The organism is Aestuariivirga sp. (genome assembly GCF_041738905.1).
Lineage (GTDB): Bacteria > Pseudomonadota > Alphaproteobacteria > Rhizobiales > Aestuariivirgaceae > Aestuariivirga.
In genome coordinates this window covers 1-57,671 of the sequence record NZ_JBGSOZ010000155.1, presented here as the reverse complement: position 1 = coordinate 57,671, position 57,671 = coordinate 1, and the positions used below count along the sequence as shown (strand labels likewise).

Sequence of the window (57,671 nt, the reverse complement as noted above, 5' to 3'; positions counted from 1 at the left end):
TTGAAATAGGCGGCGAGCTTGGCGCGGGTGGCGGGATCGTCCTCGACGATCACGATATGGGCTGGCGCGGTTTTCATGTTGGATAATTTTAACAATTTTTCACAAACTGCGCCATACCTTTCACCAATCTTGCGCAACGGCTTCACAGCGCGCCGTTATCTTTCGGACAGGCTCACAATTTAAAAGCGCATGCGGACCTGTGAGCGACAGCAGTACCGCAGCACAAACGGAGGAAGACAGATGAAGGCTTTCAAGGCAATTGCGCTGGCGGGCGTGTTTGGCATGTTCGCGACAGCAGGAGCGCTGGCAGAGGACGCGACTGATCCGATCAAGATCATCACCAACAACTGGACCAGCCAGCTGGTGCTTTCGAACGTGGTGGGACAGGTCCTGCAGTCCAAGGGCTACAACATCGAGTACAAGTCGTCTGACACGCAGCTGCAGTACACGGCACTCGCAGCGGGCGACATGGACTTCCAGGTGGAGGTCTGGGAAGGCTCGCAGGCCGAATCCTTTGACAAGGCTGTTGCAGCGGGTGCGCTCGATCTCGGCGCGCACGAAGCCGTGACGCGCGAGGATTGGTGGTACCCATCCTACATGAACGAGATGTGCCCCGGTCTTCCCGACTGGAAGGCGCTCAATGCCTGCGCGGCGAAGCTCGCCACTGCAGAAACCGGAACCAAGGGCCGTTTCGTTGGCCCGCCGGCGGACTGGGGCAAGCACTACTCCGAGCGCATTCAGGCTCTCAAGATGGACTTCCAGGAAGTTCCTGTTGGCCAGGCCGCGACACTCTGGGCCGAACTCCAAGCCGCCTATGACCGCAAGGAACCGGTGGTTCTCTTCAACTGGACGCCCAATTTCATCGAGGCGAAGTTTGAAGGCCAGTTCGTCGAGTTCCCGACCTATGAGCCAGGCTGCTTCACCGATCCGAAGTGGGGCTCGAACCCCGACGCCATCTATGACTGCGGCGCTCCGGCCAAGGGCTATCTCAAGAAGGCAGGCTCGAAGCAACTCGGAGAGAAGTGGCCCATGGCGACCGAGATACTGAAGAAGGTGAACTTCAGCAATCCGCAGATCGCAGCTGCAGCGGCCATGGTCGATGTCGACGGCATGACGCCGGAAGATGCCGCGAAGAAGTGGATCGAGACCAATCCCGATTCGGTGAAGGCCTGGTTGCAGTAAGCAGCTTCTACATCTACCGTTCGGCGGATGCGGGCAAATACACTCCGCATCCGCCAACTTTTGCATTGCTGGAAAGCGACATCGCATGACCACGCCGCAGCCGAAAATCTCCTGCCGGAATCTCTGGAAAATATTTGGCCCCGATCCAGATGGATTCCTGGCCCGCCACGGTCATGCGCCACAAACAGCGGATTTCGCGGGAAGCCGCCATATCGGTGCAGTCTGCGGCGTCTCCTTTGATGTCTATCCCGGCGAGATTCTCATCGTCATGGGTTTGTCGGGGTCCGGCAAGTCAACGCTGATCCGTGCCATCACAAGGCTCAATGATCCCACGTCCGGCGAAGTGCTGCTCGATGGCCAGGACCTGATGAAGGCGAGCCAGGCTGAACTTATCGAACTTCGCCGCCACAAGATGGGCATGGTGTTCCAGCACTTCGGCCTGCTGCCGCATCGCACAGTACTCTCCAATGTGGCGTTTCCACTGGAGGTTCGCGGCGCATCGCGTGAGGAGCGTGAAAGGCGTGCCCACGAAATGGTCAAGCTTGTCGGCCTTGAAGGCCGCGAGAATTATTTCCCGCGTGAACTGTCGGGCGGCCAGCAACAGCGGGTGGGCATCGCCCGTTCTCTCGCTGTCGGCCCGGATATCTGGTTTCTGGATGAGCCATTCTCGGCGCTCGACCCGCTGATCCGCCGCGAGATGCAGGATGAGTTTCTCCGGCTGCAGAAGGTTTTGAAGAAGACGATTGTCTTCATCACACATGATTTTGAGGAAGCGATCCGCCTTGGCGACCGCATCGGCATCATGAAGGACGGCAAGCTGGTGCAACTCGCTACGCCCGAGGTGATGGTGTCCTCGCCGGCCGATGACTATGTGCGTGAATTTACCCGCAATGCGCCGCGGGACCGGGTCATCACCGTCGGCGCCGTCGCCTCGCCGGTGCCCGTGCCGCTCAATGGGGTGAACATCCTTGCCTCCGCCAAGATCGGCGATGCGGCAGCGATCGTTCTCTCCTCCGACAAGCCGATCGCCGTCACCGACGATCAGGGCCGGTCCATCGGCGCCATCGACCGTGAGACCATGATCCGCGCGCTCTATCCGGAGGGACGTGCATGAGCAGCGCCGGAGCGGGCACCTTGCCGCGTTCCACCGCACTGCCGCGCCTTGGACTGGGATCTATCCTGCTCCTGATCGTCGTCACGGGAGTTGCCGCGGCATGGCTCTACCCGCCGCTCGCGCGTTGGCCCGACACCTGGGTCATTCCGCTTCGCGCCTGGGTCACCGATAGCTTTGCCTGGTTCGCCGCCACGGCCAAACCGATCACGCGCATCATTGCATGGCTCTTGTCATGGCCTCTGTGGTTTGCGGAAGCGCTGCTTTACCGTGGCATCCCGGCGCTCAATTTGCATCCGCTGCCATGGGTTTCGATTGTCGGCGCCACGGCCATCCTTGCCCACTGGGCCGGTGGCACCAGGCTCGCCATCTTCTGCGGCGCCGCGGCCTTCTATCTCGCCGTGTTCGGCCTGTGGCCGGATGCCATGCAGACTCTCGCCATCGTTATGGTCACCGTGCCGCTGGCAGCAATACTAGGGCTGGCGCTCGGCATCTGGGCCACGCGCAACACGACTGCAGAGCGCGTGCTCAACGCAATCTTCGACGTGATGCAGGCCACGCCGCACATGGCCTATCTTGGCCCAACCGTCATCCTCTTCGGCTTCGGTCAGGTACCGGCCATGCTGGCCACCTTCGGCTTTGCTCTGCCGCCCATGGCGCGCTGCACGATGCTCGGCATCCGCACCGTCCCGCAGGACATCATCGAGGCGGGCCGCATGGCGGGCTGCACACCGCGCCAGCTTCTGTGGAAGGTTGAAATTCCGGCCGCGGAAAAGACGTTGCTGCTCGGCCTCAACCAGGTCGTCATGCAGACGCTCGCCATGGTGGTCATCGCCTCGCTGGTCGGTGCCTCGGGCCTCGGTCAGAAGCTGCTCTTCTCGCTTCAGCAATTGCAGATCGGCAAGGCGGTGGAGCAGGGCGTGGCGATCACGCTGATCGCCATCGTGCTCGACCGCATCACGCAGGCCGTCATGCGCAAGAGCCCGCAGCACGCATCTGCCAGGCTCTCAAGGCTTTCGCGGCATCGTCATCTCATGGCACTTGCCATTCTGCTCGCGTTCAGCTTCGTCCTCGCCTTCGCCGTGCCCGTCTTCGCCATTTACCCCAAGGAATTCTACCTCTCCTACGGCGGCCCCATCAACGACGCCGTCCGCTGGACCTCGAAGAACCTGTTTGGCATCATCAAGCCGGTCCGCGACGCCATCACCATCTGGGCTCTGCTCCCGTTGCGCGACTTCTGTCTGTGGATTCCCTGGCCGGTGGTCCTGGGCGCGCTCGCCGCCACCGGCTATCGCTTCGGCGGCTGGCGGCTGGCAGTTCTTCCAGTCTGCCTGATCGGCATCATCATGCTCGCGGGCTTCTGGGTGCCGCTCATGCTGACCGTCTATCTGGTCACCAGCGCAACCATACTCTGCGTGATGATCGGCGTCCCCTTCGGCATCTTGGCGGCACGCAGTCCGCGCGCGGCGCGTGTCATCAACGCCGTCTGCGACACGCTTCAAACCTTCCCGAGCTTTATCTACCTCATCCCCGTGATCATGCTGTTTCAGACCAGCGACCTTTCCAACGTGATTGCCATGCTGGCCTATGCGAGCGTGCCTGCCGTGCGCTACACATATTTGGGCCTTACACGCGTTCCGGTGGCGACTGTGGAAGCGGCGATCGCATCCGGCACGACGAGCGGGCAGCGCCTGCGCAAGGTGGAGTTGCCGATTGCCTTCCCCGAAATCCTGCTCGGCATCAACCAGGTCATCATGATGGCGCTTGCAATGGTGGCGATCACCGCGCTCATCGGATCACGCGACCTCGGGCAGGAAATCTACAAGGCCCTTCCGGGTGCCGATACGGGGCGCGGGCTGATCGCCGGGCTGGGTATCGCCTTCATTGGCATCATCGCAGACCGCCTGATCGGTGCATGGGCCACAAGCCGCAAGCGGGCACTCGGCATGGCATGAGTGCCGCGCACCACACCGATCTGCCAAGGCTTGCTGCCGCGTTCCGGGCGCGTGCGACCACAGGGGCAAGAACATCATCAGGTCGGAGCTGACGCTTGAAGCTGACAATTGAGGAGGGGACAGGTCCTCTCATTGCCGCGTTGCCCTTTTCCCGCGATGAATACGCGGCCCGCCTTGCGAGGCTTCGCAATCGCATGCGCCAGCAGGACCTCGACGTGTTTGTCGCCTTCAGCCCGGAAAACATCTTCTGGCTCACCGGGCACGACAGCCCCGCGTATCACTATGTACAGGCGTCGGTCGTGACCCTGGAAGACGATCCTGTCAACGTGCTGCGGCGGATCGATGCGACCAACACGCTTCTGCGCTCGTGTTCGCGTCGCGTGGTTTCCTATGGTGATTCCGATGAGCCAATGGAGGTGCTGGCGGACCTGATCGAGGATTTGGCTGCCGCAGGTGCGCGGATCGGCGTCGAAGCCGACAGTTTCTTCGTGAGTGCCCGGCGCTTCGACATCCTTCGCAGGCGGCTGGGACAGCGCCTTGTCCCGGCGCAACTGGTTGAACCCTTGCGCCTCATCAAGTCGCCTGAGGAATTGGGCTGCATCCGGAAGGCGGCGCGCCTGACGAAGGCTGCGATGGAGACAGCAGTTGGCATGGCGCGGGAAGGCATGAACGAGAACCATATTGCCGGAGCCGTGTGGAATGCGCTCGTGTCAGGTGGCAGCGAATTTCCCGGGCTGCCGCCCTTCATCGTCAGCGGTCCGCGAACCAGCCTCGGCCACGCGACCTGGGCTGGCCATGTTCTTCAGAAAGGCGATCCGGTCGTCTTCGAGATTCCGGGTGTTATCAACCGGTATGTCGCGCCGCAATTCCGGTCAGGTTCAGTTGGCGAGCCGCCCACTGCGATGCGGCGGCTTGAAGAGGCGGTCGTGGACTCGCTGGAATTGCTGATCAGGGAGATCAGACCCGGCGCAATTGCGGAGGATGTTCATCGCAAGAGTGTCCGGAACTTTGCCAGCCATGGCTATGAGGTTGGACACCGAAGCGGCTATTCCGTTGGGGTGAACTACGCGCCCGATTGGGGGGAGGGGAACCTTTTCTCGATCGTCGAGGGGGAAACACGGCCATTCGAAGCCGGCATGGTGTTTCACCTCGTGCCTGGCATTTATGTTCCGCCCGAATTCGTCGTTGTGATTTCGGAGACGGTGATCGTTACGGGCACCGGCGCAGAGGTCGTTACCGATTTTTCAAGGGGACTCTTCATCTGTTGATCTGGCTCTGCCTGAAACATGAGCGCCGGGTCAGGGGGAGCCGGTTGGTTGCACATCGAAGGTTCTGAGCTGGCAATCTCAGACGTCTGTAATCGGTTTCATTGCCATCGTTCGCGGCGTTCCATCCATCTGCCGCCATCGTGACCAGCAACAAATGCGTTGACAGTCCATCGTCACGATGGAACCATTTGCTTTGTTGGGGCTCTCGATCAACTGGAAAGGCGACGTAATGATGAGATATTCTATCTTAGCTTTGTCTGCTGCTTTGTTTTTGATACCCGCAGCCGCTGTTGCGGATGATGGCGCTGACCTCAGGAAACTCAGCGCAGTGGAAATCGCCGAAATGGGCAAGCGCGTCGAAATTGCCAAGGGTTTGATTGCCATGGGCCAAAAGGATGGCGATGCACAGTTTGTGGCAGTCGGTGCGAGAATTCTCTCGGAACTGAATGTCAACGTGGTCGATCCGGCTTCTGTGAAGGATGGAGCCAAGCCTCAGTTCTATAATCCTCGCACCCTGATGGACAGCATCAACAACCTCAAGGGCGGCAAGGAAGTTGCCATGAGTGTCAAACTCTCGGCGGACTATACGGAACCAGGCCAAACATGGTGCTACTGGAACTACCAATGCACACCTACATATTGCGGCCAATTCTGGGATTGCGGCTGAACAGGTACGCTCTCTGATTTGCAAAGCCTGCCTCTCCCGCTTTCTGGGAGAGGCTCTCTTTCAGGAACATGTATCCTCTCGCTGAAGCGGCAAGTCCTGCAGGCCGCTCTCCCCGGCGATCCGGAACCCCGCCAGGATCATTCGGCATCATTTCCCATGTGACGGGAACTGTCTCGCGTTCCCCTTGCATTTTCATGACAAGATATCTCTACTGTGGGCATGCAGCGTCTCATTTCCAGGTCACTTCAACATCTTGTCCGCACCGGAACGCTGGATGTGACCTTCGCGTCCGGTCAGAGATGCACATTCGGGGATCGCTCGGAGGCTCTGATCCACATCCGCTTTTCCGACAGGGCGGCAGAAATGGCGCTGGTTCTTGATCCGGCCATGAAACTCGGCGAGCTGTTCATGGACGGCCGGCTGATGGTGGAGCAGGGGACGATCTATGATCTCGTCGCGCTGCTCAAGCGCAATGGACTGCGCCGGCTCAATGCGCCGCACGTCGCGCTGGTTGCCCTCTGGCGAACATTGAAGGCGCGCATTTCCAGAGCCGTCAATCCTGCCGGCGCCAAGCGCAATGTTGCACATCACTACGATCTCGATGCCGGACTGTTCGAACTCTTTCTTGATGCAGACCGGCAATATTCCTGTGCCTACTTCGAAACGCCGGACCAGAGCCTTGATGAGGCCCAGCTTGCCAAGAAGCGCCATGTTGCCTCGAAGCTCTTGCTCCAGCCCGGCCTGAACATACTTGATATCGGTTCAGGCTGGGGCGGGTTGGCGCTGTACCTGGCCGAGGTATCGGGAGCGAAAGTCACCGGCGTCACGCTGGCCGAGGAGCAGATCAAGATCGCCCGGCAGCGCGCATCCGAGCGGCAACTGGATCACCGAGTCGATTTTCAGCTGAAGGACTATCGGCACCTCGACGGAAGGTTTGACCGCATCGTGTCGGTGGGCATGTTCGAGCATGTCGGGGTCAAGAACTTCAAGACGTTCTTCACCAAGGCGGCCTCACTGCTCGAACGGGAAAACGGCGTCATGCTGCTGCATTCCATCGGCCGCACCAAGCCAGTCTTCTTCAACCAGCCCTTTGTCGAGAAGTACATCTTTCCGGGTGGCTACATTCCGGCACTGTCGGAGGTTTTGCCGGCCATCGAGCAATCCGGCCTGCTGGTGAAGGATATCGAGATCCTTCCGCTGCACTATGCTTGGACACTGCGTGCCTGGCGCGAACGCTTCATGGAAAACCGCGGCAAGGCGGCAGCTCTGTATGATGAGCGTTTCTGCAGGATGTGGGAGTTCTATCTCGCGACATCGGAAGCGGCCTTCCGCCACGATCGCCTGTTTGTGTTCCAGATACAACTGGCACGGCACCAGGATGCAGTACCGTACTGGCGGCGCTATGCGACCCAGACTGAAGATCAACTGAAGGACGTGGAGGCGTCAGCTCTTGCTGCCCGGTTGAAGTGAACCTCGGCCTGCCGCCGGTTCAGTGGACAGGCATTCGATTTCCTCCCGAAGGCGATCTGGACGGACAACGCTGCGGGCGTGATCTGGCTGAGCGTCTCAGCGTGGCTTGACGGCCGTGCCATCATTGGGTTCCGGGGCTCCGGCCCAGGGTGCGCCAGTGCCCGTAGGCGGAATCTGTTCTCTCGGCACATTCTGGTGCAATTGCATCTTGGCGATGAAAAGCGCGGTGATCGGCGCCGTCAGGAACAGGAACAGCGTGATGATGAGTTCATGCATCGAGAACACTTCGCTGCCCAGCCACTGGTGCAGCATCGACGCGATCAGCACGCCGCCCACGCCCAGTGTGGTGGCCTTGGTCGGCGCGTGAAGCCGGGTCATCTCGTTCGGCAGTTTCAGAAGCCCGAAGGACCCCACGAGCCCGAACACACCCGCCACGACCAGGAACAGCGCCACCGTGATTTCATGCCAGAGTTCCATGTCCGCTCACTCGATGATGTTGCCGCGCAGAACGAAACGCGCGTAGGCCACGGTCGATATGAAGCCCACCATGGCAATGATCAGCGATATCTCGAAATAGACCGCCGTGCCATGGAAGAGTCCATAGAGCACGACCAGTGCGATGGCATTGATCACCATGGTATCGAGCGCCAGCACCCGATCCCCCACGCTGGGCGCCTTCACCACGCGCCACATGTTCATCAGCAGGCCAAGGGTGAAACAGCCAATGGCGAAATACAGGGCCATGGTTATCATTCGAATATCTCCTTGAGGCGGCGTTCGTAGCGGGACTTGATTTCGTCGCGGATGGCATCGGGGTCGGGTGCATCGAGGCAATGCACCAGCAGCGCCCGCCCGCACGCCGAAAGGTCGCTCGAGACGGTGCCGGGTGTCATGGTGATTGTGCCCGCCAGCACGGTGATCGCTTCAGGCGAACGCAGATCGAGCGGTATCGTGATCCACGCGCTGTGAAGGCCGTCATTGCGGCGGAAAAGGATGATGCGGGCCACCACCACGTTGGCCACGCAGATGTCCCACAGCACGATCAGGACATATTCGATGACCACGAGCGGGTTCTTCAGACGCGGCCGTTCAGGCCAGTAGGCAGCGGTTATGAGCGGGATCGTCAGCCCCAGGATCAATCCGAGCAGCAGGCTGCCCGGCGTGATGGTGTTGACCAGCAACTGCCACACGGTCACCAGCAGCAGCGTCAGCAATGGATGCGGCACGATGCGGTTGATCATTGGGCTTCTCCTGCGGCATTGGGGAGGACGGCGCCGATATAGTCCGCCGGCTGATAAATCTGTGCTGCCGTTGCAATCAGGTAGTCGTTGAACGGCCCGGCGAAGACCGTAATCGCCACCACGCAGGCCAGCAGGCCGCAGACCGCCACGATGGGCAAGGCAGCGGCGATTTGCACGGCACCCGGCGCGCGCGTTGCAGGAAGCGTCTTCCAGAACAGCACGCTGCCGGCACGGGCAAATCCGATCATGGCGATCAGCGACGTGATGAGGATCAGCGCCCAGATCGCCCAGACCAGTTCACTGCTGCGTGCCGCTGTCATCACCATGAGCTTGCCGATGAAGCCCGAGAGCGGAGGCATGCCGGCCATGCCGATGGCGCAAGCGAAGAACAACGCCGCCACCAGCCCACTCTGCGCCATGAGCGGAGCCGGCACCAGGCTGTCATCACCGCCCGCCCGGCGCGCGCGCACCAGATCCACCACCAGAAACAGCGCGGCGCCGATCAGAGTGGAATGGACCAGGTAATAGAGCGCCGCTGCCGCGCCCTGCGGGGTGAAGAGACCGATCGCGATCAGCAATGTTCCCACGGACCCGATGATGGCGTAGGCCGCCAGGCGGCCAAGCGACCGCGCACCCAATACTCCTACCATGCCAATGACCAGTGTCACCATTGCGGCTGGAATGAGCCATGGCCCGACCAATCCCTCGGTCGCCGCCGTGCCGGGACCGAAGATCAAGGTATAGACGCGCAGGATGGCATAGGCACCGACCTTGGTCATGATGGCAAACAGCGCTGCAACGGGGCCGGGCGCTTCGGCATAGGAGGCGGGCAACCAGAAATGTAGCGGCATGAGCGCCGCCTTGACCGCGAACACCAGCAACAGAAGCACGGCCGCAACCCTGATCAGGCTGGACTCGGCAACCGGGATGGCGGCCACCCGCACGGCCAGGTCGGCCATGTTGAGGGTTCCCGTAACCGCATAGAGCGTGCCCAGCGCAAACAGGAACAGCGTCGATCCGAGAAGGTTGTAGACGACGTATTGCACACCCGCTTGCAGCCGCCGCTTTCCTCCGCCGTGAATCATCAGCCCGTACGAGGCAATCAGCAAAACCTCGAAGAACACGAAGAGATTGAAGATGTCGCCCGTCAGAAACGCTCCGAAAAGCCCCATGAGCTGGAATTGCAGAAGCGCGTGGAAATGCCAGCCCCGCTGGTCCCAGCCCGAACCGATCGCATAGAGCACCACCGGAAGGGCCAGGATCGCGGTCAGTGCCACCATCAGGGCCGACAACCGGTCCAGCACCAGCACGATGCCGAAGGGCGCAGGCCAGTTGCCAAGCGCATAGACCTGGATGTCTCCGGATGACGCGGACCATGTGAGGCCGACAGCAATGGCGACAAGGCACACCACGCTGGCAACCGAGAACACCCTTGCCAGATCCATGTGGTAGCGCATCGCCAGTATCATGACGGCGCCGACCAGCGGGGGCAGCAGAATGGGCGCGATGATCCAGTGGTTCATGACCGGGCTTCGCCCGCATCAGTGGTTAGCACCTCGCGGTCTCCGAAGCCGGTGTCCGGGTCCTCCCGCATGATGCTCGTGACCTCTCCCTCCATGTCGATCCGGTCGTCTCGCGAAGAGAGATACGAGCCGAGCGCCAGCATCACCACGACGGCGGTCATTCCGAAGGAGATGACGATGGCTGTCAGCACGAGAGCCTGTGGCAGCGGATCGGTGTAGGAGGTGCCGGCGTCCTGCCACAGCGGCGGCTGGTTCAGCACCAGCCGGCCCGAAGCGAACAGGAACAGGTTCACCGCATAGGACAGCAGCGAGATTCCGAGTATCACCGGGAAGGTTCGCAGCCGCAGCACAAGATAGAGGCCGCCAGCCGTGAGCACTCCCACGGCGCTTGAGAACAGGTACTCCATCTTATGCCTTCTCCTCGGCCGCCACGCGCGACGGGTCGACGTCCATGGGATAGGGGCTGGGCCGTTCGCCCGGCCGGTGCGCCAGGCGTGACAGGCTTTCGAGCGCCAGCATTACCGCCCCGACGACGCAGAGGAAAACGCCGGTGTCGAAGGCCATTGCGGTGGCCAGTTCGAATTTCTCGATCAGCGGAAGCTTGAAGTAGCCATAGCTGCTGGTGAGGAAGGGCCGCCCCGCAAGCCACGATCCGGCGCCCGTGACAAGAGCCGCGAATATCCCCATGGCTACGATGCCATGATAAGGAAACCGCTGCCGCGCCGCCGCCCAGTCGAAACCGCTGGCCATATACTGCATGACCAGCGCGATGGCCACGATCAGCCCCGCGATGAAACCGCCGCCTGGCTCATTGTGCCCGCGCAGGAAGATGAAAACGCCGACTATGAGCGCGATCGGCATCATCACGCGCGTCGCAACCACCATGATGAGCGGATGGCTGTCACCGGCCTCGCCAGGGTCTGGCGGACGGTTTGCGAGCCACTTGCCCACTGGCCCGTCAAGCACCACCTCGATCAAGGCATAGATGACAAGAGCAGCGATGCCGAGGACGATGATTTCACCGAATGTATCGAAGCCACGGAAGTCGACAAGAATGACATTCACCACATTCGTGCCGCCGCCGCCCGGCTTGGCATTCGCGAGATGATAACCGGCAATGCTGTCCTGCGTGAAGTCTGTCATCTGGATCGCCATGGTCAGCAGGCCAGTGCCCAAACCTGCACCAATTGCGATGACAGCGTCGCGGACGTGTCTTCCACTGCTTCCTTCGCGCGGGGTGTACTTCGGAAGGAAGTTGAGAGCCAGCAGCAGCAGGATGATCGTCACGACTTCGACCGAGGCCTGGGTCAGCGCCAGGTCGGGCGCCGAGAAATAGGCAAATCCGATCGACACGATCAAGCCGTTCACCCCCATCAGTATGAGCGCCAGGAGGCGGTTGTGGTGCAGCACGATGATGCCGGCTGTCGCCACCATCACCAGCAGCCAGCCGATCAGGGGAACAATCGTGAGGGGCATCAGGCCGCGCGTAGCAGCACCGGGCGTGCCACTGAGCCATGCCGCCGCGCCGGCGAGGCCCACCGTCAGGGCGAAGACCGCGCTGTATCGCGTCATCGCGCCATTGTGCAGGCCGCCCGTCAATCCTCTCGCCATGGCAACGAGCCGTGTCATCGTCCAGTCGAAAATCGCCTTTGCGTCTGGCCTTGGCACGGCAAGCCTCAGCCGGTCGAGCGGACGAAGCAAGGACAGCACGACGAGACCTCCGGCAGTGGCGATGGCAGACATGAGCAGCGCCGGGTTGAAGCCATGCCAGATCTTGAGCGTATACTCCGGCAGCATGCCCCCGGTGACGGCACGCGAGGCAACCTCAAGCAGCCCGCCGGCCACTGCCGCAGGCATGATGCCGATCACCACGACGATCACGACCAGGAGAGCAGGGGCCAGCCAGAGTTCCGGCCCGGGATCATGCGGCGTTGCCGGGTAGTCGTGGCGCTCCGGTCCCAGAAATACACCACTCACGAAACGGAATGCGTAGGCCGCAGACAGCAGCGCGCTGAAAGTTACCAGCACAGGCACCAGCCAGGGTGTCCCCGCCCAGACGGTGTGCGCCGCTTCCTCCAGCATCATTTCCTTGGACAGAAAGCCGTTGAGTGGTGGCAGGCCGGCCATGGACAGTGCTGCAACCGTGCCAATCACGAAAACGATGGGCATGAGATGACGCAATCCCCCCAGCCGCTTGATATCGCGCGTGTGTGCCTCATGGTCGATGATGCCGACCGTCAGGAACAGCGCCGCCTTGAAGGTGGCATGATTCATGATGTGGAACACCGCGACGACGGCAGCCAGAGGAGTTCCGAAACCGAGGAGCATGGTGATCAGCCCAAGATGGCTGACCGTGGAAAATGCCAGAAGGGCCTTGAGGTCATCCTTGAACAGGGCGATCAGCGCGCCTGCCAGCATGGTCACGAGACCCGTGGTTGCGACGATGTAGAACCATTCCGGCGTGCCCGAGAGCACGGGCCAGAGCCGGGCCATGAGATACAGGCCCGCCTTCACCATCGTGGCCGAATGCAGGTAGGCTGAAACCGGCGTTGGCGCCGCCATGGCATGCGGCAGCCAGAAATGAAACGGGAACTGCGCCGACTTCGTGAAGCACCCCAGAAGGATCAGGATCAGGGCGGGAACATAGAGCGGGCTCGCCTGGATCGCGGCCTTGTTCTGAAGGATGACACTGAGATCGTAACTCCCAGCCATCTCGCCGAGGAGCAGCATTCCGCCAATCAGCGCCAGTCCCCCCATGCCGGTGACAGCGAGTGCCATCCGCGCGCCCTGCCGACCCTCCGGCAGGTGTTTCCAGTACCCGATGAGGAGGAAGGAGGAGAGCGATGTCAACTCCCAGAAGATCAGCAGCAACAGCACGTTGTCGGACAGGACGATGCCGACCATCGCACCCTGGAACAGCAGCAGGTAGGTGAAGAATTGACCCATCGGATCTTCGCGCGACAGGTAGAACCGCGCATAGACGATGATGAGCAGGCCGATCCCGAGGATCATCCCGGCGAACAATAGTCCAAGCCCATCCAGAAAGAAGTTGGCGTTGAGCCCCAACACCGGCAGCCAGTCCAGGCGGTACTGGACTACCTCACCCGCAAAGACGGCTGGCGCGTGGGCCAGGAGGCCGACCAGCGCACCAAGGGTCACCACCGCCGCCGACCAGGCACAGGCATTGCGCCCGGCGCGGATCATCAGACCCGGCAGCAAGGCACCCAGAAACGGCAGGATGGCGATCAGAATCAACGGCAACTGGCGTGACCTCCTTCAAAGTTCTTGTTGTTCGGAGCCGTAAGGGAATCAGATTTCATTCGGAAACGTCCGTCAACTCAAGTGCGGAATACATGGCGAAAGCCCGTTCCGCCATCACTCATGGCCAATGGGCAAGGAATTTCCATCACATCCCTTCCCGCAGCCCTTCCCGCACTGGGGCGATGGGCGGCAAATGGTTGCCAGCAACGGGCCGGACCCCCATTGCCGATGAGCGGCCCACGAAAGGCCGCAATCTGTCACAAATTTGAATGTGATTCTGTCAGTTGCGTTGAGGGTTCGTCAGCCCTTTTCGGGTTCCTTGATGAAACCCATACACCGCTAGTTGTAAGAGCGGAGTACTTGGCAACGCCTACCAACAGGAGAGCCGCCCAATGGCAACGAGACCCATCAAGCCCGCTGTGACCGGAACGACAGGCACGGGTCTCGACGCCCTGGTGTCGATGATTTCAAGCGATGCGGGCCTCAACAACAACCTTGCCCGGAGCGAGATTTCGGCGGGCGCCAAGGCCGCTGATGGCATGAACACCCTGATCGTCAACGCCATCCGCGCAACCGGCGTTGCCAATGACGGTACGCTCTCGACCTCGGATGTCTACGATGTCAGCGCCTACATCCACACGAAGAACCTGAGTGCCTGGACCGCCTTTCATGGCGATGACGAGAATGGCGTGGAGACCGGCTTCCACCTGGTCCAGAGCGATGGCGCGCAGGCCCGCATGTTCGGCCAGAACCTCATCGATACCGTGGCCGACGGCATCTACCACACCGGCTTCGAGATCCAGTGGGGCCGCTTCCTCAACGAAGACGGCAATTCCAATGCCTCGGTCGAGACGGTGGCCTACTGGCTGACCGAGTTCCTGAAGTCGGACCTCGCCAGCGGCAACCTCGCCAATGCGAATGTGGATGCCTACGCGCATGGCACCACCGGCACCGGCCTCGACAGTCTGATCTCCACGATGGCGGAGGATGCGGGGCTCAACAACCGCATCGCCACCAGCCAGATCACCAATGGCCTCAAGGCCGCGGATGGCATGAACAACATCATCGTCAACGCCATCCGTGCGACAGGCGTGGCCAATGACGGAACCCTCACGACCTCCGATATCTATGATGTGAGTTCCTACATCCAGACCCACAACCTCGCCGCCTGGACGGCTTTCCATGGTGATGACGAAAATGGCGTGGAGACGGGTTTTCACCTGATCCAGGGCGATGGCAGCACCACGCGTGACTATGGCGAGAACCTGATCGATACGGTCGCGGACGGCCTCTACCACACTGGCTTCGACATCCAGTGGGGCCGCTTCCTCAATGAAGACGGAAATGCCAATGCCACGGTCCAGTCGGTAGCCTACTGGCTGACCGACATGCTGAAGAACGATCTCGCCAATGGCAACCTCGCGAACAATACCGTTGAGGCCTATGCGAGTGGCACAACCGGCACGGGCCTCGATTCCCTGATCGCGACGATTGCCGGCGACGAGGGGCTGAATGGCCGCATCGCCACCAGCGAGATCACCGCAGGCCTCAAGGCCGCCGACGGCATGAACCAGATCATTGTCGATGCCATCCGCGGAACCGGCGTTGCCGATGACGGAAGCCTCAGCGATGTCGATGTGCGGGACATCAATACCTATATCAGGGAGCATCACCTGGCCGAGTGGACGGCTCTCCATGGCGATGACGAGGACGGCGTCGAGACGGGGTTCCATCTGGTCCAGAACGATGGCGCGGCCCGCGAATTGTGGGGCGAGAATGCCGCGAACACCGTGGCGGACGGTCTTTATCATGCAGGCTTCGAGATCAAGTGGGACCACTTCGTCAACGAGGACGGCAATTCCAACGCTTCCGTAGGGCAGGTCGCCGAGTGGCTGAGCCTGTTGCTGAAGGAAGACCTCGCGTCCGGAAATCTTGACAGCAACCATGCGCCGGTCGATCCAGCCTCGCTGGCGGATGACATTGCCTACCAGCTCACCGAAACGCTGACGGTCGAAGCGCGCGCGGGGTATCGCGAGGTCGGGAATGTCGCTGGCCTTGCGCTGAAAGAGGGCACATTTGCCCTGACCTTCGTGGCAGATTCACCCAATGACGGCGACTACAACGTGCTGTTCTCCAAGGATGGCTCGGGCTACGGAGATGGCGGACACATCACGGCCTGGGTGTCCGATGGCCGCCTCAAGGTGCTGCTGCAATCCAGAAACGGCGAGGTCACGCTGTCATCTGGTGAAACCCGGATCGAGGCAGGCCAGGCCTATGACATGGCCTTCACCTTTGGCTCCGAAGGCGCCCAGCTCTATCTCGATGGCGTGAAACTCGATACCGCGCCGGAGTTCACCGCGAACCTCGCGGGCAACAGCCAGTCGCTGGTCATCGGCGCGGGCACCTGGGGTCGCAGCGCCTCGAACCCGTCCTGGATGTGGGATCACTTCGACGGAACCATTTCCAACTTCACCGTCTATGACAAGGCGCTGGACCGCCATGAAGTCGAGGCGATCAACACCTCCGGCAGCTTGCCCGGCCTGACACCGGGCAACGCTTCGCGCGGTGGTGAGCTACCCGCGGCCTATGCTGGAACCGGATTGACGGGCGAGGTCTATGACCGGAATGCCAGCTTCAGCAGCATCAATGATTTGGCAAAGCACATCGCGACCACGGCCGCGCCCTCCCAGACCTTCGACGCGAAACGGATCGACTTCGGTACGGAAAATGATGGCGCGGCATCGCTCTCGCAATTCATCGGCAGCTCCGGACGGATGACCAGCGGCGGTGGCAATACCACCATGGAAACCATCGGCATCAAGCTTTCGGGCTATGTGTGGATTCCGGCGGGGAACCATCTGGTGACCGTGCGGTCCGACGACGGCTTCCTGCTCAAGATCGGCGGCCAGACGTTTTCCAGCGAGAGCGGCGGGCGCGGCTTCGAGCCGACCGCCAAGGCAGCAGAGTTCGGCGGCGGCCTCTACAAGATCGAACTGATCTATTTCGAGAACTATGGCGGCGAAGGGCTGCGCTTCGAGATCGATGGCAAGACGGTCGGCGCGGACTCCTTCTACAAGTCGATTGCGGACTATGACAAGGCGCTCGCCGACAAGGGCCCCATGCCTTCCAATGGCCTGCCTGACGTTGACGCCTTGCCTGAAGGCACCACCGGCACCGGGCTTGATGACATCGCCGGCGTGATTGCCAGCGATCCGGGACTTGCAGCGCGTGTCGATCACGATGACCTCGCGCTGGCGGCGCGTGCGGCGAACATCATGACCAACCTGATCGTGGAAGCGATCCGCGCGACGGACACCGCAAGCGACGGCGACATCACGACGTCCGACATGTATGATATTTCGTCGTACATCCGACTTCGTCACGAGGAGGCCTGGTTCCTGGCTCACGGTGACGACGAGGGTGACGAGGAAACCGGTTTCCATCTGGTTCAGAACGACGGCAGCGTGACCTCGCTGTTTGGCCGCAACGCCATCGACACCATCGCGGACGGAATCTTCCACGCGGCTTTCCCTATCAAGATGGGCGCCTTCCTCAACGAGGACGGCAACGGCAATGCGCGCGTGGAGCAGGTAGCCTTCTGGATCAACGAATTGCTGGCGGATGACTTCGCCACCGGCGAACTCGATCCGTCGGCCTTTCTGGCTGGCGTTGCCGACATGGTCGAGAGCGCGGCCTCGCATGTGAACGCGGGACGGGTCACCGTTTCGATCACGCTGAAAGGCGCCGCCCTCGATGCAACGGGCAACAAGCTCGATAACGTCATCACAGGCAATGGCAACGGCAATTTCCTCGACGGCGGCGATGGCGACGACCGGCTGGAAGGCGGTGCCGGAGACGACATGCTGGCCGGCGGCCGCGGTGGCGACACCATGATCGGCGGCACCGGCAATGACATCTACACGATCGACAGCGCGCTGGATGTGATCGAGGAAGTTGCAGATGCGAGCGGCGGCATCGATACCGCCTATGTGTTTGCCGATCTCACCACCTTCAGGTTCGCTGACGGGCTTGAGAACCTGATCTATCTGGGCAAGACAGGGCTGAAGGTGAACGGCAATGCCGCAGCCAACGAGATCGAGACGAATTACGGCATCGACACGGTCAACGGCGGTGACGGCAACGATGTTCTGTCCACCGGGGCCGCCGCAGATAGTCTCACGGGCGGCGCGGGCGATGACATTCTGGACGGTGGCATCGGTGCCGATTCCATGAGCGGCGGTGACGGCGACGATATCTTCTACGTCGACAATGATTCGGACGCGGTGATCGAGCGGACATCGCAGGGTACCGACACGGTCTATGCGAGCATCGACTATCGCCTCGCCAGCAATGTCGAGCGGCTTTACCTGACCGGCATGGCGGCACAGGCGATCGGCAATGCCCTCGACAACGCGATCTTTGGCAATGATCGGGCAAATCTCATCAATGGCGGGACGGGTTCGGACCGGCTGCTCGGCGGCCGGGGTGACGATATCTACATCAGCGATGGCGGGGACACGATCGTCGAACTCAGCGATAGCGGCATCGATACCGTGAAGAGTTCCGCAACCATGACATTGGCCGGGAACGTCGAGCGTCTGGTGTTGACGGGAACCGCTGCGATCAATGGGACCGGCAACAACATGGACAACACGATCGCGGGGAACGATGCCGCCAATGTCCTCACAGGCGGCATCGGCTTCGATACGCTCTTTGGCGGAGAGGGTGCCGACAGGTTTGTCTATACGTCGATCGCCGACAGCACGCTGGTGCGGGGGCCGGATCGCATCATGGACTTCAACCGTGCCGAGGGAGACCGCATCGATGTCAGTCTCATCGACGCCAACACTTCGGTGGCGGGTGATCAGGCCTTCACGTCACTCATCGGCGGGAACGCGGACTTTTCGGCCGCGGGACAATATCGCTTCGTGAAGACGTCGAACGGCTATCAACTTGAGTTCAACGTCGATACCGACTCAAAGGCCGACATGGTGATCTACATGACCACGGCCGATGCTGCGGCGGCGAACTGGTTCATCCTCTAGCAAAATCGTCTTGCAACCTTGATTGCTTGCCACGCGGGGGAGGCGCGGGCGCCATTCAGTTCGCCTGCGATGCCGTCTACTGTGCCAGGAAACCGCCATCGACGGGCAGCGTGTGTCCTGTGATCATGGCGGAGGCCCGGCTTGCGAGAAACAGGATGGCGGCGGCGACATCGTCCGGATCGGCGAGGCGCCCGAGCGGCGTCATCGCCTCGATCTTCGCAACGAGTTCAGGCTGCGCGAGGAGGGGCGCGATGAAGGGTGTTCGCACATAGGTCGGGGCCACCGCATTCACCCGGATGCCATGCGGCGCCCACTCGACCGCGAGTGCCCGGGTCATGTTGACGACGGCACCCTTGGTGGTCTGGTAGGAAATGTTGGGATAGAGCCCGCCGCCCGACAGGCCCATGATCGAGGCGACATTGATGATAGAACCATTTCGCTTCGCTGCAATCATGTGGCGCGCGGCGGTCCGTGCGCAGAGAAACACGCCGGTCATGTTGACCGAGACAACCCGTTCCCAGTCGGAGATCAGATGTTCGGTGGCGGGCCGCCGGATGGCCAGCCCGGCACTGTTTATCAGGTGATCGATACTCCCCTCTTGCGCGATGACATCGTCGAACATTCCTTCGATTGCGGCTTCATCGGTGACATCGACTGGCACGGCCCGCGCAGAACCGCCTTGCCGCAGGATGCACGCGGCTGTCTCCTCTCCCGAAGCCGCATCACGGTCAGCCACGATCACGTGGGTGCCGGCCTCAGCCAGCAGCAACGCCGTGGATTTTCCAATTCCGCTGCCGCCTCCGGTGACGAGGGCCGTCTGGCCATCAAGGCGAAACAAGGTGTCGGCGGTCTTGGTCATTCTGGTCTCCGGAAAATCACGGTGCTGTCAGGCTGGAAGAAAGCCCTGCGCGCCTGATTTGTCCAGAAGCCGATGACGTCAGGTGTTCCACACGCCGCCCATTTGCAGCGATCCGCTCAATCCCGCGGATTGCAGTCCGTAGTCTGCCGTATCGGTCCACACGACTGGCGCGGTGAAGTTCGCGGTGAGGTCGTCGAGCCCCGGCGCATCGCCCTTGGCGGATTCCTGGATGTTGTTGATTTCGAACTCCCCGATGGCGATGCCGCAAACCACGGCGCCGACGATCAGCGCGATCGGCGGATCGAGAACCAGCGCCAGCAGCGCGAGGATGGCGCCGAGGGCACTCATGATGCCCTTGAGGATGGCGATGCCGGGGTCGCTCCGCGAACCGGTCTGCTTTTGTGCGGGTTGCGCCTCGGACCAGGTGAGCGCGGGCTCTCCCGCCGAGGTCTTGCCCAGTCCCAGCCTGTACCAGTAGGTCGCCGTGCAGGTTCCGTAGATGCCGGGAGAGACTTCGGTCTCGACATGGGTATCGACCTTCATCTGGTCGCCCATGATCTCGATCGTGAACATCGTCAGCACGGGCATGTAGCTGTCGCCGCTGCTGTCCCGGAACACGGGGAGTTCAACGGTCTTGGCTGGCTTGAGCTGGAGCATCCTGTCGTTCGACGCGATCTCGAGGTCTGCAGTATTGAGCTTGGGCCACACCGCTGCCATCGACGGGATCAGCAGGTCTGCCAGCAAGCGGCGCGGACTGATGAGGAAACCGCTCTCGCAACCCGCCGGCACCGCGTTGTCGCTCAGCTGGGCAGTTCCGGGCACCGTGTCGTTCGAGGTCATGCAGAGCAGGCCGAGATAGCTCTTCGAATTGTCGGCGCTGTCGACGATGGCGTAGTCCATCGTGTGCGGCTTGCAGAAGGCCCACTTGCCGGTGGCGATCTTGTCGTTCAGGTCCATCACGGCGAAGACATGCGCGAAGTCGCCGAGATTGGCGTTGCACCAGTCCTGGAAACCACTCTCGACGCCAAGCTTCGCGCCGGGGAGCGACAGGGGCTTGCGGAAGTCGATGGCGACGAAGGTCGCCACCGGGTCGTTCGGGTCGGTGCTGTCGCTCCGCGCCGTCAGCGTGTGCCGGGTCGTTCCGGTGGCGGGCGCGGGCAGGGGCTTTCCATTGGAATCGGTCAGCACGGTCTTGCCGTCATGCGGAAGCAGGTTGAGCTTGATCTCGATCACGCCCAGCGCATCGGCGCAGGTGAAGAAATAGGTCTGGCCCTTGAACCTGTAGCTGCCGCTGATATTGGTCATCGGCAGCGCCATGCGCACGATGGGCCCGTCACCTTCCGGAATGACCGACCAGTCGCCGAAGTCCGCCGTCATCTGGAAGCCATTGGGATGGCCGCTCACATAGGTGAGCGACTTCGGCGACGTCTTGCGCTGGGATATGGCGCGGTTGACGCGATCGACAGAGACGGCGAATACGGTGTCCCATCCAAAGGTGGGAGCCGAGACGGCGGCCGGAGCCGCGGCGAGACTGCTCATGGGATGTCCTTTCAGGTCGACTGCAGATGCCCGTAGAGCAGCAGGCTCTGCGCGAGTTCGGCGTCCTTGAGGTCCCAGTTGTCGGCACCGGGCCATTTCGATGCGCCGAGCACGTTGGCGAGAAACGTATCGAGGGATGGCGCGCTCCGGATGTCGTAGTCGCCGTCGGTCTGCAGTTTCACGACCGCGGCGAGCCCGCCCGCGATTGCCGCCCAAACCCCGCTACAGGTCGCGATCCGGTTGACCAGCGTCGAGAACTCGGCGCGGACGGGCGTTCCGGCATCGAAGGCCGCAAGTGCCGCGGCATTGTCGGATCCGTCGATGGCGGCCTCGCTCAACTGGGCGACTTCGGCGCCATCGATGGCGATGTCGAACATCGCACTGCCCGTGCTCCACAAGCCGGTGAGGCGTCCCACGATGGCCGTTGCTGCTGGCGCGTTGGAAATGGCCCATGACCCCGCCTTGAAAATTCCGCAGCCGAGCGGCAGCACCGACAAGGCAATGGCCACTATCCCCATCGTCCTTTCGAAATCCACTGCCTGCTGGTCCGGCGTGACCGTGATCACCGGCTTGTCGACATAGATTGGGACCTTGTTTCCATTGACGGTCTGGTAGGCGAAGTCCGGCACCAGTACCTGTTCGCCATTGGCGTTCTTGCCGAGCGATATCTTGAGGTACTGCCGGAAGCTCAGGGTGAAATCGTCATTGCCCACCATCAGCGCATGCGTGAAGGTCATCTGGGTGAACTCGAGCTCGATCTGGTCCTCAACCACGCTGATCCGGAAGTTACCCTTCGGCACACGCGGCGTCACGACCGTCCCGTCAACGAGCGTCATGCCGATCCAGTCCAGGTCCTTGTTGTTGGTGACGACCAGGCCATCTCCGATGATGTCGAAGTCGGCGAGTTGCGATCCCTTCAGGACGCTCTGCGCGCCAGGCTTCAGGATGTGTTCGGCGAATTTCTCGCCGCTGATGGCGAGCACGCAATTGCAGCCCGCTGGCAGGTTCTCGACAGCCGCCGGATCGATCTGCTGGGACAGCTTGGCGATCGGGTCGCCGTCGGTCGCGCACAGCGCTGCGAACACGCTGGTCTTGCCGTCCGTGGTGGTGGCCGCCGCGTAGGAGATGTCGGTGGGTTTCAGCCACTGGAAATCCGCCTTGGCCGCCGTTTCGTCCAACATGATGGCGTGGAAGATGTGCTTGAAACTGCCGATGTGGGCGTTGAACCAGTCCTCGAACATGAACTGGAAACTGTTGCGGAGGCTCGCCGGAACGATGCTGATGACGGTCACGGCGGGGTTGGTCGACGTCGACTGGTCGTTCGCAATCAGGATGCGCGCGGGCGCGGTCTTGGCAGGCGTCGTCGCGGTCTTGTCGATAAAGGCGCTGGCCTGGTCGTCGAGGGTCTTGAGCGTGATCTCGATGTTCAGCGAGGCCTTGGCGAGATCGACCGTCTTGCCTGAATCTTCCGCGCCCGTGCCCGACACGATGGGACACATGAAGGAGACCATTTCGCCGGTGCGCAGGCTGGTCTTCTGCCAGGGCCCCCACACGCCTGTGATGGAAGCCCCTGTGCTGGGGTCGGTGTTGTCGAATGTCTTCGGTGTCGTCCCCTGGCCCGCGATGGCGGCGTTGAGCACGTCATCGGTCACGACATTCGCCGTGTCCCAGCCCTGAAGATTGATCTCGCGTCCCATGCCGTGCGTCTCCTTGAGGTGCCGATGGTGTCAGTCGTGCGGAAGGTCAGCGATCATTTCATTTCGCCATAGATGAGGAGGCTCTTGGCCAGCCTTGCACCCTTGAGAGTCCATGTCTTCGTACCGGGCCAGGTGTAGGCGGCCAGAACCTGGTCGAGGAAATAGTCGAAGGTGAGGGCGTCCCTCAGCGTATCCACCTCGCCGCTCGTGTAGCGGGCGAATTCCTTCGTGCCGGCCAGTCCACCGGCGATGCCCGCGCCAAGTGCGGTCACCACGCCTCCCACGATCGCCACCTTGGTGATCGTGGCCAACTCTCCAAATGAGCACATTCCACCACGTTGAGCGGGAAGCGAGGCGTCATAAACGATTTCCCTCATGACAGACTCTGTGCTGTCATATTCGGAGCCATTGGGGGCAATCCATTTTCCTGCGTTGGAACTCGGCGCATAAGGCTTCAACTCCGTGCCTTGAACCTGAACCTGGCCGTTCCCGGCCGCGGCTGCGCTGTCGATATCGCTTGCCAGCTGGCGGCTCCGGTAAACCCAGGCACCCGCCACATAGGCGACGTCAAGCACAGTGAAGATGGCAAGGCCGATCGCCGTCCATTCCAGGGTCTCCTGATTGGAGATGGCGGTCGGGTCCAGGTTGTATGCGATCACGAAATCCTTGATGTTGGGGGCGTCGTCGGTCGCCGGCCCATCCGGGTCCTGGTTCTTCACCACAAGCACGTTCTTCTTGTCGGCACGCTGTTCAAGCGAGAGGTAGAAGTATTGCTTGAATCCGAAGGTGGCGATGTCCTTGCCGCCAAATCTCCAGCCCGGCACATCGAATGTCACGCCGGTGAAGGTGACAACGATCTGGTTGCCGATGACCTCGATCCGCAACCCCTTGGCTGGCACGCTGGGGGTGATGGTATTGCCATCGGGCAGCTTGACCTGCCGCCATGGCAAGGCATTCTTGTTGGTGATCACCATGCCGAGGCCATCGATCTCGAAGTCTCCTCCCTTCGAGTTGGCCATTATGGTCTGGGCGCTGGTGAACAGGATCTGCGATATGAAGCGTTCGCCGCTGATCGCGAGAACGGAATTGGCGCCCTTCGGCAAACTGACGATGATCTCCGGAGCGATTTGCTGCGGGTTCGCACCAGCACTCCGGCTGGCGGTCATCGCCAGCAGCGCGAAGAGGCCCGCTCCGCCGGCGGTACTGTCCGCCACCGCGTAGGCAACCGCCGTCGGGCTCATCCAGGCAAGATTGCCCGTCGCCATCGGGGTTGCTTCATCGATGCTGGCGAACACTGTCTTGAACTGGTCGATGCTGCCGTTGAGCACGTCGTCGAAAGCCAGCATCATCTCGTTGAGCTGGTGCTGGGTATGGGCAATGCTCGCCGGTATCGTCAGGCTGGTGACGGTCACGGCCGTTCCCGCGGCGGCGCCCGAGCTGTCGGGCACGACCGTCGTCTTGCCGCCGGCGGCCACCGCCTTGAGAGTGACATCGGCATTGATCTCGCTGCCGTCGAGCTTGACGGTGGAAACGGTCACGCTTCTCCATCCGCCCCTGAAGCCAGCGGGCACCGCATGCTTGAACGGTGTGTCGCCGAAATTGGCAGTGATCGAGTCTCTGTTGGCGACACCGACGGCGGGAAACATCTCGATGCTGGCGGGGAGCGTGAAAGCCGGGTTCTTGCCCGCCACGGGATCAGCACCCGCACCCAGCCATGCGCCGTCCTTGCCCCGGAACCAGACCTTGCGCGCGTCGAGGTCGACGGCGATCCCGGCCACATCGCCCGCTGCTTCCCAGGTCGTGGCGGGGTTTGTCCTGTTCTGAACGATACTGCCGTTTGCCGCGAGGCCATAGACGTTGCCGCCATTGAGCATGTACCCGCTCGAGCGGTAGGCGTAGCCCAGGGGATCATCGCCGAAGTCGCGCGTTGCGCCGGCACTTGCAGCCACACCGATCTGGGCATTGAAATTGACGCCCGAACCCATGGTGATCTCGAAATAGAACTTGCCGGCTGTGGCGCCGATGATGGCAAGCGCACTCTGGATGCCCGTGGCCCCGCCTGTGGCTGTCAGGCCATTGTTGCTGATGGTCACCGTCTGGCTGTTCGCGGCTGCCAGCGCCTGCGATCCCTTGACGGGCGTCGAGAATGTTGCCGTTCCGGATGCAATCGGCAACTTCATCCTGAGCGTGCCGCCTGATCCTCCCGGAACGATGCTCCATGCAGTCCAGTTTCCGGACACGGTCGGAATGGCCTGAAGATCTGCCGGCGTGCCCGCAAACGTCTTGGGCGTTGCCGCCTGCGTTGCAATCGCCGTGTTGACGACATCGAAGGTCGTCACGTTCGCGGTATCCCAGCCTTGCAAGGAGATGTCTGTCGGTATCGCCATGATGTCCTCGTCCTGTATGAAAGATGCCGCGGTCTTGTTCAGCTGTGGAGATTGCACCGCATGTAGAAGGCGTCCGAAAGCGCGGCTTCCGTGACGCTCCATTTGTCGGCTCCGGGGAACACGATGGCTTGTGCCGACCAGTCACCGAGCGCCAGGTTGCCCGCATTGTTCGACACCGAATTCGAGACGGACGCTGTGACGCCACCGATGACGGCGTCGACGATGACGATCACGATGGGGCCTGCGACCGTCAGCATTGCTGGTGCAGCAAGGACATAGATCCACCATGGGATGTGGGTGTCGTGATTGGTGACGGGAGCCGCTGTCGGCGTCAGGCTAAGCTTGCCCGAGGCCGCATCGTAGCTGCAGGAAAGCGAGACTGAAGCGCTGAACGTCACATAGGAATCCTTGAGGCCGGTGATGTCGAAGATGCCGGTCGCCGCCGATGTGATGTTCGAGGCGGAAATGCCGACCACCATCGAGACGAGTACTGGCGTATAGTCAGTCAGCCCCCACCGGACCGGCTTGCAAAGGAGCGGGCCATTGTTGTTGATCTTGCCGCCGCTCATCTGGAAATTCTGTGCGATCGCTCCAGTGAAGGAAGAGGGCAGTTGACCCATGATCACGTTCTGCAGGAAGACGGGACCCGCATAGGCAATCGCGATGTCGCTGTTGGCGGTGCACAGCCCGGGATCGACGTCGCGCGCCGAGGGCACGGCGGCTGCAGCGCTCACCATGCTGAGGACTGCGAGATACCCTGCAGTGCCGCCCGACCCCGCGACGAACACATAGGCCGGACTATGCGGTGTCAGCCACGATCCAGCCCCTGCCGGTGTGAGGTTCAGCGTCGTGAACACATAGTTGAGCGAGGCCTTGCTGGCGATCAGGCAGAGCGGGATGAAGTCATGTAGCGCCGTTGCCGCGGTCTTTGTCGGGTCCTGCTTCAGCAACACACCGGAGGTATCCGGATTGACGATGTAGATGCTGCCCTTCGTGGGATCGCCGGCCTGCGAGGCGACGCTCGAGAAGTTGAACGTGAGGTTGGAAGCAGTTCCCGCCGCGTTACTCACGAAGTCGAGTTCGACCGAAGCCAGCACCACCACGCCATCGAGTTTCGCCGAAACGAAAGGGCTATCGAGGCTGCCCGTCTTGATAGGCATTTCGATGTGAAGTTTCCGGTCGGAGCCACCCGCCACGATGCGCCAGGGATCAAACGTCGCCTGCAGTGTGGTCTGGCTGGATGGATCGGAATATGAGAGCGTTGCTGGAGTGCTGGTGAATTGCAACTTCAGGAGAGCATTGAGCCTTTCGACCGCGCAAGCCACCACCACGTCCCAGCCGTAGGTATCCATGTGTCATATCCATCATGAGTTCAATGGAACAAGCGGCGCAGTGTTGGGGCATGTTCCGGCGGTCTCGATTGGCGTGCCATCTGGTTTACCCTTGGGAATACATTATGATTTCGTCGAGCAATGTCAATCACAGGTGGTGACGTTGTTTTGGCACCGTGATTTCACAACGCCATCAGAATGCCGCCCTGTGAAAGCCGCGAAGAACGCGGAGAACGCACACGCTCGTTTCCGTTCTTTTCCGCGAGTGGCCGAACAGTGCAGGGTGAGCCCGCCTGTGTGAGCGTTGGCAGACCTAGAGCAACCGGCGGTCAAATGACCGCCGGTAAGTTGCTCGAAAGCTTTGAATCTGGCGCATTTTCCGCGTCGCAAGTGATTCCACTTGCTCGCCCAATGCGCTAGAGAAGCGGCCCCATCATCGCGGCCGCGTTGTTCAGGAAGCGCCGGAAGGTGGACCAGCTTTCGACATCGGCGAGCGTGATGTCCTGCGATGCCGCGATGTAGCTCATCTGGCGGTCCCTCAACACGTTGGCCGTGGCGGCGTCCACGATCAGCACATTGTTTTCGTAGTTGAGTTCGAAGCTGCGCCGGTCGAGATTGGCCGAGCCGACAAGAGCAACCTGGCCGTCCACCGTCATGGTCTTGGCGTGCAGCAACCCGTCCCTGTAGGCCATGAGGCGCACGCCCGCTTCCAGAAGATCGCGGTAATAGCTCTGGCTCGCCACGGCGACGAAGCGGGAGTCGTTGCGGAGCGGCAGGATGAGGATCGTATCGACGCCGCGCCGCGCGCTGGCGCAAAGCGACGCCTGCAGGAACTCGTCGGGCACATAGTAGGGCGTGGTGACGATCAGTTCGAGCTTGGCCGCGTAAATGACCGAGGCGAACATCTCGGGCATGGCCGACGGCCGTGCCGTTGGGCCCGTGCCCACCACTTGCGCAATCACGCTGCCCGCCGTCTCGGGAAGCGGCGCAAGCAGCAAGGGCGAGAGGTTCTCTTGCACCGACGCCATCCAGTGCGTGGCGAACAGGAATTGGTTCTGCCGCGCCACCGGGCCTTCGAACCGCAACATGACATCGACCCACGGTGCGAAGCGGGCCTTCACGCGGAACTCCGGATCGGCGCAGTTCTGGCTGCCGCAATAGGTAATGCGGTTGTCGATCACCACGATCTTGCGGTGGTTGCGCAAGTCGATGCGCCCGGTCAGCAGATGAAACAGGGGATTGCCGACGCGGAGCGCCGCGACAGTCTTGACTCCCGCCCTTTCCATCCCGCGCCACTCCGGCGACCCGATGAGACCGCGTGAGCCGAGGCTGTCCGCAATGATCCTGCAGACCACACCGCGCGCCGCGGCACGCTTCAGGGCCTCGATGACCTTGAGGCCGTTGTTATCGGTGAGCCAGATGTAGAAACAGACATGGACTGTTTCGCGCGCGCGGTCGATGTCCTCGACCATCCGCGCGATGGCCGCATTGGAGTCGGCCATCAGCCCCACGCTGTTGCCGCCTGCTGCGGCGAAGCCGTTGACCGAAAGCGCGGTTCTGGCCAGGGCCGCAAAGCGCGGGGCGATTTCGGGCGGAGAGGCAATCGCGCCGATGCCAGGCGCTGCGGCCGGGGCTGGCAGTTCCCGCAAGGCCGCCGCCTCGCTCCTCCGCCGGCGTGATCCGACATTGGTTTCGCCGAACAGAAGATAGCCGCCGATACCGACCACGGGAAGAATGAGGATGACGACCACCCATGCGATGCGCGAGGCGGGTTCCCTGTGCGGCCGCAGGATGGCGCGGGCCGCAAAGGCCAGATGCACCAGAAGTGTCATAAGCGGGATGAAGCTGTACAGCGAGATCGTCATGTCAGCTTTGGTATTTGGCACGGCGCGAGACGGCTTGCCAGTGGAGGTTCAGCCCCGCTGCCCCGAATGACGCGATGCCATGGATGGAGGTGTTTTGACTTGCGATTTTCTCGGTCAACGTCATGAGCTTAGCGGGCCGGGCAGGTAACATTTGAGATTGCCGTCCCATGCCGCTAGAAACTGATGTCAGAGGGAACCAGCAGGTCAGTTGCGAATGAGTGGAATGCAGGCATGGAGCAGATGGAGGCGTGGCAGTGCGGTTGCGCTGGCTGTTGCTTGCCTTGCCGTGCAGCCGGCGCCTGCCAGAGCCTTCGAACTGTTCGGCGTTCACCTCTGGGGCGAGAAGACCGCAGACCCCAACGATGCCGTCGTCGATCCCGTGGCGTATGAACCCGAACTGACCTTGACAGTCGACAACCGGGATCTCCTCGATGACCTGAAGCAGTCCTCGCTGCTCATCGCCCGGAAGGGCAACCCGCCATCGGGCACGGTGGGTCTCTTGCAGCGCGCCCGCGACGATCAGGCCAATCTGGTCGGCAGGCTCTACGAAGAGGGCTATTTCGGCGCCGTCGTGCGCATCGACATTGCGGGCCGGCACATCGAGGACATTTCGGTCAGCGACACCTTCGCCGATGGCGGAGCGACGGTCCCGGTCTCCATCAGCGTCGATCCCGGACCGGTGTTCAGCTTCGGCACCATCGCAATCGCCGGCATGCCGGATGGCGGAGGGGCGGAAGCCATTGCGGCGGCCGGACTGGTGTCGGGCGCGAAGGCGACGTCCATCATCATCCGCAAGGCAGCGCAGGAACTCGTCATCGCCTCGGAGCGCGACGGACACCCATACGCGAAGATCGAGAGCCAGGATATCATCGCAGACCACGCGGCGAGCACGGTCGATGTCACACTGGTGGTGGCGCCTGGTCCGCAGGCAGCAATCGGCGCTGTGGAGGTGACGGGTGCGGACCAGCTCGACCCGGCCTTCATCGAGCGCCAAGCGGACATTCCGACGGGCGAGATCTACAGCCCCGACATTCTCGAACAGGCGCGGAAGAATCTCGCGCGCATCGATGCGCTGGGCAGCGCCATCGTGCGCCCCGCCGAAACCCTCGATGCCGATGGCGGCGTGCCCATCGTGATCGAAGTCTCCGAGCGCAAGGCGCGGACTCTGGGCGTGGGCGCTTACTATTCCAGTACCGACGGTCCGGGCGGCGAGTTCTTCTGGCTCCATCGCAACCTGTTCGGAGAAGGTGAAAAGCTGCGGATCGAGATGGAGGCAGGCCGCGAGGTGACCTCCGACTCCTACAACAATTTCGATACCTACAACTGGCGGGCGGGTTTCCAGTTCGACAAACCGGGCATCTACGGGCCGCGCGTCGACTGGCTGGTGAAGGGCATGGTCCTGCAGGAGGACACCAATCCATACTTCCGGCGCGGCGGCGTGATCGAGACCGGCCTGTCCTACAGATGGAACGACCAGCTCACGCTGGCAGGAAGCGTGTCCTATGACTATTCCTATGTCGAGGACTACTACAATGGAAAATACTACTCGATCCTGAGTGCGCCGTTCACTGCCACCTATGACACGCGCAACGACACCCTGAACCCCACCTCCGGCTTCTATCTGCGGCTTCTGGCCGAACCCGACTATGTGACCGACGAGCCCGCCATGTATGTGACGGGCGACAGCGAGTTGCGGCTCTACCGGGCGCTCGACGAAAACGAGCGCTTCGTGCTGGCGGCCCGCGGCCGCGTGGGGAGCATCGGCGGCGCCGATCTCGAGGACGTTCCGGCCCACCGCCGCTTCTATGCGGGCGGCGGCGGCTCGGTGCGCGGCTATGAATATCTGGACATTGGCCCGCGCATTCCGGGCTATGGCCCAACCGGCGGACTGTCGCGCGTCGATGGTTCGCTCGAGGCGCGGATCAACGTGACCGACACGATCGGCATCGTGCCCTTCGTCGACGGCGGCTATGTGGCCGAGAAGTCTCTTTTCGGCGGCGACGAGGAGTTCCGCTGGTCCGTCGGTCTCGGTCTCCGCTACTATACGGCTGTCGGCCCGATCAGGCTCGATGCCGCGATCCCCATCAATCCCCGTCCGGACGATCCGGATTTCGCGATCTACTTCGGCATAGGGCAGAGCTTCTGATGACCCGCATCCTCGCTCTCATCCTGCTGCTTCTGACAGCGCTTCCCGCACAGGCGCAGGAGCAAAGCGCCAATGGCTTTGTCGAGCGGCTTCTCGAAAGCGTGTTGAGCGCAGAGGGCCGCAGCCTCAGCATCCAGGACACCAGCATCTCGCTGACGGGCGACGTGACGGTTGGCCGTGTCGAGGTGAGGGATGGCGAGGACGCATGGCTCGTTATCGAGAACCTGTCGCTCGTGTGGCGGCCGCTCTCGCTCTTCGGCAAGCAGCTTGAGGTGACATCGCTCAGGGCGGCGCGCGTGCATGTGCTCCGCATGCCACGCACGCCCGAAGGAAGTGTTTCTGCTCCACAGGAATTGCAGGACCTCACTGCCGCGGCGATCAAGCAGCTTGAGATCGCCACGCTGCAGATCGACCAGCCCGTGCTGGGGCAGGATGTGGAATTGAGACTCGTCGGCTCCGGCGAAATCACGGCCGAGCCCGTGCAGATCCTGGCCGACCTGACCGCCTCGCGGCTTGACGGCAAGATAGGCGATCTTCGGCTCAAGCTGGCGCTCGACCCGCGCACGAGGAACGTTCAGGCCTCGGTCAGCTTCTCCGAGGAAGCCGATGGCATCCTTGCCAATCTGCTCAGCCTGCGGGGCGATCCTTCGGTCGATCTCGCACTCGAAGCCGCGGGCACATATGCGGACTGGAAGGCCACTTTCAGTCTCGATCTCGACAAGGCGCGGGTTTTCGACGGTGACGCCGCCGGTGTCACCGATGCCGCTGGCCAGACGATCACGGTCGAGGGAGGAGGCGCAATGGCGCAAGTCCTTCCGCCCTCGCTGGAACAGACCTTCGGCGGCACCTCCAGGCTTTCTGCCTCCGCGCGCCTGCCTGCCAACAGCGCCACGGCTGACATCGACCACATCAGCCTCGACAACGAGGCCTTCCGCTTCAACCTGTCCGGGCTCGCCGATTGGGAGGGCGAGACCAGCAACCTCGTGGCGGAAATCGCGGCGAAGAATGCCGAGGCGCTTTTCGACCTTCCCGAAACGGGTTCGCTGGGCAAGGCCAGCATCGCGGGATTGAAAGCGGGCATCACTGTAACCGGATCGCTGAAGTCGCCCGACTGGCGCATCACGATTGACTGGGCCGACCTTGCCTCCGACCGCATTGCTCTCAAGCCCTTCAGCGCCCGGCTTGAAGGACACGGCCTGATCGCCACTGCCGCGGCGCCGGTCACCTTCAGCGGTTCGCTTAATGGCGAAGTGGGGCAGGGCCGCGACGGCAGCTTGCCACCGGCTCTCACTGGTCCTCTGTCAGGTTCAGTCTCGGGCGACTGGCGCGCCGATGGTTTGCTCGGCATCGCGTCCGCGAGCCTGTCCATCGGAACATCGACGGTGGAGGCCACGGGCACGATCAATCCGTTCGGTGGAAACTACGACCTGAACGTCACGGCGCGCACGGACAGCCCCGCGACAGGGGCTGCGCTCCTCGACAAGCTTCTCGACGGGCAGGTCGCAGCGAGCGCACACATCACGGGTGGCGGCCCGGATGGGTTCTCGCTTGAGGATCTCCGTTTCAGCAGCCCTGCAATAACGGTCAATTCCACTGGCCGGGCCGATGGCAAGACCGCCGATCTTTCACTGTCGGTGTCACTTCCCGATCTCGGCGTGCTGCGCAACGGCATTGGCGGCCAGGCAAGCTTCGATGCAAGCCTCAAGGGGCCATGGTCGGCACTCGATGCCGCGCTCGACGGTGCGGGCGAGAACGTGCGGCTGCTGAACAAGGATCTCGACGCGCCGAAGTTCGTGGCCCGCATCACCTTCAGCGATGGGCGCCCGCAAGGCGACATCAGCATGAGCGGCACGCTGGGCGGACGGCCGGTCGGCATCCACGGCTCCTTCGACACCGATGCCACGGGGGCCACGATCCTCCGTGACTTCAATGCCAGTTCCGGATCGGCACGCGCGTCGGGATCGCTGGTCTGGCCCGCGGCCGGACATCCGACGGGCAAGATCACCTTCGATGCGCCCGATCTCCGCGACGTCGGTCCGCTTCTGCTGCTCGACCTGTCGGGCGCGATGGCCGGCGGCATCGACATGACAGGCGGCGGTGCTGGCCACAAGACGGCCATCACCTTCACCGGCCGGGATATCGCCAGCGGCGGCTTCGCGGCGGGCAAAGCCGAAGGCTCCGTCACGATTACCGGCCTCTTCGATCAGCCCCAGCCTTCAGGCTCCGCCACCTTCGGAAAGCTTCGCATCGGATCGCAGCTTTTCGATACGGCCACAATCAAGGCCGAACCCAATGGCGCGGATGGCTGGCGCACCACCGCAAGCGTAAAGGGCCGCGATCTTTCGGCCGATGCCGAGGCCGATGTGGTCATGGCGAAGGACAGCACCACCATCACGCTCGCGCGCCTCTCGGGCAAGCTGCGCGGCACGGCATTCAAGGCAGCGGCGCCTTTCGTGATGCGCCAGACGAATGATGGCGTCAGCATCGACAGCGCCACGCTGAATGTGGGCAAGGGCACGGTGAAGCTCGCGGGCCGCATGTCGCCGAGCCTCGATCTGCGGGCCGGCATCTCAGCGCTTCCGCTTGGCGCGTTCGAGTCGCTTGCGCGGGTGCCGGGCTTGCGTGGAACCCTGTCAGGCGATGCGACACTCAAGGGCAGTTTCGAGGCGCTCCAGGGCCAGTACAAGCTGAGCGTGACAGGCCTCACGGCATCGGCGCTGGAGGGGCTTCGGATCAAGCCGTTGACCGCCTCTGCCAATGGCACCATTTCCGGCCAGACGATCACTGCAACCCTGAAGGCTGATGGCGGAACCGATCTGTCCATCACCGCTGACGGCAAGGCCGATCTCGCCCGCTCCACCATCGACATGAAGCTGAAGGGCAAGGCCGGCAGCAGGCTTTTCAATGACCGGCTCGCGGAGAACGGCTTGCGGGCCGAGGGCAATGTCTCCTTTGATCTCCGCATCGCTGGCCCTCTGGCCAAGCCCGCCATCGACGGCGAAATTGCGCTGGCCAAGGGCGTCATCGGCGACACCGCAGGGCAGTTCACGGTACGGGACGCGCAGGGCCGCGCCAGCATCGGCGGCAATGTCATCCGCATCGTGTCGCTCACTGGCAAGACCGGCCGCAAGGGTACGGTGTCCGCCAGCGGAACGATTTCGCTCGATGCCAGCCTGAATGCCGACCTGCGGGTGAGCATCAAGGACGGCATCTACTCCGATGGCAGCTTCGTCACGTCACGCTACAATGCCGATCTTTCGATCAGCGGACCTCTGCGCGGCGGTCCAACCGTCACAGGGGAGGTGGGCCTGCGCGACACCAAGATCACGCTCAGCGAGTTGCCGCGAAGCGCCATCAAGCCCGACGACGTGAAGCATATCCGCGCGCCAGCACCTGTGCGGCGGCAGGCGAAGGAACTGGAACGATTCCGGCAAGGCGGCGGCTCCAGCCTTCGGGTTGATCTGACGCTCCGCGCGCTCGATCCGATCTCGGTCAGTGGCCGCGGGCTCAATGTGGTGCTGACGGGCGGCCTGCGCGTGTTCGGCCCCCTCAACAATCTCGGCGCTCAAGGCTCCTTCGAGATGCTGCGCGGTCGCCTCGCGCTGCCCGCCCGCAATCTCGACTTCGAGCGCGGCAGCCTCACCTTTGACCGCAACTTCGATCCGCTCATCAACTTCGTCGCGGTCTCCCGCCGCACCGACGCGACGATCACGCTGGCTGTCACGGGCCACGCCAGCGAACCCTCGATCAAGGTCACCTCCGTGCCGCAGATGCCGGAGGAAGAGGCCCTGGCACGGCTGATCTTCAACAGTTCGATGCTGGAACTCTCGCCCATCCAGATCGCCCAGATCGCGAGCTATGTGGCGACCGTGACAGGCGGCGGAGACGGCGGCATTCTGAGCGGCCTGCAAGCCGCTATGGGACTCGAGTTCACGGTCGGCACTTCCGAGAAGGGCGAGACCCAGGTCGGCGTTGCAAGGCAGATCAATGACCGCCTGTCGGTCGGCGTCGAGCAGACGACCAAGTCGAACACCACGCGCGTCAACATCGACCTTTCGGCCACGCCGAACGTCAAGCTCCGCGGCTCGGTGGATTCGGACCGCTCCTCGCGGATCGGAGTCTACTACGAGAAGGACTACTGATCCCAGCGGTTGAGCCCGTTGATCGCCAGGAACACCGAGTACAGCGATGTCGTTCCGCAGATGAACAGCCGGTTGAGCTTGGCGCCGCCGAAGCACACGTTGGCGACGAGTTCGGGAATGAGAATCTTGCCGATCAGCGTGCCGTCGGGATCGTAGCAATGAACGCCATCGGCGGCGCTGGTCCAGATGCGGCCGGCCTCGTCCACGCGAAAGCCGTCGAAGAGCCCTGCCGTGCAATCGGCAAACAGCGTGGAAGCGCCCAGCGTTCGGCCATCCTTGTGGACCTCCAGCTTGCGGATGTGCTTGGGCCCGTTCTCCATATGCGTGATGCCGGTGTCGGCGACGTAGAGATATCTTTCGTCGGCGGAGAAGGCGAGGCCGTTGGGCTTCACGAAATCATCGGCCACGATCGTGACATCGCCGGTGTCGGGGTCGGCGCGGTAGACATGGCATGCCCCGATCTCGCTCTCGGCGCGTCCGCCTTCATAGTCGAAGAGAATTCCATAGGGCGGATCGGTGAACCAGATCGATCCGTCCGACTTCACCACGGCGTCATTGGGCGAGTTGAAGCGCTTGCCCTTGTAGCGGTCGGCGATGACGCGGATGGACCCGTCATGTTCGGTGCGCGTCACGCGCCTAGCGCCATGCTCGCAGGAGACGAGGCGGCCCTGCGGATCGACCGTGTTGCCGTTGGAATTGTTCGACGGCTGGCGGAAGACGGAGACTGAGCCATCGCAGTCATCGTAGCGCAGCATGCGGTTGTTCGGGATGTCGGACCATACGAGATAGCGCCCCGCCGCAAACCAGGCCGGCCCCTCCGACCAGCGCGCGCCCGTCCACAGCCGCTCGACGCGGGCATGACCGATCAGGCAGCCGGAAAACCGCGGGTCGAGCACTTTAAAGCCAGTGCCTTCGACTACGCCGTGAAACATCGGAACCTCCATCGTCATTTCCCTGGGTGCTATCGATAACATCGCCCGCCGCACAAGCAAGAACCGAGTGCCCTCGAAGGCGAACCGGGCCACGTCTTCAATACCGTCTTCGTGGTGACCCACGAAGCGCAACTTTACGGAGCGCAACTCATCGCGTGATAAGGCGGATGACTTTCAAGTGTGGTTAGAAATCTCTGAACGAAACATCCGCCTGCGCAGCGCCCGCACGCTCAACGTGCTGCGTGCGACGCCTTCATTTCCTGGCCCAGCCGCCTCGAGAAGAGCAGCAGGTAGGTCGGCCCGATCAGTACCGCGAACATGACGAGCGGATACCTGATCGCTTCCAAGGGAGCGCCGAGAGAGATCAGGCTATAGGCCCCGAGCACGATCAGTGCGGTGGTCAGAAGCACGAAGACGAACCCCAGCATCACACGTCCCGCGCCCGATCCGCGCACCAGCAGGAATGCTCCCACGAGCAGGAACAAAACCGGGCTGCAACAATATGTTACCAGATTGCCATGCGCGCTGAAAGCCGGGTCACGAAAGGCCTGGATGAGGAGCGCCGACAAGGACATTGCCAGAACTGCCGATGCTCCGGCCACGATGAATGTTATCGGTTTGCCTCTGACGGTCATGCCGGACAGAATACAATCCCGGGGATAAATCGAATGTTAACGCAACCCCAGACTGATCACTCAAAGATTGCTTCACGCATTGTAAACTATCGCTGTGCGTTTACCCTTGAAGTCGGGCGCAGGCCGTGGAAATCCCGGCGTGAAGAAATTGGCAACCTTGAGTATATGTTCTCTAAAATTGCAGGCACCCCGTAAATACACCATTGAGACCGCCCTGTTAGGTTGAGCCCAGTAGGTATTCTTACATCGGGGTGAACCATGTCGCGCAGGCAGTCAAAACTGAAGGAGCTTCTTCGGAACACCTCCGGCAACATCACGCTCACGGTCGCTCTCGCCGCACTGCCGATGCTCACAGTTGCCGGCGCGGCCATCGATTATGTCTCCATGTCACGCGACATTACCTCCTTTCAGTCGGCCGTCGATACGGCCGTCATGGCGGTAACCGCCTCCGACCTCGCCAGCCTCACAGGCCTTTCAGGAAATGCCTTGACCCAGCGCATGACGCAACTGGAGACCATGGCGTCGAACTATATCGAGGCGAACTACACGTCTCGCACGGGCCGCGACAATGGCTTCGATGTCGATCTTGTCATCGATGGCTCCAAGGTCCAGCTCACGGCAACCCACATGGTCGACAGCGTCTGGATGAAGTCCTTCGGCATCGTCTCGCCGGAAGTGACCATCACGTCCGAAGTCCAGAAGGCGGCCCGGCCGATCGAACTGGTCCTTGTGATGGATACGACCGGCTCGATGGGCACGACCTACATGCAACAGGCCAGGGTCGCCGCGCGCAACCTGATGAACAAGATCTATGACGGTCCGCTGAGCGAAAAGCCGGACAACGAATACATCCGCGTCGGCTTCGTGCCCTTCTCCGGCGCGGTCCGCCTCGATACGGCGGGCTATGACTTCAGCATGGACTGGATCGACACCACGGGTGCCGCCGCCGTCTCGAAGCTGAATTTTTCCAACAGCAACTGGCACAACTGGCAGGCCTGGACCAGTCTTTACAACAGGCCATGGAACGGCTGTGTCGAAGCGCGCCTCGGCGACTACGCGACCGATGACACTGCGCCTATTGCGGGCAACACGCTGTTCACGCCCTACTTCGCGCCGGACGAGCCGTCCTACTCCAACAGCACGTCCAACGGCTATTACAACAGCTACATCAGCACGTCGGGGTCACCGAACGAGACAAGCAGCATCACCAGCAATCCTGGTTGCTCAGGCTTCTCATCGGGTTCGACCAGCACAACCAACCTCCTCTGCCGCCAGAACAACCAGAACAAATACGTCAACAAGTCGATATCGTCCGAATCCAGCTCGCAGTATGGCCCCTGGTTCAACTGCGCCAAGACCAAGGTCGTGGGCCTCACCTATGACCGCTCGAAGGTGGAAGACGCCATTACCGATATGACGGCGTCGGGCTCGACCGTCATTCCCGAAGGCCTGGCCTGGGGCTGGCGTGTGCTGTCGCCCACGGCACCCTTCACCCAGGTGCAGGGCAGTGTGAACGAGCCGGCCGATGTCATCGCGCCCTATAACAGCGCGCGCTGGCAGAAGATCATGGTGCTGATGACCGACGGTGAAAACGACGTCCTCTCGTCGGGCAACCAGATCAACAACCTGAACGGCACCTGGTACAGCGCCTATGGCCGCGGCAAGGCCACGACCAACAACCGCTTCGGCACCACCACGTCATCGCAGACCAGTGCCGCGCTCGACACCAAGATGACGGAGCTCTGCAACAACATCAAGGCACAGGGCATCACGCTCTACACCGTGGCCTTCCGCGTCAACTCGACCTCTATTCAGAACCGTCTGAGGGCCTGTGCCACGACTGAAGCCAACTACAGCTACGCCGCAGATGGCGTGGCCCTGGCCGCCGTCTTCGACCACATCGGCGAAAACGTCGCCAACACAAACATCTATCTCAGCAAGTAAACACAACACCACAGGAGCATGCCATGATTGAGAAATCCACAAGGCCCGTCACCAGGTTCGCACTGGCCATAGCACTTACGCTGGCCGCGATGCACCAACTGCCCGCCGCTGCTCTGGCGGACGACCTCCCGATTTCCGGAGAAGGCGACACGGACGGCGGCGGCGAAGGCCTTGACGGCGACGAGGGCAGCGATGACGGCATTGTATCCACATCGTCCGGCGACGAGTGCGGCGGAAGCCGTGAATTTTCCCGCTGCTGACGTGTGAAGGTCCCCGGCTCCGACCGGGTTTGATAAACGGCATGCTGCGTTGCCGGTTGCAGGACATTTCGTTCTGCCGCCGGCAACGCCGCTTTGCTTGAGTGAGATGCCGTGTTGAGAAGTCGTGTTGCCCGCCGTTCCACGACCCTCATGGCAGGCATCACCACACATGTCGGAGGCCTGTCGCCGATCATCGTCAATCCTTGGGCGAAACGTTTCGTTCCATTTTGAGTTGCGCCCGAAACAGCATCAAGTTTGGCCCAAGGGCAGTTTCGCTCAAAAAAAAATTCACTTTGGGTCATTCCGGATGAAGCCTCCGGCGAGGTGCACAAAGCCAGATGTGCAGCACGCTGGATACGAATATTCACAGGGAAACCAAAAGCCTGACGCCAAGAATTTCAGTTGCAGGTTGAGTCTTCATAAATTGACTGGCGCGTCAGAATTACTCGCCATGCCGCAAGGACAGTATATGAGAAAAAGTCGTGTGGGCCGGTGTTTCGATTTGTCCGAAGTTGACTAAATTCCTCTAGATCAAGTAGCCTGCCCCAACTTCAGGGACGGCACGGAATGTTCGGCAGACGCCTGCCGGACCTCCCAGAACATTATAACAAGCCGTTCTTTCCCACTTTAATCAAGTACTTATTCAGGAAAGCACGGACATGGCAACCATTCTTGGTACGAGCGCTGATGAAACCCTCAACGGTACAGTGGATGCCGACACCATCGTAGGTGGTGGTGGTGTGGACATCATCAATGCGGGTGATGGCGACGACGTCATTACCGCGGGTATTGGCGGAAGCGATACGTCGATGGTGGCGCAGGGTTCGATACGCTCATCCTGAGTGGCAACTTCTCCGCTTATTCGGTTGGAAGCTTTACGGGCTCCAGCATCCAGCTGACCGTAGCCGGCGTGACCGAGACGGTGAGCAACGTGGAGCAGGTGGTGTTCAACGACGCCTCGGTCCGCCTTGTGGGCGCCGGAGGCTATGCCACGATCCAGGCCGCCATCGATGCAGCTTCCGCGGGAGAGACGATCCTGATCGCGCCCGGCACCTACAACGAGCATGTGGTGATCAACAAGGCCGTGACCCTGGTCGGCGGCGGCGCCCCCGGCGACGTCGTGATCCAGGGAACCTTCACGACCGACAATCCGATCGTCACCACCGTCACGGATTTTCTGGAAACTGCAGCATCCTATTCGGGCGCGGCTGGCAACGGCATCACCGTTTCAGCCGATGACGTGACGATCTCCAATCTCACCGTCTCGGGCTTCCTGACTGGCATCGAACTCGGCAGCAATGACGGGCTCACCATATCCGATGTGGACATCACCGAAGGCGTGACCGGCATCCGCAAGGGCACCGCCGCCAACGTCACCAATTTCGAGATGTCCGGCGGCACCATCTCGGATATCTATTTCGGCATCTATGCCGGCGCGGCGATCGGAGCTGGCGCCTTCGACGGCATCACGATCGATGGAGTCACCTTCGACGACCTCGGCGAAAAGGGCATCTATGCCGAGCAGCTGTCGAACGCTGTCATCACCAACATCACGATGAACGATGTCGGCCAGTTCGGCCGCGGCCCGGCTTTCGGTCCCGCCACGCAAACCGGCGAATTCGGCAATGGCATCGACATCAACCTGAAGTATGGCGCCTATTCCAACATCGAGATCAGCAACTTCACGTTCACCGGTGTCGGGTCGAGCGCAGGTGTCGACGGTTTTCCAATTTCGAATCCCGCAATCGACTTCGGAGGCGCGATCGTCATCAAGGCCCGTGACGACGGCCCGTACAGCGGCAGTCCGGCGACGCTCGACGGCGTCACCATCTCGGACGGTTCGATCGACGGTACCAGCACGGGCATCCGGATCGGCGAACCCGGAACGGCAAATGCAAGCCCCATCAACGTCGTGGTGAACGGCGTCACGATCGACAATGCGGCCGTTGCCGACTTCGACAACGTGACGACGGCCACGCTGGAAGTGAACGGAACCTCGGGAGACGATGTGATCGATGTCTCGCCGGGCGCCACCGGATCCGTGGTGATCGATGGCGGAGCAGGCGCAGACGATCTGACCGGCGGCGGCGGCAAGGACACGCTGACGGGCGGCGAAGGCAACGATACGCTGGATGGCGGCGGTGGCACGGACACCGCCTCCTTTGCCGGCAATGCGGCGGACTACAGCATCTCGGTCTCCGGCGGCACCGTCACCGTCACCGACAACAATGCTGGTGATGGCGACGAAGGCGCCGACACCGTGGCGGACACGGAGATCATCGGCTTCTCGGACGGCAGCGTCCTCATCGTCGGTGCGGGCGGCTTCGCCACCATCCAGGAGGCGGTCGACGCTGCCGGCAATGGCGACACGATCATGATCGCCGAGGGTACCTACACCGAGCAGGTGCAGATCGACGGCAAGACGGGGCTGACACTCGTCGGCATCGGCGAAGTGACCATCAAGGCGCCGGCGGACGTCGTCGAGACCGCGCGGTCTTCCTCCGACCGCGAGATGCATTCTGTCGTGACGATCGAGAACTCGACCGGCATCACGCTCGACAACGTGAACGTCGACGGCGACGGCCGCGCCAACACCATTGAAGAGGGCGGCGGCGCAGGATCGGCGCAGTTCACCGGCGTCTTCGTGCGCAACGCCTCCGCGACGCTCGAGGATGTGGACATCACCGGCGTGCGCGATCCGCTGCCCGGCGGCACCACCATTGGCACCGGCGATCCCATTGTCAGCGGCAACCAGCGCGGCGTGGCGCTCCAGGTCGACAACGACATGCTCATGGCTTTCACCATGACGGGCGGCTCGATCAGCGACTTCCAGAAGAACGCCACAGTGTTCAGCGGCGCCGATCTCAACGTCACCGGCGTGACCATCACCGGCGGCGGCGACCAGCCCGTCAATGCCCAGAACGGCATCCAGGTGCTGAACTCGACCGGCACCATTGCCAACAACATCATCACCAACATCGGCTATGCCGGGCCTGCGCTTGCCTATTCGGGCATGATCCTGGCCTATGGCAACACCGATCTCGACATCACCGGAAACACCATCACCGGAACCAATGGTGTCAACACGGACTCGAAGGTCGTCGGCATCTACATCCTCGACTTCGGGCCGGACAACAGCGGCGGTTCGATCACCGGCAACATCATCTCGCACGTCGATTCCGGGATCGAGGTGACAGGTGGCCTCGGCCCTGACGGCATGACGATCACCGGCAATACGGTGACCGACATCGACGCCAATGACCCGTTCGCGGGCAACGTGACGTTCGATCCAACCACCTCAGCCAACAACACGGTTGAAGGCAGCGCAGGCGATGATGTGCTGAATGGCGGCTCGGGCGATGACGACCTCAGCGGCCTTGCGGGGAACGACACGATCACCGGTGGCGGCGGCACGGACTCGATTGATGGCGGCAGCGGCGACGACACGATCATATACAATTCTGGCGCAGAGCTGACCGCTGGCGAAACGGTGGATGGCGGTGCAGACTATGACGAAATTGTGTTCACTCCTGCGGTGGAAGAATATCTGACAATCAGCGCTAACGTGATCAATGTCGAGGCCGTCTCCATCGGCGGAACGGATGAGGCTCATATTGATGCCTCGGCGTCGCTCGCTGGCCTGACCATCTCCGGTAACGGCGCAGGCAACGCGCTTATCGGGTCGGCCTATGCCGACGACATCGACGGCGGCGACGGCAGCGACCATATCCTAGGCCTAGGGGGCAATGACACGATCGAAGGCGGCGCCGGCGACGACTACGCGATCTACGGCGGCAACATCGCCGGCTACGATATCAGCACCGACGGCGTTGACGTGACTGTCACTGATACGAATGCGGGGAACGGTGACAACGGCACGGACACGTTGAGCGGCTTCGAGAACATCTTTTTCATGGATCAGAATGTCATCGTGGTAGGCGGCGACAGCGAGTTCACCTCGATCCAGGCGGCGATCGATGCTGCTTCGGACGGCGATACCATCGTGGTGCTCGACGGCGTCTATACCGAGAATGTGAACGTCAACAAGGCGGTGACGCTCATCACCTCCAACGCGGGCGTGGGCGGCACCGATCCGGGCCGCGATGCGGCAACTGGCACCGGCGAAGTGACCATCGACGGCACGGTGACGATCTCTGCGGCGGGTGCTGTCACCCTCGACGGCCTGCGCTTCCTCAACAGTGTCCTCGGTGGCAACACGCTGACCATCGGAACTGGCTTCGATCACCAGATCCTCAACTCGATCTTCTACTCGACGGTCGCAGGCGGAGGCAGTGGTGACCGGGCGATCTCGATGGGCCCGATGGGCACCGGTAACGTCACGATCTCTGGCAACTACATCACGGGCTCGCAGACCGGCCTCTTTAGCACGGCCTCGTGGGACCGGGGCTTGTGGACCGATGGCGGTGGCGTCAACATCGACATCTCAGGCAACACCTTCCAGTACACGCGGACGGCCATCAACGCCGACGCGGCGTCGCCCTCGCTCATCACCATTTCGGGCAACACGATCACCTCGGCGGGGTCCGGCGTCTCCTATGGCGTCAACCACCTGAACGTCGTGGTCAACGGCATGACATTCGAGAACGTCGGCGACGAGTTCAACCTCCGCAACATCACGGCCGACGTGACCTTCGATGCAGGCGCGGCGATTGCTACACTGAACACCGGCTATCCTGGCTATGACTTCGTCGTGGTTCTGGGCGGCACCGGCAACGACACGCTGACGGGTTCTGCCTATGACGACGCGCTGGACGGCAACAACCTCAACAACAATGCCGACGACGACACGCTCAACGGATTGGCCGGCGACGACCTGCTCTACGGCAAGGCCGGCGACGATACGCTGAATGGCGGTGCCGACAATGACACCATCGCTGGTGGTGCGGGAACTGACACGATCACCGGCGGCAGCGGCGATGACAGCATTGTCTTCAATGCGGGGTCGGAACTGACCGCAGGCGAAACCGTCGATGGCGGAGACGACGTCGACACGGTGGTATTCACCTCCGGCGCCGGTGACACGCTGACACTCACAACGAATGTCATCAACATCGAAAAGGTTCTCATCAACTCATCGGTCGACTCGAACGTCGATGCCTCGGCGCTGTCGGCGGGCCTCGAAATCGACGGCAACGCCTATGCCAACGTCATCACCGGTACGTCCGGAACTGACGACATCGATGGCGGCGACGGCGATGACACGCTTACGGGCGGCGAAGGTGACGACACCATCGCGGGCGGCGATGGAGCCGATACTGCGACTTACACGGGCAATCTGTCCGACTTCGACATCTCGACCAACGGAGTCTCGCTCACCGTCAATGACAACAATGCGGGCGACGGCGACGAAGGCAGCGACACGCTAAGCAGCGTGGAAACGCTCGACTTCGCCGATGCCTCGGTTCTCGTGGTGGGAACGGGCGGTTATGCCACGATCCAGGCGGCGATCGACGCGGCTTCCGATGGCGATACCATCGTGGTGCTCGACGGCGTCTATACCGAGAATGTGAACGTCAACAAGGCGGTGACGCTCATCACGTCCAACGCGGGTGTGGGCGGCACCAATCCGGGCCGGGATGCGGCAACTGGCACCGGCGAAGTGACCATCGACGGCACGGTGACGATCTCGGCGGCGGGTGCTGTCACCCTCGACGGCCTGCGCTTCCTCAACAGTGTCCTCGGTGGCAACACGCTGACCATCGGAACTGGCTTCGATCACCAGATCCTCAACTCGATCTTCTACTCGACAGTCGCAGGCGGAGGCAATTCTGCGGATGATCGCGCCATCTCGATGGGGCCGCTGGCCTCAGGCAACGTCACCATCTCCGGCAACTACATCACCGGTTCCGAGCCGGGCCTGTTCGGCACCGCCTCGTGGGGACGCGGGCTTTGGACCGATGGCGGTGGCGTCAACATCGACATCTCGGGCAACACCTTCCAGTACACGCGGACGGCCATCAACGCCGACGCGGCGTCGCCCTCGCTCATCACCGTTTCGGGCAACACGATCACCTCGGCGGGGTCCGGCGTCTCCTATGGCGTCAACCACCTGAACGTCGTGGTCAACGGCATGACCTTCGAGAACGTCGGCGACGAGTTCAACCTCCGCAACATCACGGCCGACGTGACCTTCGATGCAGGCGCGGCAATCACCGCGCTGACCACAGTCAACACGACCAATGACTTCGTCGTGGTGCTGGGCGGTACCGGCAACGATACGCTGACGGGCTCTGTCTATGATGACGCGCTGGACGGCAACAACCTCAACAACAATGCCGACGCCGACACGTTGAACGGCCTTGCCGGTGACGACCTGCTCTATGGCAAGGGCGGCGACGACACGCTGAACGGCGGCGCCGACGATGACACGGTGGATGGGGGTGACGGCGACGACACCGTCACCGGTGGCGCCGGCGCTGACGCCCTCACCGGCGGCAACGGCATCGACACGCTTGACTATGCGGGCTCGGCTGCGGTCACTGTCAACCTCGCCGCCAACACGGCCTCCGGAGGCGATGCAACAGGAGACACCATTTCGGGCTTCGAGAATGTCATCGGCACAGCCTTTGCCGACACCATCACGGGCGATGGCAACGACAACGATCTTGTCGGTGGAGACGGCAACGACCTTCTCAATGGCGGCGCGGGCGGTGACACCCTCAACGGCGGCAACGGCATCGATACGGCGAGCTATGCCGGATCGGCGGCGGGCGTCACCATCAATCTGGGCACCGGGTCGGTGACAGGCGGCGATGCAACGGGCGACATGCTCATCAGCATCGAGAACATACTGGGTTCCGCTGAAGCCGACACGATCACCGGCGACAACAACGCCAATACGCTTGAAGGCGGTGATGGTGACGACGTGATCATCGGCCAGGGCGGCGACGACACCCTGATCGGTGGTGCAGGTGCGGATGCCCTGATCGGTTCCGGCGGCACCGACACGGTGAACTACAGCGCCTCGGCTACCGGGGTGAATGTGAACCTGGCAACGACAGTCGGCACCGGCGGCGATGCCGAGGGCGACACGCTGAGCGGCATCGAGATTGTGCGCGGTTCCAACTTCGCCGACACGATCACCGGCGACAGTCTTGCCAACACGCTGTTCGGCCAGAACGGAAGCGACACGATCAACGGCGGCGATGGTGACGACACCATCGCGGGCGGCAATGGTGCAGACGTTCTCGACGGCGGCGCGGGCGTCGATACGCTCAACGCGGCCGGCACCAGCGCGAACATGACGATCAATCTTGCAACCAACTTCATCACCGGTGGCGACTCGACGGGCGACACCATCGCCAACTTCGAAAATGTCATCGCTGCAAACGGCAATGACACGGTGACCGGGACCGCGGGCGCCAACCGGCTGGATGGCGGAAGCGGCAACGATATCTTGAGCGGCGGCGCGGGAGCTGACGTCCTCATCGGCGGGTCAGGCACGGACACGGCAACCTATGCCGATGCCGCGTCCGGGGTGACCGTCAATCTTGGCAATGGCACGGGGTCGGCGGGGGATGCCAACGGCGATACGCTGAGCGGCATCGAGAACCTGATCGGTTCCAGCCACGGCGATACGCTTCTGGGCAACTCGCTTGTCAACATCCTCGATGGCGGCGACGGTGACGACGTCCTCACCGGCGGTGCCGGCGCGGACTTCATCAATGGCGGCAACGGCAACGATACCGCGTCCTACGCGACAGCGGCATCCGGCGTCACCGTCAATCTCGGGACTGGCATCAACACCGGTTCAGATGCTGCGGGCGACGTGCTGACCAGCATCGCGAACCTCATCGGCTCCGGGTACAACGATACGCTGACGGGCGACGCCGATGCCAACGCACTCTATGGCGGCAGCGGCGTGGATACGCTCGACGGCGGTGACGGCGATGACCTCATTGCCGGCGGCATCCTGGGTGACGTGCTCATCGGTGGCCTGGGCAGCGATACGCTTGACTACTCGGCGTCTGGCAATGTCTCGGTCAACCTGGGCGCCAACACCGTGGGAGGCAGCCATGCTGCAGGCGATACGATCTCGGGCTTCGAGAACGTGCTTGGCAGCAACTTCGCGGACAGCCTGGTAGGCTCTTCGGGTGACAACACGATGAACGGCAATGGCGGCAACGACACGCTGTTTGCAGACGCAGGCGCCGACACGCTCATCGGCGGACTCGGTGTGGATACGGTCACCTTCCAGAATTCGGTGGTGGGCGTCACCGTGAACCTGCTGACGGGCACGGGTTCTGGCGGCGATGCCGAGGGAGACACCTACGCCGGGATCGAGGGCGTGCGCGGCACCAATGCCGTGGACATCATCACCGGTGATGCGGCGGACAACTCCTTCAACGGTGCGGCCGGAAACGACATCATCAGCGGCGGAGACGGAAATGACACGATCATCGGCGGAAACGGGGCCGATACGCTCGATGGCGGCAATGGAGTCGACACGCTGAACGCGTCCGGCACCAGCGGCAACCAGACGGTAAACCTCGCCACCAACTTTATCACGGGCGGCGACTCGACGGGCGACACCATCGTCAACTTCGAGAATGTGCTGACCGGCAGCGGCAACGACAGCCTCACTGGCTCGGCGGATGCGAACCTGCTGAACGGCGGCGGCGGCAGCGACACGCTGACAGGCGGTCTCGGCACCGACACGCTGATCGGCGGGACGGGCACCGACAGCTTCGTCTTCACGAGCTTGGCGGACAGTGCCGTGGGTGCGAGCCGCGACACGATCGGCGACTTCTCGCAGTCGCAGCTCGACGTGATGAACCTCGCGGCGATCGACGCGGTGGCTGGCGGCGGCGACGATGCCTTCACCTTCATCGCCTCGGCCGCCTTCACCAATGTTGCTGGCCAGCTCCGTTACTTCACCGGCAGTGGAACCACAGTCGTCGAAGGTGATGTCGATGGCGATGGCGAGGCTGACTTCCAGATCGGCCTCACGGGAATATTCGCGCTCACCGGCGCCGACTTCGTGCTCTGACCTCGACAACAATCAGCTTGCAGGTGCGGACAAGGCACCTGCGATCCGGCGAGACGCCAGAGGCCCCGCGAATCGTGAGGATCCGCGGGGCCTCGTCGGTTCAGGCGAGGCGATAGGCCGCGATGCCGTTGTCGCGGAACAGCTTGCGCTTTTCTTCAGGCGTGCAGCCAGCCGTGGCCCAATCCAGAACCTCCAGCCAGTCGGGGTAGCGGCCCGCGAGTTCCGACACCGGCCAGTCGCCTCCATACATGATGCGGTTGAAGCCGAAGCTTTCGATCACATGGTCGATGTAGGGGCGAAGCTGCTCGCGCGTCCAGCTTTCATGGGCGGCCTCGGTGGTGACGCCGGAGAGCTTGCAAACGACATTGGGAAGGGACGCCATTTCGCGGATGTTCGCCGCCCAGGGTTCCATCAGGCCTGCCTTGATGCCGGGCTTGGCGATATGATCGAGCACGAAGGATACGTCCGGGCAGCGGCGTACCAGTTCGAGCGTGTTCGGAAGCTGGTGATGGAAGATGCAGATGTCGAAGGACAGGTTGTACTTCGGCAGCAGCTTGATGGCCGAAAGGAAGTCGGGCTTCAGCACGAAGTCCGGGTCGGGCTGGTTCTGGATCAGACGGCGCACGCCTCGCACCACGTCGAGTTTCGACAGGCGCTCCATCTCGGGCTCGAGTGCCGCGCCGCGTTCCATCGGCAGGCAGGCCACGCATCCCTTGATGCGGGTGTCCTTCTCGGACATCGACTGCACCCATTCGGCCTCATCGAGATATTGCGGCATGTCGACGTCGACCTCAACGAAGACGAGAGACTCGATCGTGTAGGGCCGGGCCAGCGCCGTCAGATCGTCGGCGGACCAGTCACGGCCGAGTTTCGGCGCGCCCGCGGCCCAGCTGTACTTGAATTTTTTCGTGTCGAGCAGGTGCACATGTGTGTCGACGATAGGAAAATCGATCATCCGGTTGTCTCCGTATCCCTCTGGGCTGTTTCCTGGCAAAGTGTAACACTGGTCAGTTCCGGGGCTGCCACTGCACGGGTTTGACCACGCTGCCTGTCGCAGCGGCTTTATAGGCGGCCTCCACGAGCGCGTAGGTCTTGAGATTGTCCTCGCCCGATGTCTCTGCGGACAGCCCTGCGATGAACCGCTGCAGCATGTGGCGGCTGGTATTGAGCACCGCCTCCTGCGACACGTGCCACGGCCGCGTGGTCCAGGGCAGCAGCGGGCTTCCGACATGTTCCTCGAAGAAGATGCCCTGCGTCGTCACCGACATCTTCTCGCCGCGCGTCAGGACGATCGAGCCCTCGCTGCCTTCGATCTCCAGCAGCGTTTCGGGGAAGGCGTCGGGAATCTTTTTTGAGGCATAGGTGGATTCGACCACCGACACTGCGCCCCCCGTGTGGCGGAGCATCATCGTGGCCGTATCCTCGCCCGTGATAGCAGGGTTGCGCTTCTGCGTCTCGCAGGAAAGCCGGTCGACCTCGCCAAGGAAGAACCGCGCGAGGTCGAGCACATGGATGCCGACGTCGAGGATGACCATGCGCTCCTCTTTCGCCAGGTACGGTTGCCCGCGATAGATGTCATATCCGGTACGGAATGTGATGCGCGCCCAGTTCGGCGTGCCGATGCTGCCGGCATCAAGCACCGCCTTCACACGCATCATGGACGTTTCGAAGCGGAAGTTCTCATGCACCGCGAGCCACGCATTGTTCGCCCGCGCGGTCTCGACGATGGCGATACATTCCTCCCACACAGGCGCGAAGGGTTTCTGCACGATGGCGCCAATCCCGCGTGCGGCTGCAATGGCAGCAAGCTCACGGTGCGTATCCATCCGGGTGGCGATGTCGACGAGATCGATCTTCACGGTGTCGAGCATCTGCGCCATGTCGGTGAACCACGGTACGCCGAAGGTCTTGCCTGCCGCTTCCGCCCGCGCCGCGTCGCGGTCGCACACGGCGGAAAGGATGCCGCCTTCGGGCTTGAGTGCCGCCCAGGCATGAAGATGGTTCTGGGCATAGAAACCGCACCCGACCATTCCCACCGAAACACGATCGCGCTGCGCCATCCGTGCACTCTCCTTTTGACAAAATGCCCGAAAACGAAGCGTGACAGGCGGAAGGAACGATCATGGGTGACGGCGGCGGAAGGCGTCAAGCCCCGGCGTTGGATTCCGCTGAGGATATATGCGTCATCTGCGCCGCCCTTGCCGGGAGAGATTGAATCCAGGCAAGGCGGACTGTATCGCTGCTGTCTGCCGCCAATGCTTCGGGAGGGACCGTGCCGGAATTCGAATTTGCCGCCGTGGGCGACAATTGTGTCGACCGGTTTCTGCCACCGGCGGATGAATGCCTCGTGGGTGGCAACGCCCTGAACGTGGCCGTGCAACTGGCCATGCTCGGCCGCAAGGTCCACTATTTTGGCGCTGTCGGTGACGATGCCGCGGGCCGGGCCGTGACGGAGGCGCTTGCGGAGCAGGGGGTCCTCGCAACCGGACTGCGGACGCTGCAGGGATTTCGCACGGCCTATACCGACATCGAGATGACAGAGGATGGCGACCGCAGCTTCGTCTTCGAGGAGTTCGGTGCATGTGCGGCCTATCGGGCGGCCCCCGAAGACATCTCACTCTTGAAGGGGATGCGCCACATTCACATTGGCTGGCTTGGCGATGGCGGCGCCCTCAGGCGGGCCTTGCGCGGCCAGGGCCCCACGCTGTCGCAGGACCTCTCGGTCAACAATACGCCCGAGAACCTGTCTGCCGAAGGACTCGATGTGGCCTTCTGTTCGGCTGATCCCGATCATGCGGAGAGCGAGGCCCGCCGGTTGCTCGAACAGGGCGCGCGGCTTGCGGTGGTGACGATGGGAGCCGCTGGAAGCTTCCTCAGCGACGGCCGGCGCAAATTGACGGCCTCGGCGGCACCCGTGACGCCGGAAGACACGACCGGGGCGGGCGACGCCTTCATCGCCGGGTTTATCGATGCTCAGGCGAGTGGGGCGGATCTGGAGCATTGCATGGCTCATGGTGCAGCGCGGGCCGCAGCGGCCTGCCTGCATCGCGGCGGCTTCCCGCAACGCCCTCTGAAAGCGCTCGCCCAGAAGTTTGATCCACAGGGCGAAGACCCCCTTGGAGACAGGCCAGACCTGATGTAACAATATGTCATGAATCGCGTTGTGGCTGGGACAGTGGGGTGCCTGTTGAGTGCGGGGGTGTATGCCCCTGTGCATGCAGATGTGCTATCGTCAGGCGAGACAGTCGTGACGATGCAATCTCTCGACACATCGTCCAGGGCTCTTGCCGACCTGCGCCCGAAGCAGCATGAGCCCGATGTGAATGTCGATCTGCTGCAGTCTGGCTTCCACATCGAACCGGCGTCGTTCACCTCTGGTATCTCAACTCTGCATGACGAGTTCCGCTACAATGTTCAGTATGCGGATGTATCGACCTATGGCGGGTACGATGCAGGTGTGTTTCTTGCCCAGAGTGATGCCATCCTTTGGGATATCGTCGGTGCTTACGGCCTGACCACAGCTTTGGGCATGAGCAACTGGGAGTGGGGCAGTTCCGGCTTTCATTTCAAGAATGAGGGCTGGTTCGGCACGGATACCAAGTACGCGGGCGTGGACAAGCTGGGCCACGCCTATACAGGCTATCTGCTGACGGAATACTTCTCGCAGCGCATCGCCCATCAGATGCGCGATGGCGACAATGCCATCATAACGGGCGCCATTCTCGGCATGGGCGTCCAGACCTATGTGGAGTTCTTCGACGGTTTCTCGGGCGGCCACGGCTTCTCGTATGAAGACCTGATCGCCGATGGCCTCGGTGTCGGGTTCTCGGTCCTGCGCAACACCGTGCCCGGCCTGCGTGAAAAGCTGGATTTCCGGCTTGAATACCTGCAGTCGGAACTTTCGGACTTTGCTCCGGTTTCCGACTATGCCGGGCAGAAATATACGCTGGCTTTGAAGCTTGCCGGTTTTGAAGAGTTCGAGGAAACGCCGTTGCGCTTCGTGGAACTGCAGGTCGGGTACTTCGCGCAAGGCTACACCGATGCCGAGCGCGAGGCCGGGGTGAAGCAGTCGCGCGACCCCTATGTCGCGATCGGGTTCAATCTGAACGAGTTGGTCGGAGAAACCAGCCTGAGCGACACAACCGGTGGCCTCGTGGCCAGCCGCGCGTTCGAATATCTTCAGGTGCCCTACACCTACGTCCCCACATCCTCACGCTAGTCGCTCATACAGCCGCAAGGATTGCGACGCCGGCAGTTCACAAATTCGTGATCTCCTGACCGCATGAACCGCTCAATAACTGTGATATGTGTCACAGACACGGAGTGTCTTTCATGCGGCAGAGATCGAACCGCTCTGGATCGGGCGCACGCCGGCCCGTTCATTCGGTTCCCTGGCCGGTGAGCCGCGCCTTTCTTACGGCGGCGAAGCGTGTTGATTTGCGAGTCCGCGAAGTGCTCTTCCATGCCGGCGATGGCGGGGATGGCTGCTACTTCATTCGGAGCGGCGTGGTGAAGGCTTCCGTGATCGCAAAAGACGGGCAGGAGCGGCTTCTTGCGGTGCTTGGTCCTGGCTCGCTCATTGGCGAATTGGCCCTCATCGACGATGAACCGCGCTCCGCGACGATCTCGGCGCTGAAACCATGCCGGCTCCTGCATCTGACCAAGTCATCGTTCTTCCGCCTGGCGGACGGTAATCCGGAGGTCTACCGGGAAGCGCTGAAGCTTCTGGCCCGTCGGCTTCGTGGGGCCAATGACTCGGTCGTGGCGCAAGGTACGGTCACAGTGTTGGGCCGGGTCGCTCGGGCCTTTGCATCGCTGGCGGAGGGGATGGGCGATCCGCAGCCCGATGGCCGCATCCTGCTGGCCAACAAGATCACCCAGAACGACATTGCAGGCATGGCCGGCGTCGCGCGTGAAAATGCCAGCCGCGCCATCAACGATCTCTTGCGCGAGGGCGTACTGAGCCGGGCCGGGAGCTTCTACATGATCGAACGGCTGGACGAACTGAACGACATGGCGGAAATCTGAACCCTCCGCAGTCCGGTTACCGCTGGCTCTCCATCAACCGGTCCACCAGCGTCTCCATGTCGCTGGCCTCGGCATTGGCGAAAGCGATGCGGAGATACTTGTCCTGGCCCGGCCCGAACATCGAGCCCGGCAGGCACAGAACGTCATGCTCGCCCGCCAGCCGCATCGCCACCTGCTTGGCATTTTCGTCCGTGAGCGGATGTTCCACGTAGGCGAACAGCGCGCCTGAACTGACCAGCCTGTAACCAAGCCCGCTGCGGGTGAACGCTTTCCGGAGCGCCTCAAGCCGGCCCTTCATCATGGCAATCTTGGCTGCCTTCCATTGATCGAGCGAGGCCAGCGCAAAAAGCGCGGCGCGCTGCGAAATATGCGGCGTGCAGATGATCATGCAGTCGAGGATCTTCTCGATCTCGGCGAGGATGCGCGCCGAGGCCGTGATCGACCCTACGCGATAACCCGTCATCGAGTAGACCTTCGAGAAGCTGTAGAGATGGATGAAGGCATCCTCCCAGCCGGGCTTCGAGAAGATCGAATGCGCGGGTGCGGCATCGGCGCGGAAATCCTTGTAAGTCTCGTCGATCACCAGCGCGATGCCGCGCGCCCTCGCCAGATCGAAGAAGGCATCGATCACATGTGGAGGGTAGATCGAACCCGTCGGGTTGTTGGGCGAGCACAACACGATGGCGCGCGTGTTGGCATCGATGAGTTTCGCGGCATCCTCAGGCCTCGGATAGGTGACGCCATCGCCGAAAGCGGGCACATAGCGCGCCTCGACGCTCAGCATGTCCAGCCACATCGTATGATTGAAGAAGTAGGGCACCGGAACGATGACGTTGTCGCCGGCCTTGGCAATTGCCATGATCGAGGCCGCGAAGGCCTGGTTGCAGCCCGACGTGACGCAGACATTCTCCGCCGCAACGCTGCCGTTGTAATCGGCCGACATGTGAGAGGCGATGGCGCTGCGAAGCTCTGGCAGACCGTAGATGTCGGTATAGAGGCTGACACCGGGAAGGCTCGCCGCGCGGGCCACTTCAGCGTCGAGTTCCTCGGCCGGCGGCCAACTCGGCACGGCCTGGCAGAGATTGAGCAATGCGCGGTTCCGCAGGCCCGGCCTGATCCAGCTCTGCGCTTCCATGATGGGCGGTGCCTCGATCCGATGGATGGCGGGATTGACGGCATATGTCATGATGGGGCACCAAGAAGCAGAAATGCGGTTGCGCCGGAAGATGCCGGGCGCCGCGAGGAGGTGCAAGCATGAAAGCGATCCGGATCACTGAAACGGGCGGCCCCGCCGTGATGAAGCTGGTGGATGTGGAAGTCGGCAAGCCGGGCAGGGGTGAGGTGCGCGTGCGCCAGACCGCGGTCGGACTCAATTACATCGACACCTATCACCGCTCGGGCCTCTATCCGGTTCCCTTGCCCTCCGGCATCGGACTTGAAGCAGCAGGCGTTGTCGAGGAACTGGGCGAGGGCGTTACCAGCCTCAAGGTGGGTGACCGCATCGCCTATGGCGTGGGAGCGCTCGGCGCCTATGCCGAGATGCGTAATCTTCCTGCCAACCGAATCACCAGGCTCACCGATGCCATCTCGGACGAGACGGCCGCCGGCATGATGCTGAAGGGCATGACGGTCCGCTACCTGCTGCGCGCCACCTACAAGGTGCAGGCGGGCGAGACCATCCTGCTGCACGCGGCAGCGGGCGGCGTCGGGCTCATCCTCAGCCAGTGGGCGAAGGCGCTGGGCGTGACCGTCATCGGGACCGTCGGCTCGGACGCGAAGATGCAGATCGCCCGCGACCATGGCTGCGACCACGTCATCAACTCGTCGACCGAAAACGTCGTGGCCCGCGTGAAGGAGATCACCGGCGGCGCAGGCGTGCCGGTTGTCTATGACGGTGTCGGACAGGCAACGCTGGTGACATCGCTCGACTGCCTGAAGCCGCGGGGCCTTCTGGTGAGCTTCGGCAATGCATCGGGTCCGGTGAAGGCCTTCGACCTCGGGATGCTGGCGTCCAGGGGCTCGCTCTACGTCACGCGGCCCACGCTGATGACCTACACGGCCTCGGATGCCGACCTGAAGGAAACGGCGGACGATCTCGTGCAGATGGTGTCGAGCGGCAAGGTGAAGATACCCGTCAACCAGCGCTATGCGCTGGCCGATGCCGTGAAGGCGCATGAAGACCTGGAAAGCCGCAAGACGACGGGAACGACGGTGCTGATTCCCTGACCGGGGATCAGCCGCTGCAGGACGAGGCTGATGGCAGCGACTGCCAGGTTCCCGTGCAGCTGACCTCGGTGCAGAGGAAGCCCGCCAGGGTGCGGACGGGAACGGCGTGGGCGAGGTTCAGGGGCTGGCCCGCGCCGTCATAGAGCGTGCTGACGATCATGCCGACGAGCTGTCCCGATCCGTTGAACAGGGGGCCGCCCGATTCGCCCTTCTGGGTCGACATCCGCAGCACCATCGCATCGGGATAACCGAACTTGCCATTGTTGCCGGCATAGCGGACCTGCTTGCCGAAATGCGCGGCTTCGAACTCGCCGAGGCGCGCCGTGTCGCCCTGCGCGTGCGGCCGGCCGAGGGAATAGACCATGTTGCCCTTGGCGAGGCACTGGTTGTCGCCAGGTGTCACGGGCTTGCCCGAAAAGCCGCGCAACTTCACGAGAGCCATGTCGTTCTCGGGCTGGATGGCGACCACTGTACCTGAGTAAAGCCGCCCGTTCGCGGCGCGCGCCGAAACGGTGTTGCCCTTCCGCTTGGCGACATGCGCCGCTGTCATCACGTAGCCGTTGCTGTCGACGACGAAGCCGCTGCCCGATGTGACGGGTGTGCCGCGTTCCCTGGTGCTCGCGGCATCCGCCCCGAACTTCTCCGACACCACGAGCGTGACATAGGTCGGGCCTGATTTCCTGACCAGTCCCGCGACCTGCTCCGTACTCGCGACCTGATCGCCCACGGGAACGGAAGTCTGCTGGACGTTGAAGTTCCGGCTTTCGAGATCGACGTTCTGCGTGGCGTCGCAACCGGCCAAAGCCAGTCCGAGCAGGGCGGGAATGATGAGGCGAAGGTGCATCGATAACTCTTTCGCACTGTCTATGGGGGCAAATCGGGGCGGCAGCAAGGCCCTGCGTCGATGCTCCGCGCAAAAAGAAACGGCCCGCCGAAGCGGGCCGTCCCTGTCGTGATGCAGCTTCGATTAGAAGCGGAACACGGTCACGAGGTCGACCTGGAAGGACTGCGCATCATCGTATTCGGTGATGCTGCCGTCAGCATTGAGAACGTCATCAAAGTCGCTGGTCATGATCCACTCGCCTTCGAGGCCGATCGTCAGCTTGTCCACCGGATCGTAGTAGATGCCGGCGAGGACTGCGTTGACAGTCTGGTCGCTGTAATCGGCCGAGGTGTAGCCGTAGGCGATTTCGGCGTGCACTTCATCGCTCAGGTTGGCGCTGGCGAGGATAGAAGCGCGCCAGAAGTCCTGACCGTTGTTGTACTGACCCATGGCAGCGCCAGCCGAGATGTTGGCAATGTCGCCGAGAGCGAAGCCGATACCGGCGCCGACTGCGAAGGGATCTTCGGGATCTGCCACACCGACGGCATTGAGGAACTCGTCGTCCGCAGAGCGCCACACGCCCGAGATTTCGCCGCTGAACATGTCGCCAGCGTACTTGATCTCACCGGCCACGCCGAGGTTGTTGTCTTCCGAAAGCGGGTTGCCGGAGTTGAAGCCACCCACGCCAGTCGCATCTTCCAGAGCGATGGCAACGAAGAAGGGACCGCTGGCATAGGTCAGACGCATCTGGGTCGAGTCACCCGGGTTCAGGGCAACGTCAGCGTTGTCCGTGTAGTAGCAGGTGCAAGCGCCATCATAGCCATAGCCGATGTTGCCGAGCGAACCCGTGAAACCGCCACCGAGGGTCAGTTCAGGGGTCATTGCCCACCAGCCCCATGCCTCTTCGACGTACACGCCGCCGTTGAAGATGAAGGAATTGGTGGTGCTCTCGTTGGCGAGACGACGGTTGCCGTCGAGGTTGCCGCGGAGGTTGATCGTCGCGCCGACTTCGCCGACTGCGGTGTCGGTCTTGCCGACAACCTTGATCTGGCCGCGGGCATAGACGTCAAGGTCATCGTAGTCGTTGTCGCCACGAGCAATGACATCACGCGAGTACGTGCCATCTTCGTTTTCGACGCGAACGTAGGTCTTATAGTCCTGCGTGCCGTTGACGTAGACCAGACCGGCGCGGGCATAGCCCGACCATGCGATCTCGGTACCAGCCGGAGCGTCAGCCGTCGGCAGGACGCTGATGATGGTGGCCGAGTTGCCTTCGTTGGCAATCTGCTTGTTCAGGCGGTCGAGGCCCGGAACAACGATCTGCTCGCCCTTCGACACCGTCATGAGCGAATAGCCAGCCGGAACAGCCGGAGCGGCTTCCATGGCGGCCATACGGCTGTTGAGGGCTTCGATCTGGGCCTTGAGGTCCGACAGTTCGTCAGCGTAAGCGCCGGCCGAGGTTACGGCGAGAGCCGCACCACCGAGAAGCGCCATCTTGATCATCTTCATTCTTGTTCTCCCAAGTCTCTGGAGTTTGAGTAGCCCCCCCATCCCCTGCAAACGGTACTGGAAGGAAATGCACGAGTCGATCGAGCACGGTCTCGTTGTCTGCCTAAACCCGTCCGAGGTCAACGCGTCTGATGAGTTTCTGGCCAGAATTCCGCCGCATGTTACTCATTTGCCACAGTAGGGGCTTCCGCCGGGGTCAAAATGATTAGTTCTTCTATATCAATATATTAACAGATGGTTAATGGTGGGCGCAAGAACAGGTTTGGGTCCGTCTTCCATGCCAGCGCCACAGTCTGGGCCACAGTTCAGACCACCGTAAACCACCCGTTCGCCCCGTTCCGGGTCGCGACTCGACTTGCCCGGCAAGTTGCGTGATAAAACGAATCGTTAGCCGAGGGGTGCTCCGAATGCCGTTCCGACCGTCGAAGTGGGCGATCTATGCGCCTGTCGCCGTGCTGCCGTTCCTGGCGGCGCTGTTTCTGCAGGGTCGCGGCCTTCAGGACGACATTTCCCGTCAGGTGCTCGACAATCTCTCCAGGGTGGACGCCGGCTGGGCCAGGGCGGAGATTGCCGGCCGCGACGTGCGGTTGGCGGGCGACGCGCCGAGCGCCGGGC

At 62.1% G+C, this 57,671-nt stretch carries 38 protein-coding genes (1 of these 38 running past the window's edge); 18 read left to right on the top strand and 20 right to left on the bottom strand.

Going from position 1 to position 57,671, the window contains the following annotated elements; all coding sequences use genetic code 11:
- A protein-coding gene (torR, locus tag ACEW8Q_RS14720) for a two-component system response regulator TorR (protein WP_373504805.1) crosses the window boundary here: on the bottom strand, nt 1–77 show its start. Its footprint begins 643 nt before the window's first position; 77 of the gene's 720 nt are visible here — the first part of the coding sequence; the start codon lies at nt 75–77; its stop codon lies off the left edge, out of view.
- A 163-nt stretch (nt 78–240) separates the two neighbouring features.
- Between torR and ACEW8Q_RS14715 the strand changes: the two genes are divergently transcribed.
- The 6 genes from ACEW8Q_RS14715 to ACEW8Q_RS14690 all read left to right on the top strand — a co-directional run bounded on the left by ACEW8Q_RS14715 (nt 241) and on the right by ACEW8Q_RS14690 (nt 7,653).
- Complete coding sequence (locus tag ACEW8Q_RS14715; protein WP_373504804.1) at nt 241–1,182, top strand: ABC transporter substrate-binding protein; 942 nt, start codon at nt 241–243, stop codon at nt 1,180–1,182.
- Nucleotides 1,183–1,267: 85 nt separating this feature from the next.
- On the top strand, nt 1,268–2,296 hold the full coding sequence (locus ACEW8Q_RS14710) for a glycine betaine/L-proline ABC transporter ATP-binding protein (RefSeq protein ID WP_373504803.1): 1,029 nt from the start codon (nt 1,268–1,270) through the stop codon (nt 2,294–2,296).
- The gene (locus tag ACEW8Q_RS14705; RefSeq protein WP_373504802.1) at nt 2,293–4,248 is read left to right on the top strand and encodes an ABC transporter permease; all 1,956 of its coding nucleotides are present in this window, start codon (nt 2,293–2,295) and stop codon (nt 4,246–4,248) included. Before ACEW8Q_RS14710 ends, ACEW8Q_RS14705 begins: the two co-directional genes overlap by 4 nt.
- 95 nt (nt 4,249–4,343) lie before the next feature.
- A complete protein-coding gene (locus tag ACEW8Q_RS14700) occupies nt 4,344–5,516 on the top strand; it encodes a M24 family metallopeptidase (protein WP_373504801.1) in 1,173 nt (390 codons plus the stop codon).
- A gap of 229 nt (nt 5,517–5,745) precedes the next feature.
- Complete coding sequence (locus ACEW8Q_RS14695; RefSeq protein ID WP_373504800.1) at nt 5,746–6,183, top strand: hypothetical protein; 438 nt, start codon at nt 5,746–5,748, stop codon at nt 6,181–6,183.
- Between the two features lie 219 nt (nt 6,184–6,402).
- A complete protein-coding gene (locus ACEW8Q_RS14690; protein ID WP_373504799.1) occupies nt 6,403–7,653 on the top strand; it encodes a class I SAM-dependent methyltransferase in 1,251 nt (416 codons plus the stop codon).
- A 96-nt stretch (nt 7,654–7,749) separates the two neighbouring features.
- On the opposite strand, the gene ACEW8Q_RS14685 is transcribed toward ACEW8Q_RS14690, so the two are convergent.
- Genes ACEW8Q_RS14685 through ACEW8Q_RS14660 form a run of 6 tightly spaced genes read right to left on the bottom strand, consistent with a single transcriptional unit; the run spans nt 7,750 to nt 13,678 of the window.
- Entirely contained in the window at nt 7,750–8,130 is a 381-nt protein-coding gene (locus ACEW8Q_RS14685; protein ID WP_373504798.1) for a Na+/H+ antiporter subunit G, read from the bottom strand.
- 6 nt (nt 8,131–8,136) lie between these two features.
- The gene (locus ACEW8Q_RS14680; RefSeq protein ID WP_373504797.1) at nt 8,137–8,406 is read right to left on the bottom strand and encodes a K+/H+ antiporter subunit F; all 270 of its coding nucleotides are present in this window, start codon (nt 8,404–8,406) and stop codon (nt 8,137–8,139) included.
- Nucleotides 8,403–8,894: a Na+/H+ antiporter subunit E gene (locus tag ACEW8Q_RS14675; RefSeq protein ID WP_373504796.1), complete on the bottom strand. Its 492-nt coding sequence runs from the start codon at nt 8,892–8,894 to the stop codon at nt 8,403–8,405. Before ACEW8Q_RS14675 ends, ACEW8Q_RS14680 begins: the two co-directional genes overlap by 4 nt.
- Nucleotides 8,891–10,417: a monovalent cation/H+ antiporter subunit D gene (locus tag ACEW8Q_RS14670; RefSeq protein ID WP_373504795.1), complete on the bottom strand. Its 1,527-nt coding sequence runs from the start codon at nt 10,415–10,417 to the stop codon at nt 8,891–8,893. Before ACEW8Q_RS14670 ends, ACEW8Q_RS14675 begins: the two co-directional genes overlap by 4 nt.
- Complete coding sequence (locus ACEW8Q_RS14665) at nt 10,414–10,824, bottom strand: Na+/H+ antiporter subunit C (protein WP_373504794.1); 411 nt, start codon at nt 10,822–10,824, stop codon at nt 10,414–10,416. The genes ACEW8Q_RS14670 and ACEW8Q_RS14665 overlap by 4 nt, the downstream gene beginning before the upstream one ends.
- Nucleotide 10,825: 1 nt before the next feature.
- Nucleotides 10,826–13,678 (bottom strand): monovalent cation/H+ antiporter subunit A, encoded by a 2,853-nt coding sequence (locus ACEW8Q_RS14660; protein WP_373504793.1) that lies wholly within the window; start codon nt 13,676–13,678, stop codon nt 10,826–10,828.
- A gap of 392 nt (nt 13,679–14,070) precedes the next feature.
- On the opposite strand from ACEW8Q_RS14660, the gene ACEW8Q_RS14655 reads away from it, so the two are divergent.
- Nucleotides 14,071–18,723, top strand: coding sequence for a LamG-like jellyroll fold domain-containing protein (locus tag ACEW8Q_RS14655; RefSeq protein ID WP_373504792.1), 4,653 nt, complete (start codon nt 14,071–14,073; stop codon nt 18,721–18,723).
- A 76-nt stretch (nt 18,724–18,799) separates the two neighbouring features.
- Here the strand turns inward: ACEW8Q_RS14655 and ACEW8Q_RS14650 are convergent, their stop codons facing one another.
- From ACEW8Q_RS14650 to cls, 6 genes are all read right to left on the bottom strand, one after another.
- Nucleotides 18,800–19,582: an SDR family NAD(P)-dependent oxidoreductase gene (locus tag ACEW8Q_RS14650; RefSeq protein ID WP_373504791.1), complete on the bottom strand. Its 783-nt coding sequence runs from the start codon at nt 19,580–19,582 to the stop codon at nt 18,800–18,802.
- Between the two features lie 78 nt (nt 19,583–19,660).
- Complete coding sequence (locus ACEW8Q_RS14645; RefSeq protein ID WP_373504790.1) at nt 19,661–21,121, bottom strand: TULIP family P47-like protein; 1,461 nt, start codon at nt 21,119–21,121, stop codon at nt 19,661–19,663.
- Nucleotides 21,122–21,132: 11 nt separating this feature from the next.
- On the bottom strand, nt 21,133–22,818 hold the full coding sequence (locus ACEW8Q_RS14640; RefSeq protein WP_373504789.1) for a TULIP family P47-like protein: 1,686 nt from the start codon (nt 22,816–22,818) through the stop codon (nt 21,133–21,135).
- Between the two features lie 53 nt (nt 22,819–22,871).
- Entirely contained in the window at nt 22,872–25,205 is a 2,334-nt protein-coding gene (locus tag ACEW8Q_RS14635; protein ID WP_373504788.1) for a TULIP family P47-like protein, read from the bottom strand.
- A gap of 38 nt (nt 25,206–25,243) precedes the next feature.
- Nucleotides 25,244–26,557: a TULIP family P47-like protein gene (locus ACEW8Q_RS14630; RefSeq protein WP_373504787.1), complete on the bottom strand. Its 1,314-nt coding sequence runs from the start codon at nt 26,555–26,557 to the stop codon at nt 25,244–25,246.
- A 395-nt stretch (nt 26,558–26,952) separates the two neighbouring features.
- On the bottom strand, nt 26,953–28,401 hold the full coding sequence (gene cls / locus ACEW8Q_RS14625; protein WP_373504786.1) for a cardiolipin synthase: 1,449 nt from the start codon (nt 28,399–28,401) through the stop codon (nt 26,953–26,955).
- Between the two features lie 214 nt (nt 28,402–28,615).
- Between cls and ACEW8Q_RS14620 the strand changes: the two genes are divergently transcribed.
- Both ACEW8Q_RS14620 and ACEW8Q_RS14615 read left to right on the top strand, forming a co-directional pair.
- Entirely contained in the window at nt 28,616–30,547 is a 1,932-nt protein-coding gene (locus tag ACEW8Q_RS14620; protein WP_373504785.1) for an autotransporter assembly complex family protein, read from the top strand.
- A complete protein-coding gene (locus ACEW8Q_RS14615) occupies nt 30,547–34,689 on the top strand; it encodes a translocation/assembly module TamB domain-containing protein (protein ID WP_373504784.1) in 4,143 nt (1,380 codons plus the stop codon). Before ACEW8Q_RS14620 ends, ACEW8Q_RS14615 begins: the two co-directional genes overlap by 1 nt.
- Here ACEW8Q_RS14615 and ACEW8Q_RS14610 read toward each other — a convergent pair.
- A complete protein-coding gene (locus ACEW8Q_RS14610; RefSeq protein ID WP_373504783.1) occupies nt 34,683–35,621 on the bottom strand; it encodes an SMP-30/gluconolactonase/LRE family protein in 939 nt (312 codons plus the stop codon). The two genes, ACEW8Q_RS14615 and ACEW8Q_RS14610, sit on opposite strands and share 7 nt — an antisense overlap.
- A gap of 230 nt (nt 35,622–35,851) precedes the next feature.
- Nucleotides 35,852–36,196 carry a hypothetical protein gene (locus ACEW8Q_RS14605; RefSeq protein ID WP_373504782.1) on the bottom strand — a complete coding sequence of 115 codons (345 nt, stop codon included), beginning with the start codon at nt 36,194–36,196 and terminating at the stop codon, nt 35,852–35,854.
- A gap of 318 nt (nt 36,197–36,514) precedes the next feature.
- Here ACEW8Q_RS14605 and ACEW8Q_RS14600 point away from each other — a divergent pair, with 318 nt between their 5' ends.
- The 4 genes from ACEW8Q_RS14600 (at nt 36,515) to ACEW8Q_RS14585 (ending at nt 47,470) form a co-directional block, all read left to right on the top strand.
- Nucleotides 36,515–38,200, top strand: coding sequence for a hypothetical protein (locus ACEW8Q_RS14600; RefSeq protein ID WP_373504781.1), 1,686 nt, complete (start codon nt 36,515–36,517; stop codon nt 38,198–38,200).
- Between the two features lie 23 nt (nt 38,201–38,223).
- A complete protein-coding gene (locus tag ACEW8Q_RS14595; RefSeq protein WP_373504780.1) occupies nt 38,224–38,460 on the top strand; it encodes a hypothetical protein in 237 nt (78 codons plus the stop codon).
- Nucleotides 38,461–39,119: 659 nt separating this feature from the next.
- Entirely contained in the window at nt 39,120–39,302 is a 183-nt protein-coding gene (locus ACEW8Q_RS14590; RefSeq protein WP_373504779.1) for a hypothetical protein, read from the top strand.
- 68 nt (nt 39,303–39,370) lie between these two features.
- Entirely contained in the window at nt 39,371–47,470 is an 8,100-nt protein-coding gene (locus ACEW8Q_RS14585; protein ID WP_373504778.1) for a beta strand repeat-containing protein, read from the top strand.
- A 100-nt stretch (nt 47,471–47,570) separates the two neighbouring features.
- Here the strand turns inward: ACEW8Q_RS14585 and ACEW8Q_RS14580 are convergent, their stop codons facing one another.
- On the bottom strand, nt 47,571–48,425 hold the full coding sequence (locus ACEW8Q_RS14580) for an amidohydrolase (protein WP_373504777.1): 855 nt from the start codon (nt 48,423–48,425) through the stop codon (nt 47,571–47,573).
- Nucleotides 48,426–48,477: 52 nt separating this feature from the next.
- Nucleotides 48,478–49,530, bottom strand: a complete 1,053-nt coding sequence (locus tag ACEW8Q_RS14575; protein WP_373504776.1) for a Gfo/Idh/MocA family protein — start codon at nt 49,528–49,530, stop codon at nt 48,478–48,480.
- Between the two features lie 212 nt (nt 49,531–49,742).
- Between ACEW8Q_RS14575 and ACEW8Q_RS14570 the strand changes: the two genes are divergently transcribed.
- The 3 genes from ACEW8Q_RS14570 to ACEW8Q_RS14560 all read left to right on the top strand — a co-directional run bounded on the left by ACEW8Q_RS14570 (nt 49,743) and on the right by ACEW8Q_RS14560 (nt 52,498).
- Nucleotides 49,743–50,612: a PfkB family carbohydrate kinase gene (locus ACEW8Q_RS14570; protein WP_373504775.1), complete on the top strand. Its 870-nt coding sequence runs from the start codon at nt 49,743–49,745 to the stop codon at nt 50,610–50,612.
- A 111-nt stretch (nt 50,613–50,723) separates the two neighbouring features.
- Nucleotides 50,724–51,689 carry a DUF2279 domain-containing protein gene (locus tag ACEW8Q_RS14565; RefSeq protein ID WP_373504807.1) on the top strand — a complete coding sequence of 322 codons (966 nt, stop codon included), beginning with the start codon at nt 50,724–50,726 and terminating at the stop codon, nt 51,687–51,689.
- 113 nt (nt 51,690–51,802) lie between these two features.
- Nucleotides 51,803–52,498, top strand: coding sequence for a Crp/Fnr family transcriptional regulator (locus ACEW8Q_RS14560; protein WP_373504774.1), 696 nt, complete (start codon nt 51,803–51,805; stop codon nt 52,496–52,498).
- A 16-nt stretch (nt 52,499–52,514) separates the two neighbouring features.
- On the opposite strand, the gene ACEW8Q_RS14555 is transcribed toward ACEW8Q_RS14560, so the two are convergent.
- Nucleotides 52,515–53,684 carry an aminotransferase gene (locus tag ACEW8Q_RS14555; protein WP_373504773.1) on the bottom strand — a complete coding sequence of 390 codons (1,170 nt, stop codon included), beginning with the start codon at nt 53,682–53,684 and terminating at the stop codon, nt 52,515–52,517.
- Nucleotides 53,685–53,752: 68 nt separating this feature from the next.
- Between ACEW8Q_RS14555 and ACEW8Q_RS14550 the strand changes: the two genes are divergently transcribed.
- The gene (locus ACEW8Q_RS14550) at nt 53,753–54,724 is read left to right on the top strand and encodes a quinone oxidoreductase (RefSeq protein WP_373504772.1); all 972 of its coding nucleotides are present in this window, start codon (nt 53,753–53,755) and stop codon (nt 54,722–54,724) included.
- A gap of 7 nt (nt 54,725–54,731) precedes the next feature.
- On the opposite strand, the gene ACEW8Q_RS14545 is transcribed toward ACEW8Q_RS14550, so the two are convergent.
- Nucleotides 54,732–55,568 carry a serine protease gene (locus tag ACEW8Q_RS14545; RefSeq protein ID WP_373504771.1) on the bottom strand — a complete coding sequence of 279 codons (837 nt, stop codon included), beginning with the start codon at nt 55,566–55,568 and terminating at the stop codon, nt 54,732–54,734.
- Between the two features lie 123 nt (nt 55,569–55,691).
- A complete protein-coding gene (locus tag ACEW8Q_RS14540) occupies nt 55,692–57,056 on the bottom strand; it encodes a hypothetical protein (protein ID WP_373504770.1) in 1,365 nt (454 codons plus the stop codon).
- Between the two features lie 407 nt (nt 57,057–57,463).
- Between ACEW8Q_RS14540 and ACEW8Q_RS14535 the strand changes: the two genes are divergently transcribed.
- Nucleotides 57,464–57,671: hypothetical protein (locus ACEW8Q_RS14535; protein ID WP_373504769.1), on the top strand; the 208-nt coding region annotated here is incomplete at its 3' end.

Bases quoted from the DNA above. Each gene is read 5' to 3' on its own strand.
- ACEW8Q_RS14715 (WP_373504804.1), top strand. From the start codon at position 241: ATGAAGGCTTTCAAGGCAATTGCGCTGGCGGGCGTGTTTGGCATGTTC.
- ACEW8Q_RS14710 (WP_373504803.1), top strand. From the start codon at position 1,268: ATGACCACGCCGCAGCCGAAAATCTCCTGCCGGAATCTCTGGAAAATA.
- ACEW8Q_RS14705 (WP_373504802.1), top strand. From the start codon at position 2,293: ATGAGCAGCGCCGGAGCGGGCACCTTGCCGCGTTCCACCGCACTGCCG.
- ACEW8Q_RS14695 (WP_373504800.1), top strand. From the start codon at position 5,746: ATGATGAGATATTCTATCTTAGCTTTGTCTGCTGCTTTGTTTTTGATA.
- ACEW8Q_RS14690 (WP_373504799.1), top strand. From the start codon at position 6,403: ATGCAGCGTCTCATTTCCAGGTCACTTCAACATCTTGTCCGCACCGGA.
- ACEW8Q_RS14685 (WP_373504798.1), bottom strand. From the start codon at position 8,130: ATGGAACTCTGGCATGAAATCACGGTGGCGCTGTTCCTGGTCGTGGCG.
- ACEW8Q_RS14680 (WP_373504797.1), bottom strand. From the start codon at position 8,406: ATGATAACCATGGCCCTGTATTTCGCCATTGGCTGTTTCACCCTTGGC.
- ACEW8Q_RS14675 (WP_373504796.1), bottom strand. From the start codon at position 8,894: ATGATCAACCGCATCGTGCCGCATCCATTGCTGACGCTGCTGCTGGTG.
- ACEW8Q_RS14670 (WP_373504795.1), bottom strand. From the start codon at position 10,417: ATGAACCACTGGATCATCGCGCCCATTCTGCTGCCCCCGCTGGTCGGC.
- ACEW8Q_RS14665 (WP_373504794.1), bottom strand. From the start codon at position 10,824: ATGGAGTACCTGTTCTCAAGCGCCGTGGGAGTGCTCACGGCTGGCGGC.
- ACEW8Q_RS14655 (WP_373504792.1), top strand. From the start codon at position 14,071: ATGGCAACGAGACCCATCAAGCCCGCTGTGACCGGAACGACAGGCACG.
- ACEW8Q_RS14650 (WP_373504791.1), bottom strand. From the start codon at position 19,582: ATGACCAAGACCGCCGACACCTTGTTTCGCCTTGATGGCCAGACGGCC.
- ACEW8Q_RS14645 (WP_373504790.1), bottom strand. From the start codon at position 21,121: ATGAGCAGTCTCGCCGCGGCTCCGGCCGCCGTCTCGGCTCCCACCTTT.
- ACEW8Q_RS14640 (WP_373504789.1), bottom strand. From the start codon at position 22,818: ATGGGACGCGAGATCAATCTTCAGGGCTGGGACACGGCGAATGTCGTG.
- ACEW8Q_RS14635 (WP_373504788.1), bottom strand. From the start codon at position 25,205: ATGGCGATACCGACAGACATCTCCTTGCAAGGCTGGGATACCGCGAAC.
- ACEW8Q_RS14630 (WP_373504787.1), bottom strand. From the start codon at position 26,557: ATGGATACCTACGGCTGGGACGTGGTGGTGGCTTGCGCGGTCGAAAGG.
- cls (WP_373504786.1), bottom strand. From the start codon at position 28,401: ATGACGATCTCGCTGTACAGCTTCATCCCGCTTATGACACTTCTGGTG.
- ACEW8Q_RS14620 (WP_373504785.1), top strand. From the start codon at position 28,616: ATGAGTGGAATGCAGGCATGGAGCAGATGGAGGCGTGGCAGTGCGGTT.
- ACEW8Q_RS14615 (WP_373504784.1), top strand. From the start codon at position 30,547: ATGACCCGCATCCTCGCTCTCATCCTGCTGCTTCTGACAGCGCTTCCC.
- ACEW8Q_RS14610 (WP_373504783.1), bottom strand. From the start codon at position 35,621: ATGTTTCACGGCGTAGTCGAAGGCACTGGCTTTAAAGTGCTCGACCCG.
- ACEW8Q_RS14605 (WP_373504782.1), bottom strand. From the start codon at position 36,196: ATGTCCTTGTCGGCGCTCCTCATCCAGGCCTTTCGTGACCCGGCTTTC.
- ACEW8Q_RS14600 (WP_373504781.1), top strand. From the start codon at position 36,515: ATGTCGCGCAGGCAGTCAAAACTGAAGGAGCTTCTTCGGAACACCTCC.
- ACEW8Q_RS14595 (WP_373504780.1), top strand. From the start codon at position 38,224: ATGATTGAGAAATCCACAAGGCCCGTCACCAGGTTCGCACTGGCCATA.
- ACEW8Q_RS14590 (WP_373504779.1), top strand. From the start codon at position 39,120: ATGGCAACCATTCTTGGTACGAGCGCTGATGAAACCCTCAACGGTACA.
- ACEW8Q_RS14580 (WP_373504777.1), bottom strand. From the start codon at position 48,425: ATGATCGATTTTCCTATCGTCGACACACATGTGCACCTGCTCGACACG.
- ACEW8Q_RS14575 (WP_373504776.1), bottom strand. From the start codon at position 49,530: ATGGCGCAGCGCGATCGTGTTTCGGTGGGAATGGTCGGGTGCGGTTTC.
- ACEW8Q_RS14565 (WP_373504807.1), top strand. From the start codon at position 50,724: ATGCAATCTCTCGACACATCGTCCAGGGCTCTTGCCGACCTGCGCCCG.
- ACEW8Q_RS14560 (WP_373504774.1), top strand. From the start codon at position 51,803: ATGCGGCAGAGATCGAACCGCTCTGGATCGGGCGCACGCCGGCCCGTT.
- ACEW8Q_RS14555 (WP_373504773.1), bottom strand. From the start codon at position 53,684: ATGACATATGCCGTCAATCCCGCCATCCATCGGATCGAGGCACCGCCC.
- ACEW8Q_RS14550 (WP_373504772.1), top strand. From the start codon at position 53,753: ATGAAAGCGATCCGGATCACTGAAACGGGCGGCCCCGCCGTGATGAAG.
- ACEW8Q_RS14545 (WP_373504771.1), bottom strand. From the start codon at position 55,568: ATGCACCTTCGCCTCATCATTCCCGCCCTGCTCGGACTGGCTTTGGCC.
- ACEW8Q_RS14540 (WP_373504770.1), bottom strand. From the start codon at position 57,056: ATGAAGATGATCAAGATGGCGCTTCTCGGTGGTGCGGCTCTCGCCGTA.